The organism is Streptomyces sp. NRRL S-495 (assembly GCF_000966955.1).
GTDB classification, from domain to species: domain Bacteria; phylum Actinomycetota; class Actinomycetes; order Streptomycetales; family Streptomycetaceae; genus Kitasatospora; species Kitasatospora purpeofusca.
On the sequence record NZ_JZWY01000112.1, the window covers coordinates 1 to 48,751 of the forward strand.

The following is a 48,751-nucleotide window of genomic DNA, read 5'->3' on the forward strand; positions in this document are numbered from 1 at the left end:
GTACCCGGTGCTGCCGTGCTCGGTGGTCCCGTGCCCGGCGGTGTCCTGCTCGGTGCTCCCGTACCCGATGCGCTCGTACCGGCTGCCGCCGAGGACGGTGCCCGGGACGACCCGGTCCCCGGGGGACCCGGCGGGGGGCTCGGACGGTCCGTCGTACGGGCCGTCGGTGCGGTGCTGCCACTGCTGGTGATCGCTCATGGCGACCAACGTCCGCCCGGTGGATGAGAATCCGGTGAGAGTGCGCTCAGAAGGGTCCGAGAAGCCCGTTGACTTCTCATAAAGCCTGGTCAGGCCGGGGTGCGCGCTACGCCCCGGCGCCGTCCGGGGAGCAGCCGCAGGAACGCCGTACGACCAGGCGCGACGGGAACTTGCGGACCCGTTCGGTGTCCGAGCCGGGCACCATCAGCGAGTCGTCCAGGACGAGGTCCACCGCGGCCCGGGCCATCGCGTCGCGGTCGGAGGCGACGGTGGTCAGCGGCGGGTCGGCCAGCGCGGCCTCCGGCACGTCGTCGAAGCCGGCCACGGCGAGGTCCTCCGGCACCCGCAGGCCCACCTCGCGGGCGGCCCGCAGGACACCGATGGCCTGGTCGTCGGTGGAGCAGAAGATCGCCGGCGGGCGGTTCTCGGAGCGCAGCACGCCGAGGGCGACGTCGTAGGCGCCGTAGCGGTGGAAGGGCGCGTCGATCAGGTGCGGTTCGGTCGGCAGGCCGTGCGCGTCCATGGCGCGCTGCCAGCCCTCGACGTGGTCGATGACCGGGTCACCGGGGGCGGGGGACTCGACCGGGCCGCCGAAGCAGGCCACGTACGGGTGCCCGTGCACCTCCAGCAGGTGGCGGACGACGGCCTCGGCGCCGCCCACGTCGTCGGTGACCACCGCGACGTCGTCGATCGCCTCGGGGCGGCGGTGCAGCAGCACGACCTTCGCCCCCTCCATGGCGGCGAACTCCTCGGCGGCCCGCTGGGAGGGGCCCTGGCTGACCAGGATCAGACCGGAGACCCGCATGCCGAGGAAGGCGCGGACGTAGTGGACCTCGCGGTCGTCGACGTAGTCGGAGTTGCCGATCAGCACCAGCTTGCCGCGTTCGGAGGCGGCCCGTTCCACGGCGTGCGCCATCTCGGCGAAGAACGGCTGGCGGGCGTCCGGGACGACCATGCCGATGAGGTTGGTGCGGCGGGAGGCCATCGCCTGCGCGACGCTGTTCGGCCGGTAGCCGAGCTGCTCGATCGCGGCGAGCACCTTCTCCCGGGTGGCGGGCGCGACCGGCCGCGGCCCGTTGTTGATCACGTAGCTGACGACCGCGGTCGAGGTACCAGCCAGTCGGGCTACATCGTCGCGCGTCACTTTGGCCACGGGGGGAGTCTACGCGTGTGGCGTGCGGCCGGGCAGTGGGGACCGCCCCCCGGCCGGGCCCGTTCGAGGGGCGGCTCCCGGACGGGGTGGGGCGAATCCGGACAGGCCGGGCCGGGCGGTGCGGGGTGGGCCCGCCCGGCCCGCCGGGTCAGGCCTCCAGGACCGTCGCGGGGCGCCGGGCGGCCTGGTCGGGGCGCTCGCCCTTGTCGGGCTTCTCCGGGACGACGAAGCGGTAGCCGACGTTGCGGACGGTGCCGATCAGGCCCTCGTGCTCGACGCCGAGCTTGGCCCGCAGCCGCCGGACGTGCACGTCGACCGTCCTGGTGCCGCCGAAGTAGTCGTAGCCCCAGACCTCCTGCAGCAGCTGCGCCCGGGTGAAGACCCGGCCGGGGTGCTGGGCGAGGTACTTGAGCAGCTCGAACTCCTTGAAGGTGAGGTCGAGCACCCGGCCCTTGAGCTTGGCCGAGTAGGTGGCCTCGTCGACCGAGAGGTCGCCGTTGCGGATCTCCATCGGGCTGTCGTCGGTGGTCACCTGGAGCCGGCCGAGGGCGAGCCGCAGCCGGGCCTCGACCTCGGCCGGGCCGGCGGTGTCGAGCAGGACGTCGTCGATGCCCCACTCCGCGGTGACGGCGGCCAGGCCGCCCTCGGTCACCACCAGGATCAGCGGGGAGCCGATGCCGGTGGAGCGCAGCAGCTGGCAGAGGCTGCGGATCTGCGGCAGGTCGCGCCTGCCGTCCACCAGGATGACGTCGGCGCTGGGGGTGTCGACCAGGGCGGCACCCTCGGCGGGCGCCACCCGGACGCTGTGCAGCAGCAGGCCGAGCGCGGGCAGTACCTCCGCGGAGGGCTGCAGCGCGTTGGTGAGGAGGAGCAGAGAACTCATACCCGGTAGTCCCCTTTCCGGGTCGTCGCGGTCGCGTTCCGGCTGCCGCCACAGCCGGATGGCGCACGTGCTGGTGAGGGGGAGGAGGGGGACGCCCGGTGGGAACCGTTGGACCCGCCGAGGCGGACGGCCGAACGGGGCGCGCGCCGGGGGTCCCGCAACCCGCGATGCACCGTTTCTGCCCTGTTCATCCCGCGAACCTTCCGGTCCTGGCCCGTCCCGGGCGGCGGCCCGGAGCAGGGGTTGTCCGACGCCCCTGCCGGGTCCGGCACGTCGTTGTGCCGTGCGTGGCGGGGCGGTTCCCGCGGACCGCCGGGGGTGGGCCGACGATTCGCAAGAACGTCCGTACTGGCGTCCTGAAAGCACAAAAGGACCCGGGGGCGACTCTGCCCGGATCCCTCAGGGGTCGAGGATAGCCGACCGGTCCCCGGGCCGGGAGGGCTCCGACCCGGCGGTTCGGCCCTTTTCGGGCGCGCCCCGGGTGAGCCCCGCCACAGCTTCGCGACGGCGCCGCCGGGTACCGGGCCAGGGCGATTGCCGCTCGTGCGGGCGAACACGCCATCATGGGACGCACATCGGCGGCACCCGTGCGCGTACACCTTTCGGGGGAGGCGCGGCCGCCTCCGGTGGTGGACCCGGCCGGGGTACCCGGGAACGGGCGAGGACGACGAGAAGGGGTTGCCATGGGCGCGACCACCGGGCACGACCCGGCGGCCGCCGTTCGGGTGAGCGGAACCATCCGCTACTGGGCGGCGGCGAAGTCGGAGGCCGGGCTGGCCGAGGAGCCGTACCTGGCGGCGACCCTGGCCGAGGCGCTGGCGGAGGCCAAGGCGCGGCACGCAGACCGGCCGAAGCTGGTCCTGCTGCTCGGCCACTGCTCCTACCTGGTGGACGGTTCGCCGGTGGGCGGCCGTGACCACTCGACGGTGACGCTCAGCGAGGGCGGCACCGTCGAGGTCCTCCCGCCGTTCGCGGGCGGGTGAGCGGCGTGACCGGGACGAACGGGGCCCCCGAGGGCCCGCCGGGGCAGCACCGGCCGCAGCCGCCGCAGCAACTGCAGTACCCGTACGGGCAGCCGCAGCAGCCGCAGCAGGCGCCGCAGCAGCCGGCGCAGTCGGGGCAGGAGCAGCCGCAGATGCAGCAGCCGGGGGCGCAGGGGTACCACCCGCAGCAGCCGCCGTATCCGTACGCCCCGCAGCAGGGGTACGCGCCGGATCCTTATGCGCAGCAGGGGCTCGCGGCGCAGCCGCACGCCCCCGGGGCGGGTGTACCGCCGTACGGGGGACCGTCGGCGCAGCCGCCGGGGTACCGGCAGCAGCAGCCGTACGGGCAGCAGGCCTACGGGCAGCCGTCGTACGGGCAGCCGCCGTACGGGGCGGGTCCGGGTGGTGGTCCGGCCGTGGACGACGCCGCGACGGCGCTGCTCCCGCCGGTGCCGCCGCTGGACGACGCGGAGGCGACGGCACTGCTCCCGCCCGTGCGGGTGTCCGGCGTGGTGCCGCCGGGCGTCCAGGGCCGACCGGCGGAGCCCTTCCCCGGCCACGACCGGCCCCAGGCCCAGCCTCAGGCCCAGCCCCACGACCGGCCCCGGGCCCGGCACGGCCGGCCGCAGGGCCAGCCGCCCGCCGGGGCCCCGTACGGCCAGGGCCCGGCGCAGACCCAGGCCCCGGCCCACGCGCAGGCCCCGGTGCAGGCCCACGCCCCGGCGCCGGTGCCGGACCAGGGGCAGGCCCTCGACCAGCCGACCATGACCCTGAAGCGTCCGGAGCCGCCGGCCCCCGTGCTGACCGACCCGGCCGCCGCCCGTGCCGCCAGGGCGGCCCGCGCCGCGCAGAACGCGCACGCGGCGCCCGGCGGCCACGGCGCCCCCGCGGCTCCGGCCGCGCCGTTCACCGCCCCGGTGCCGGTCCCGGCCGCTCCGGCTCCGGTTCAGGCGGCGGCTCCGGCGGCGCCCGCCGTCCGGACCGGTTCGCCGATCAACGACCCCGGTCTCCAGCCGGCGCTGATCACCGCCGGTGCCGCCGCCCTGCTGGCCGGTGGCGCGGCGCTCGGCCAGGTCGGGCTGGCGCTGGTGCTCGTACTGCTCCAGGGCCTGACGGCGGCCGGCTGGTTCCGGCTGAACGGCATGTGGCCGGCCCGGCAGGGCATCGCGCTGGCCGCGCTGTCCGGCGTGGTGGCCGACGTGGCGGTGCTGCTGGCCGACGAGGACGGCGGCACGGCGGCCGTGGTCGGCACGCTCGGCGGGTTCTTCCTGCTGGTCCTGGTGCTGCAGACGTTCCGGCCGGCCGATCCGAAGGAGCGGTTCTACGCGCTCACCGTGCTCGGCTCGGCCACCGTGGTGACGGTGCTCTGCACGGCGCTGCTGCTGTCGGACTGGGTGCCGGCGGCGGTCGGGGCAGTCGCGCTGGCGACGCTGCTGGCGGCCGCGCCGCTGCCCGGGCCGAAGTGGCTGGGCCCGTTGCTGGGGCTGCTCGCGGCGGTCGGGCTGGGTCTCGCGGTCGGCGCCCCGCCGGCGCTGGGTGCGGCGGCCGGTCTCGGCGCGCTGATCGGCCGCCGGGTGGCGGGGTACGACTTCCCGTCCCGGTTCGTGCACATGACGGCGGGCGTGGCGCTGCCGCTCGCGGTCGCGGCGCCGCTGGTGTGGATCGCCACGACCCTGCTCGGCTGACCGCCGCCGCCGAGGCGGCCTTCCCCACGACGTCCCGCCCCGGAACCATGCTCCGGGGCGGGACGTCGTACGGTCGTGCGGAGCGGCCGTACCGGAGTACCCGGATCCGCCGCCGTGGGGACCGACCGCGACGCGACCGCGGCGCGGGGACGGTGCACGACAGCGCACCACAGCGCACCAAAGCGAACGACAGCGAACGACAGCGACCGGCGACGACGGGGGAGAGCGATGCGCGGCTGGCTGAAGGCGACGATCGGCCTGGTGGTGCTCTCGGGGGTGCTGGTGGGCGCCGACCGGATCGCCGTGGGGGTCGCCGAGGACGAGGCGGCCGACCAGATCCTGAAGAGCGGCCGGATGAGCCAGAAGCCGCACGTGTCGATCGAGGGCTTCCCGTTCCTCACCCAGGTCGTCTCGCAGAAGCTGGACGATGTGCGGATCTCCGCCGACGGGCTGACCGTCGGCGAGGGCAAGGACAAGGTCGCGCTGCACTCCTTCTCGGCCAGACTTTCCGGTGTCGAGGTCAGTGACAACATGAGCAGCGCCACCGTGGACACCGGTTCCGGGTCCGGTCTGATCGACTACGCGGACCTGTCGAGGCTGCTGCCGCCGGCCTCGGAGCTGGTGCCGAACGCGGGCCGGCTCTCGCTCGGCGCCAACACCAGGCTGAGCCTCTCCTACGGCGGGCCGGGCAAGGTCAAGGCCTCGCTCGGACCGTTCCCGGTCGGTGAGGCCTCGGTGCACAACAAGGGGAACACCGTGACGGTGGACGGCTTCCGGATGAGCGCGATGGCCTCGCTGCTCGCCGGGGTGTCGGACCAGGCCATCGACCCGATCAGCTTCACCCTCGCCGCGCTGCCCGCCGGGCTGAACCTCGCCTCGGTGACACCGCAGGAGGAGGGCTTCCGGCTCTCCTTCGAGGGCAAGGACGTCAAGCTCATCGGCTGACCGGACCCCGCCGTCCACCGTTCCGCTCCGCGAGACGCGCTGTCCAGCGCCGGCCGCGGAGCGGTGCTGTTCCCGCCCCAGGACCGGCCCCCGGGGCCCCGTCGCCCGGGCCGTGGCCGGTTCCCGATGCCCATGAGAGGGTCAAATCCCAGCATCCGAGCGATCTGGTCTCGGTATTCGATACGCTGATGACAGCGGGCGTCGGGTGTCCCTAGCATCGTCGGCATGAAGCGACAGACGGACCTCACGAAGCGGCGGGCGGTAGACCTGTGCCGCGTGGCCGCCTGTCTGTGTCGAATGCGCTGACTCGGCGTCCTGGCAGGGCAGTTGCCGCCCGCCGCCGATTTCTCCGGTGACCTGTGCCGGCCCCTCGGGCCGGGCGCGGCCGCCCTGCTCAGCACCTCTCGCCCGCTCGCACCGCACGCCGCCGCATGTCCCACTATTCGGACAGGAATTCGGACCGGCGTCCGACGGGCGACCGCACCCCCGCTGCGCCGCAGCACCCGAAGCAGCCACCAGCAGCACCACCTTCCGCAAACCGCCCCCGGATGGAGAACATCACCATGAGCCGCAGCGACGTCCTGGTCGACGCCGACTGGGTCCAGGCCCGCCTGGACGACCCGAAGGTCGTCATCGTCGAGGTCGACGAGGACACCTCCGCCTACGACAAGAACCACATCCGCAACGCCGTCCGGATCGACTGGAAGTCCGACCTCCAGGACCCGGTCCGCCGCGACTTCATCGACCAGGCCGGCTTCGAGGCGCTGCTCAGCGCCAAGGGCATCGCCAACGACGACACCGTCGTCCTCTACGGCGGCAACAACAACTGGTTCGCCTCGTACGCCTACTGGTACTTCAAGCTGTACGGCCACGGTGACGTCCGCCTGCTCGACGGCGGCCGCAAGAAGTGGGAGCTCGACTCCCGCGACCTGGTCTCCGAGGTGCCGCAGCGCGCCGCGACCGCGTACACGGCGCAGCCCGTCGACTCCTCGATCCGGGCCTTCCGTGACGACGTGATCGCCGCCATCGGCACCCTCAACCTGGTCGACGTCCGCTCGCCCGACGAGTTCTCCGGCAAGCTGCTCGCCCCGGCCCACCTCCCGCAGGAGCAGTCGCAGCGCCCCGGCCACGTGCCCTCCGCGCGCAACATCCCGTGGGCGAAGAACGCCAACGACGACGGCACCTTCAAGAGCGACGACGAGCTCAAGGCCCTGTACGAGGCCGAGGGCATCGACCTGGCGAAGGACACCATCGCCTACTGCCGCATCGGCGAGCGCTCCGCGCTCACCTGGTTCGTCCTGCACGAGCTGCTCGGCCAGGAGAACGTGAAGAACTACGACGGTTCCTGGACCGAGTACGGCAGCCTCGTCGGCGTGCCGATCGAGCTCGGCAACTGAGCCGTCCGCTCCACCCGTAAGGCTGAAGGGAAGACAAGACATGTGCGGTGCGAAGGCCGGTGGGCCGGACCTGGCAGGAGTTGACGTGGCGAACGAGACGATCATCCAGGGTTCCGTGACCCGCGACGGCGAGCCGGTCAACGGCTACGTCCGACTGCTCGACGAGGGCGGCGAGTTCACGGCGGAGGTGCCCACCTCGGCGACCGGCCAGTTCCGGTTCTTCGCCCGCCCGGGCAAGTGGACCCTGCGGGCGCTCATCCCGGGCCAGACCGTGGACCGCCAGGTGGTCGCCTCCCAGGGCAACCTGACCGAGGTCGCGATCGCGGTCTGACCGTCCACGACGGACCGGTGTCACCGAGGGCCCCTGCGGAGCGGGGGCCCTCGGGCATACCGTGGACGTGTGCAGGCACGCCGGCGACACCGCTACTACTTCGCCATGATGGCCGTCTGCCTCGGGCTGTTCGTGCTGGCCTGGGGCGTGGTGCGGTTCTGGTCCGTCCCGGCCGCGATCGGCATGTGCGTGGTCGCGATGGTGATCCCGCCCGCCGCCGCGGTCTTCGCCAACAAGCGGGACCCCGAGGACGACTGGTGGAACGACCCGCGCTGGGAGGACCCGAAGTGGGACGACCCCGGCCACGACCGGGACCGCCCCGACCGGGAGGACCGCTAGTAGACGAGCGCCTGCACGTCGTCGGCCATGATCTCGCTGACGAAGACCTGCGCGCCCGCGATCCGGACGCCCTCGACGGTGTCCTTCTGCTCGATCCCGCGCCGCACCGCGCACTGCGTGCAGAGGGTGACCGTGCCGGCCGCCAGGATCGACTCCAGCAGGTCCGGCAGCGGGGCCGCGTGCGGCAGCTCGAACTCGGCCGCGCGCCCGGGCAGGGCGAACCAGGACGACTCCCCGGTCAGCCAGAGCGAGACCTCGACCCCGCTGGCGACGGCGACCGCCGCCACCGTGAACGCCTGCGAGCACCGCTCCGGCGCGTCCGCTCCGGCGGTGACCTTGATGACGAGCTTCTTCTGAGACGACATGCCCGACACACTAGATCGCCGACGTGGTGGGGCTCACCGAGACCCGTCGGTGCCCGCCGGATAGAGTGAGCGGCAGCAAAATCCACACACTGTCGCCGCCCTGGGAGCCCCCCGTGTCCGGTCTGGAAATCTTCTTCGACGGTCTGCTGGCCCTCATGGCCGTGCTGATCACCTGGTTCGCCGTCTTCTCGGTGATGAAGCTGTACCAGGGCCAGCGCTGAGCGACTGCCGTACGGTTGAAGTGATCCCGCACCGACGACAGCGACCAGGAACATGATCGAGATCCCCTCTGACCTCCACAAGGACGTCGTCCCGCTGGCCTTCCTCCTCGGCACCTGGGAGGGCGCGGGCGTCTACGCCCCCCTGCCGGGCTCGGAGGGCCAGGACACCGAGAAGTGCAACTTCGGCCAGGAGATCGTCATCCGTCACGACGGACGGCCCTTCCTGGAGTTCCGCTCCCGCTCCTGGGTGCTGGACAACGAGGGCGAGAAGGTCCGTCCGCTGGAGAACGAGCACGCCTTCTGGCGCGTGACCAGCAACCAGCACGGCGCCAGCGGTGCCCGCGGGATCGAGATCTCCTCCGTCCGCGACGACGGCACGGTGGAGATCTGGTACGGCGAGCTGGCCGACGGCAAGCCGCAGATCGACGTCTCCACCGACGCGGTGGCCCGGATCGAGGGCTCCCCGGAGTACTCGGGCGGCAAGCGGCTCTACGGCTTCGTCAACGAGGAACTGCTCTGGGTCGGCGAGAAGGCCGCCCCGAACGTCCCGCTGCGCCCGTACATGTCCGCCCAGCTGAAGAAGGTGCTCTCGCCGGCCCAGCTGATCAAGGACATCAACGACCTGCCGGACGACGGCATCGCGTTCTTCAAGTAGGAAGCGCGCGGCGTCCGCCGAGGCGCACAGGTACAGGGACCGGCCCGTCGGCCGGTCCCTACACTTGCTTCAGGACCCCCGACGTTTGGCAGGGAACAGGACCGTGGCGGACACCGGCACCACCGACTGGCAGCTCTCCGGCGACTGGAAGGCCGACCTGCGCGAACGCGGCTACCGGCTCACCCCGCAGCGACAGCTCGTCCTGGAGGCGGTCGACGCGCTCGACCACGCCACCCCGGACGACATCCTCTGCCACGTCCGGCAGACCGCCAGCGGCGTCAACATCTCCACCGTCTACCGGACCCTGGAGCTGCTGGAGGAGCTCGGCCTGGTCTCGCACGCCCACCTCGGCCACGGCGCCCCGACCTACCACCTGGCCGGCCGCCACCACCATCTGCACCTGGTCTGCCGGGACTGCGAGAAGGTCACCGAGACCGGTACCGAGATCGCCCAGCCGCTGATCGACAGCCTGCGTGCGCAGCACGGTTTCGACACCGACCTCAAGCATTTCGCCATCTTCGGCCGCTGCGCCGACTGCTCCGCGAAGCGCGCCGCCGAGCGGTCGTAAGCTTGCCGGTATGACCGGTCTGAAGAGCCCGCTGCTTGCGCTGCCCGGAGCCGTCCCCGCCGAGGGCGCCGACGAGGGCGTCGCCGCCCATTACGGCGACATCTTCCGCGAGCAACGGAGCCTCGCCCAGGGGTCCGGCTTCGTCGACCTCTCGCACCGCGGGGTGCTCACCGTCACCGGCGACGACCGGCTGAGCTGGCTGCACCTGCTGCTCACCCAGCACGTCAGCGCGCTGCCGTCGGGGCAGGCCACCGAGGCGCTGGTGCTCTCCCCGAACGGGCACGTCGAGCACGCCCTCTACCTGGTCGACGACGGCACCACCACCTGGGCGCACGTCGAGCCGGGCACCCAGCAGGCGCTGATCGGCTACCTGGAGAGCATGAAGTTCTTCTACCGGGTCGAGGTGGCCGACGCGACCGCCGACTTCGCGGTGGTCCACCTGCCGGCCGGCTCGACCGTCTCCGCCGAGGGCGCGGCCGCCGTCCGCGAGCTGACCTACGGGCGGGACCTCTTCCTGCCGCGCGCCGAACTCGCCGCACTGACCTCGGGCTACGGCCCGGCGGCCGGCGTCTGGGCGTACGAGGCGCTGCGGATCGAGGGCCACCGGCCGCGGCTCGGCTTCGAGACCGACCACCGGACCATCCCGCACGAGGTGGACTGGCTGGCCACCGCCGTCCACCTGCAGAAGGGCTGCTACCGGGGGCAGGAGACGGTGGCCCGGGTGCACAACCTGGGGCGGCCGCCGCGCCGGCTGGTCTTCCTGCACCTGGACGGCACCGAGGAGGTGCTGCCCCCGCACGGGACGGAGGTGCGGCTCGCCTCGGACCCGCAGGGGCGCTCGCTGGGCTTCGTGACCTCCTCCGCGCGCCACCACGAGCTCGGGCCGGTCGCGCTGGCCGTCGTGAAGCGGAACGTGCCGGTGGACGCGGTGCTGCTGGCCGGCACGGTGCCGGGCACGCAGGACGTGATCGTCCCGCAGTAGCGGCGGTCCGGCGGGGGCGGGCCCGACGCTCGGACCCCGCCGGGGATCAGACCTCGACCAGGACGGTGAACGGGCCGTCGTTCACCAGCGCCACCTTCATGTCGGCGCCGAAACGGCCGGTCTCGACCTCGGCGCCGAGCGCGCGCAGTTGGGCGACCACCTCGTCCACCAGCGGCTCGGCGACCGGGCCGGGCGCGGCGGCGTTCCAGGTGGGGCGGCGGCCCTTGCGGGCGTCGCCGTAGAGCGTGAACTGGCTGATGACCAGCAGCGGCGCCGCGATGTCCGAGCAGGACCGCTCGACGCCGTCCCCGTCGGCGGGCAGCAGCCGCAGGGTCCAGAGCTTGCGGGCGAGCTGGGCCGCCTTGGCGGGGGTGTCGTCGTGGGTGACGCCGACCAGGGCGCAGAGCCCGGGCCCCTCGATCGCGCCGACGGTCTCCCCGGCCACCGTCACCCGGGCCTCGCTCACTCGCTGCACCACTGCTCGCATGCGGTCATTCTGCCGGAGGCGGTGGGGGCGCGAGCAGGCCCCCCAGGGGCGCCTGTTGGCCTGGCGTGCGCCGGGTAGCGTGCGCCTGCGCGCTCCTAGGCGCCGCTCTTGCTGCGAAAAGCTTCGGTCGTATCAGCCACCCCTCTTCGCCAGGGGGCCGTTCGGGTGCACGGGCGGTGCGGCGGCGGTGGGCGGGGTGGCACGCTGGGGGACCGTACAAGGGCGGATCCGGCCGTCCGCCGCGTCATGCGGAGGAGGCCGGACACGTCCGTGGTCCGGGGCGCCGAAGGTCCGCCGCGCCGGGCCCGGTTCGGCCGGGCGGTCGAGCCGGTAGGTCAGGCGTTCTGGTCGTGTCGCCCCGGTGGGTGGCCACGGCCGGGGGAGGGAACCATCGCGGGCGTCCGGGCGTGCCTCCGGACGGGAACGCGCCGACGGCGCGCGCGGCGGTGACGGGCCGGACCGGCGGCAGGCGACGGGGTGCCGCGAGCGGGCGGGATCGGGACGACGGCAGGTGGGTTGGTTGATGGACGCGATCGGCACGGCACAGGACCGGTACGAGCGGGCGCCGGAGGACCCCGGGTCCGGACCGGACCTCGAAGGGCTGGGCCTGGACCAGCTGCGGATCCTGCGCCGGGAGACCCTGGAGCAGGAGGAGGACCTCTCCTACCTGCGGCGGCTGCTGCACGGCCGGATGGACATCCTGCTGGCCGAGCTGGACCGCCGGCCCGACGGCGGCGCGGCCCGTCCGGCGGACCCGGCGGAGCCGGCCGGCGCCCTGCTGGAGCGGCTGCCGGCCATCCTGACGGACGCGGCGCCGACCGTCCGCCGCTCGGCCCGGCACGTCACCCTGGGGCCGCCGCGCGGGCAGCAGTCCCAGCTGGAGGCGGACACCTTGATGGGTGACGTGCAGCTGGCCGACCTGGCCGCGCACCCGGCGGCGGACCTGCTGGCGGCGCTGGAACGGCTGCGCGCGCACGAGCGCGAGGTGTCCGGGCGGCGGCAGCTGCTGCTGCGGACGGCGGACGGCTGCAACGCCGAAATCACCCGCAGGTACCGTGATGGGGAAGCACGGGTCGACGACCTGCTCGCAGGCGGCCCGCTCTGATCGGACGAGGCACCCGGAGTGGGGACGGGCCCGGCTCGCCCCCGGCCCACCCTCACCTCCGGAAGGCTCTTCGCCATGTCCAACCCTGCCCTGCCCGTGCTCGCCGAGGTCGTCCGTTCGGGCTTCGTCGAGGGCCGGCACCACGGCTCGCTGGTCCTGCTCGCCGCCGACGGCTCGGTCGAGTTCGCCCTCGGCGCGCCGGACGCTCCGGTGTTCCCCCGCTCCTGCGCCAAGCCCTTCCAGGCGGTGGCCACCCTGCGGGCCGGGCTGGCGCTGGAGGGCGAGCTGCTGGCGCTGGCGGCGTCCAGCCACTCCGCAGAATCGTTCCACCTTGCCGGTGTGCGGCGGATACTGGCCGACGCCGGCCTGGACGAGTCGGCCCTGCGCACCCCTGCCGACCTCCCGCTGGACGAGATGGAGGCCGAACTCCACCTGCGCTGGGGCGGTGACCACGAGCCCGTGCTGATGGACTGCTCCGGCAAGCACGCCGGCTGGCTGGCCGCCTGCGTGGCCAACGACTGGCCCACCGACAGCTACCTCGACCCGGCGCACCCGATCCAGCGGCTGGCCCGGGAGGCCCTGGAGGAGGCCGTCGGCGAGACCTCCGCGCACGCCGGGGTGGACGGCTGCGGCGCGCCGCTGCTGGCCGTCAGCCTGACCGGCCTGGCCCGCGGCTACCGCTCCCTGCTGCTGGCCGAGCCCGGCACCCCGCAGCGCCGGGTCGCCGACGCGATGCGGGCGCACCCCGAGTACGTGGCCGGCACCCGCCGCGCCGACACCCGGCTGATGCGGGCGGTGCCGGGCGCGCTCGCCAAGATGGGCGCCGAGGCCGTCCAGGCGGTCGCGCTGCCGGACGGCCGGGCGCTCGCCTTCAAGATCGACGACGGTGCGGAGCGGGCCCGCGGCCCGGTCCTCGCCGCCGCCCTGCGCCGGCTCGGGGTCAGCACCGAGGACGGCACGATCGACCGGATCGCCGCCGCGCCGCTGCTGGGCGGCGGCATCCCGGTGGGCGAGGTCCGCGCGGCGTTCTGACGAGTGAGCTCCCGGGGCGGGTCCGCCCGCCCCGGGGTCCCGCCCCCGCTCCGTCCGGCGGTTGCCGGAGTGCGGACGGGCGGGGCCCGGTGCACGGTGGATCGGGGGCCGTCGCACAGCTGAGGGAGTCCGTCATGAGCGAGCACGTGTACCGGGTGACCGAGATCGTCGGGTCCTCGACCGAGAGCATCGACGCCGCGATCCGCAACGGCGTGGAACGCGCCTCCCGGACCCTGCGCAACCTCGACTGGTTCGAGGTGACGCAGGTCCGGGGGCATCTCGCGGACGGCGGGATCCAGCACTTCCAGGTCGGCCTGAAGATCGGCTTCCGGCTGGACGACGAGGGCTGACAGTGAGGGCTGACGGCGAGCGCTGACGACGGCGGCGGGCCGGGGGAGCCGGCCGGGCTACCGGCGTTCCGGCAGCACCAGCGGCACACCCGTCCGCGGGTGCGGCAGCACCTCGACCGGGTGCCCGTACACCTCGCTGAGCAGCGGCGCCCGCAGCACCTCCGCCACCGGCCCGTCGGCGACGGTGGCGCCGTCGGCCAGCAGCACCACGCGGTCCGCGTAGGCCGCCGCCAGCGACAGGTCGTGCAGGACGACGACCACGCCGTCCCCGGCGGCGGCCCGGGTCCGGGCGAGGCGCAGCACGAGTTCCTGGTGCCGCAGGTCGAGCGCGGCGGTGGGTTCGTCCAGCAGCAGCAGGGCAGCGCGCTGGGCGAGCACCCGGGCCAGGGCGACCCGGGCCCGTTCGCCGCCGGAGAGGGCGGTGAACGGCCGTCCGGTGAACGCGGCGGACTCGGTGGCGGCCATCGCCTCGGCGACCACCCGGTCGTCCTCCTCGGCGGCGGTGGTGCCCGCCCAGGGGGCGCGGCCCATCCGGACCACCTCGTCGGCCGGGAACGGGAAGGACAGCGCGGCCGCCTGCGGGAGCAGCGCGCGCCGCCGGGCGAGGTCGAGGGGCCGGTAGTCGGTCAGCGGGCGGCCGTCCAGCCGGACTTCGCCCGCGCTCGGGACGAGGTCGCCGGCCAGGACGGAGAGCAGGGTGGACTTGCCGGCGCCGTTCGGTCCGAGCAGGGCGACCACTTCGCCGGCCGTGACCCGGACCTCCGCGCCCGCCAGCAGCTCGCGTCCGCCGAGGCTCAGCCGGACGGCCTCGGCGGTGAGCAGTTCGCTGCCCGGGGCGGGGCGTTCGGGCACCTCGGGACGGTTGCGCAGTCCGAGCCTCATGCCCAGCCTCCCTGCTTGGTCCTGGTGCGGCGCAGCAGCCAGAAGAAGAACGGGCTGCCGATCAGCGCGGTGAGTACCCCGAGCGGGAGTTCGGCCGGTTCGGCCAGGGTGCGGGCGGCGAGGTCGGCGGCGACCAGGACGAGCGCGCCGGCGAGCGCGGAGGCGGGCAGCAGGAAGCGGTGGCCCGGTCCGGCGAGCATCCGCAGCAGGTGCGGGACGACCAGGCCGACGAAGCCGATGATGCCGCTGACCGCGACCGCGGCGGCGGTGAGCAGGGCGACGACGGTGATCAGCACCAGCCGCATCCGCTCGACGTCCACGCCGAGGTGCCGGGCGGGCCGTTCGCCGAGCGCCAGCAGGTCCAGCGAGCGGGCGTAGCGGGGCGCGACGGCGAGGCCGACGAGCGCGAACGGGAGCACGCCGAGGACCTTGCCCCAGGTGGCCTGCGAGAGCGAGCCGAGCTGCCAGAAGGTGACCTGGCTGATCGCGGCGGTGTCGGCGGTGAACAGGAACAGGCCGATCAGCGCACCGCAGAAGGCGTTCACCGCGACGCCGGTGAGGATCAGGGTGACCACCTCGGAGCGGCCGCCGGAGCGGGACATCGCGTACACCGCGAAGACCGTCAGCAGGCCGGTGACGAAGGCGGAGGCGGTCACCGTCCAGGTGCCGAGCGCGTCCAGGCCGAGCACGATGCAGCCGACGGCGCCGACCGCGCCGCCGGAGGAGACGCCGATGACGGCCGGTTCGGCGAGCGGGTTGCCGAACACGCCCTGCATCAGGGCGCCCGCGCAGCCGAGCGAGCCGCCGACCAGCAGGGCCAGCACCACCCGGGGCAGCCGGACGTTCCAGAGCACCGACTCGGGGACGCGGTCGAGCTCGTGGCCGCCGAGGCCGAGCCGGTGGCCGAAGGAGGCGAGGATGTCGCCGAGCGGGATCCGGTAGGCGCCGATCCCGGCCGCGAGCACCGCGCAGACCACCAGGGCGACGGCCAGGCCGACGGTGAGCAGGGTGGTCCGGCCGGGCCGCCGCGCGGTCGTGACGGCGCTGCCGCCCGTCGCGGCGGCGGTCACTTGGCGGCCTCGGGGTAGAGCTGTTCGGCGATCTCGTGGATCACCTGGGGGGTGCGCGGGCCGTAGCTGAGCAGCTGGCCGTCCTCGATCGAGACGATCCGGCGGTCGAGGCCGGCCGGGGTCTGGGCGACGCCGGGCAGCTTGAGCAGACCGTCGACGCCGCCGACCGAGTCGAGCCCCTTGCTCATCACCAGGATCGCGTCGGGGGCGGCCTTGACCAGGGCCTCGCTGGTGAGCGGGGTGAAGTCGCCGGTGAGGCCGGCCGCGGTGCCGGCGTCCTCGCCGCCGACCGCCGTGATCAGCGAGCCGGCGCCGGAGGCCGGGCCGCCGAGCAGGTAGACCGAGGCGCTGCCGCGCAGGTAGAGGAAGGCGACCTTGGGGTGGCGCTCGACGGCGGGCAGGGCGGCCCTGGCGGTGGTGATCCGCTGCTCGGTGCGTTCCTTCAACTGCTTGCCGGCGTCCGGGACCCCGAGTGCGGCGGCGACGGTGTCGATGCGCGGGCCGACGTCCTCCAGCCGCTTGGCGTCGTCGAGGACGAGGAGGGGGACGCCCGCCGCACGGATCTGGGCGATGGCCTCGGCCGGGCCGGTGGAACGGTCGGCGAGGACGACGGTCGGGTGCAGCGAGAGCACGCCCTCGGCGGAGACGTCGTGGGCCTGGGTGATCACGGGCAGGGCGGTGGCCTGCTGGAAGGTCGTGGAGACGTCCCGGGCGACGACCTTGGGGCCGAGGCCGAGGCTGAAGACGATCTCGGCCAGGCTGCCGTTGAGCGGGATGATCCGCTCGGCGCTGGCGACGGTGACGGCCCGGCCGTCGGCGGAGGTCGCGGTGGCCGGGAGCGCGGGGACCGGCGCGTCGGGCAGCGGTTCGACCGCGTCCGGGGCGCGTGAGGTGCCCGCTCCGGCGGCCGCGCCGGCGCCGCCGGAGGCCGAGCCGCAGGCGGTCAGGGCGAGCAGCAGACCGAGGAGCAGCAGCAGGATCGCGGGTCCGCGGGCGGCCCTGGTTCGGTGGGTACTGCTGCTCAAGGTCGTTCCCTTCGACGGGAGTTGTCGCCGCCGGGAGTGGGGGTGCGGTAGCGGCCGACGGGGCTCTTGACTCATATATTAGGTTAGCCTTACCTAAAGCCCGCAAGGGGGTCTGTGCTGCGCCGACCCCGATTTCCACCTGCCCTTCCCCGTCGCGCCGAGGAGTGATCCGCGTGCCTCTGCCCCATCGGCTCCGCCGCACGGCCGCCGCCCTGGTGACCGCCCTGGCGGCCCTGCTGACCGTTGTGGTCCTCCCCGGCCAGGCGGTGGCGGCCGAAGGCAAGGTGTCCGGCGGGCGGCTGGACTGGGGGATCAAGCAGTCCTTCCTGACCTACGTCACCGGCCCCATCGCCAAGGGCAGTTGGGCGCTCACCGGCGGAGCGGCCACGGTGTCGGGCAGCGGCTTCCGGTTCCACTCGGCCACCGGTTCGTACGACCCGGCGAACGGCGCGCTGACGGCCGCGTTCTCGGGCGGGGTCCGGTTCACCGGGCACCAGGAGAACGGCGCGAACGCGCTCGACCTGAGCATCGGCCGGCTCACCTTCAGGGCCGCCGCGGGCGGCGCGGCCGGGCTGTACGCGGACGTCAGCAGCAAGTCCCGGGAGACCGGGCAGGTCAGCAACGCGAGCCAGGCCAAGCTGGCCGAGCTCTCGCTGGCCGGTGTCGACCTGCGCGGCGCGGCCGGGACCCTGACGCTCGGCAACGTCCCGGCGACCCTGACCGAGGCGGGGGCCAAGGCCTTCGGCGGCTTCTACACCGCCGGGACGGCCCTCGACCCGGTCAGCCTCTCGGTCAACCTTCCGGCAGCGCAGGCCACCCCGACGCCGACGGCTCCCGCCTCGCCGACCGCCGCGGCGCCGACCACGACGGCCCCGGCGGTGCCCGCGCCGAGCACGACCGCTCCGGCCGCGCCGACCAGTCCGGCCGCCACCCAGCAGGCCGCCCCCGCCACCGAGTTCGCCAACGGCGCGCTCGACTGGGGCGTGCGCCGGACCTTCCGCGACTACGTCACCGGCACCATCGCCCAGGGCCGCTGGGAGACCTCCGGCGGCGCGGCCGACGGCGGCGCGTTCTACCGCTGGACGCCCGCCAAGGGCAGCTACGACCCGGCCACCGGCGCGCTCACCGCCGCCTTCACCGGCAGCGTCCGCTTCACCGGGCTGAAGAGCGGAGACAGTTACGGCCTGGACCTCACCCTGGCCAACACCGCCGTCACCGTGGCCGACGGCAAGGGCGTGCTGCGCGCCGATGTCTCCGGCCGCACCCCGGACGGTGCCACCCAGCAGCTCACCGGTGTCGAGCTGGGCACCTTCGACCCGGCCGGGCTGACCACCGAGGGCGGCCTGCTCAAGGCCGTCGAACTCCCGCTCACGCTCACCGAACCGGGCGGGAAGGCCTTCGGCGGCCTCTACCCGGCGGGCACCGCGATGGACCCGCTGAGCTTCGCCGTCGCGCTCGACCCGGCGGCCGTCCTCCCGCCGCTGCCGGACCTCGGCAGCGCCCCGGCGGTCGCGCCGACCCCGTCGGCCACCACCGCTCCGCCCAGCACGCCCGCCGCGGCGCCGGTCGCCGCGGACGCCGGTGGCTCGGGCGGCGTCCCGACGGCGGCCCTGGTCGGCGGCGGCCTGCTCGCCGTCGCGCTGGCCGTGACCGCCGGTCTGTTCGTGCTCCGCCGTCGTCGTCGCGCCACCCCCGCCGACGCGGCCTGAACCCCTTCCGCTTCCCCGCTCACCGAACGGAGACCCCCATGTCCCGCAACCGCACCCGGATGGCCGCCCTGGCCGCCGTCACCGCCGGCCTCGGCCTGACCGCCTTCGGCGCCCCGGTCCTGGCCTTCGGCGCCGGAGCGCCGAGCAGTGTCACGTACGACACCGGCTCGCTGGACTGGGGGGTCAAGGCCAGCTTCCGGAGCTACGTCACCGGGCCGGTCGGCCAGGGCGCGGTGGAGCTGAGCGGCGGCGCGACCACCAACGCCGACGGCAGCTTCCACTTCGGGCTGGCGAGCGCGAGCTACGACCTGGGCACCCACGCGCTGACCTCCGCCTTCACCGGCGGCGTGCGGTTCACCGCCCACCACGGCGCGCTGGACGTCGGCCTGAGCGACCTGAGGATCACCACCGCCGGTACGGTCGGCACGCTCACCGCCGACACCGCGTCCAAGGAGGTCGTGGGCGCTCCCGAGGTCACCCGGCGCGAGGACGTCCCGCTGGTGACCTTCACGGTCGGCCGGGACACCACCACCGGCGTGCCGACGGCGGCGAAGCTGACCGAGGAGGGCGCCAAGGCCTTCGCCGGCTTCTACGCGGCCGGGTCGGACATGGACCCGCTGTCGCTGCTGCTCAAGCAGAGCCCGGCCACGCCGTCCCCGACCGCCACGCCGACGCCGACGCAGACCCCCACAGCCACCGCCACGCCGACCGCCACTGGCAGCCCGACGGCCACGGCCTCGCCGACCGCCACGGCCTCGCCGACGGCCACCGCTTCCCCGACGGCGACCGCCTCGCCCACCGCGACCGGCAGCCCGACCGCGACGTCCTCGCCCACCGCCACCGGTTCGCCGAGCGCGACCAAGTCGCCCTCCGCGACCGGCAGCCCGTCCACCGCGCCGACCGCCGGCACCGGTGAACTCGCCGTCGTCAACGGCACCCTGGAGTGGCAGGTCAAGGAGAGCTTCCGCAAGTACCTGCAGAGCCCGGTGGCCAACGGCAAGGTCGAGTTCGCGGGCGGTGCGGCCGACTACCGGTTCGCCGGTGCCAAGGGTGCGTACAACACCAAGAGCCACGCGCTCTCGGCGGGCTTCGCCGGCTCGGTGCGCTTCCTCGGCCACCCGGGCGAGGGCGGCGGGTACCAGCTGGACACCACCTTCTCCAAGCTGGGCCTGAGCATCGACAAGGACGGCGCGTTCCTGACCGCCGACGTCAACGCCAAGTCCCTGGACGGGAAGACGAGCACGCTGTCCGGCGCCCGGATCGCCGAGCTGGACCTCTCCAAGGCGAGCCTCGCGCCGGTCAACGGCGTGGTGACGCTGAACGCCGTCCCGGCCAAGCTGACCGCCGAGGGTGTGCCGGCCTTCGCCAACTACAAGGCGGGCGAGGCGCTCGACCCGGTCACTGTCTCGTTGGCCTTCGACAAGAACGCCCAGCTGCCGACCGGTGGCTCGGCCGGTGGCGCGGGCACGACCACCGGCGGTGCGGCCGGTGGTACCGGTAGCGGTACCGGCACGGGTACCGGTTCGGGCACGGGCAGCACGGTGGGTGGCGCTTCGCTCACCACCACCGGCAGCGGTTCTTCGTCCGTCGGCGGTGGTGGCGTGCTGGCCTCGACCGGTTCCGACACCCCGGTGGTACCGCTGCTGGCGACCGCAGCCGGCCTGCTGCTGCTCGGTGGTGGGGCCACCGCCCTGGCCCGCCGCCGCGCCTCCCTCAGCGCCTGATTCTTTGGTCGGTAAATGCTGTGGCCCTCGCTCGATCCGAGCGAGGGCCACAGTGGTTATGCGTGGTGGTCGAGTTTCCCGGCCTTGATGGTGCTGAGGAGGTCGGCGAAGGCGGCCGGGTAGGTGTGGAGGACGACGTCGCCGTCGTCGGACTCCCGGAGTTCGACCAGTTCATCCGAGACCCGTACTTCGATGCACTCGTTGGACGCGCCGCTGAAGCTGGACTTCTGCCATATGGACTTACTCATGTTGGCCCCTGATGGATCGAATGAATGTGCGCGACTCGTCGTCGGACAGTGCAAGAGCGCTCAGGTGAGCAAAGGTTGCCCTGTGACTGGCCAGATCTGCTGGAGCGTCGAAGAACAGAACGCCCTGGGCTGTGTCCATTTGTAGCGTTGCGAGCTCCGGAACCGGCCCTTCGGTGAACATGATGTTCTCCCCTGCACCAGGGAAGGTGTCCATGTCGAACGGGACCACTCTCACCGAGCTGGTCCCGGCCTCGGAGTCCTTGACCAGGCTGTCGAGCTGCTCGGCAAGGACCTTCCGGCCGCCGAACTGCATTCTCAGAGCTGCTTCGTGGATGAAGGACACGTGTGCCGTTCCGCCGGATCGGAGAGCTTGCTGGCGTTGAGCTCTGAACGCCGTCCTTGTGTCGATGTCGCGCTGCGGCAGCGGTGGCGAGATGCGACCGAAGACCGCAGAGGCGTAGGCGCCAGTCTGCTGAAGACCCGGAACGTATGTGGTGGCCCAGGTGTAGATCTTCAAGGCATGGGCTTCCATCTCCGCAACCTCGAGGAAGCCCGTCGGCAGCTTCCCCTGGTACCGCTCCCACCAGCCCTTCGAGCGTGGCACGGTGAAGTCGATCAGAGCTTCGATGAGCGGCTCGTTGGCGCACTTGCATGCCGCTGCGATCGTGCGCAGTCGGTCTGCGTTGACGCTGGTCTTTCCGTTCTCCATCTGTGTCACCTGGGCTGCGCTTACGCCCAGCGAGTGGGCGAGTTCGCTGCCTCGGAGTCCTGCCTGCTCGCGCATTCTTCGCAGTTCGGTACCCAGGCGGCGCTGGCGAAGCGTGGGGTTCAGACGGCCCGGCATGGCGTCCTCTCGATGTCCTGTGCTCACAGTGTGCCGTGAAGCTTGAGGGCGAGGCCATCTGTCCCCCGGGAGGGGGAATCTCTCAGAGAACTACCTAAAATTAAGTCGATGTGCCGTATGGTCTACCTCACAGGGATCGGACAGATCGTCAGCAAGTGTCCGCCTGTGAGGTGTTGGGTGCACTATGCCTGTTTGGCACCATTGATGCCTCTTCTCTTTCTCCTCCCCCTGCCTCTCCCTCGGAGGTCTGTCTTGCGTGCCCTCAACCCGCCCGACTGCTCCCTCGCCCGTGCCGAACTCCGGGCCGCCCTCCTCTCCGCCGGCTGGCCGCCGGACGTCATCGACGACGCCGAACTCGCCTTTCACGAGCTGTACATCAACGCCTGGCAGCACGGGGGCTGCCAGGCGCCCTCCGTGCTCGTCTGCCTCCGGCCCGCCGTGCTCCGGGTCTCGGTGTGCGACGACTGCCCGGACCTGCCCTCCCCCTCCCTCCCCGCCGATCTCTACTCCCTCTCCGGGCGCGGGCTCCACCTCGTGCGCGCCCTCACCCACCGCTTCGGCGTCGACCCCGCCAAAACCGGCAAGGTCGCCTGGTTCGAGCTGGACGCCGCCGCGTGAACACCCCCCTCGAACCGCACGACCCCTACCTCCGCACCTACACCGAGCCCGAAGTGACCTCCCTCCTCCGTGAACTCCACGAGCGGGGAAAGCCCTTCGGCATCCGCTGGGGCTCCGCCGCCGTCAACGGCGCCACCGTCGACGGCCGCCTCCTCGTCGACTTCGGCGACACCTCCGTCGCCACCCTCCTCAACCTCCTCACGCTCCTCCGCGAGGCGGGCCGGGCATGACCACCTTCCTCATCGGCGCGGCCTTCGCCGCCCTCCTCGCCCTCGCCATCGCCACCGTGATCACCGGCGTCGTCACCGCCCTCAGGATCGGCCCGCCCCCGCCGCCGATCACCTGCCGTGGGTGCCGGGCGCCCCACGCCCCCGTGGACGGCGCCCCCGAGAAAGCTCGATGAAACGCCTCGGAGCAGGAAGTCGGCCGCTCCGACCTCCTGCTCCGTCGTGTTGTGTGGGTCGCGTGACGCTGTTTCACATCCGTGACGGTTGGCGCACAGATCAGCGAAGGACGGCTGACAGGCTTCTCTCATCGCACAGAGCAGCGAGTGATCGAACAGGTGGACGACAGTCCGCCGGGGACGGTGGACACGGCTCTGGTGCGGAATCCGAGCAGCACGTCGTTCCAGGGGGACAACCGATCATGAGCAAGGCCCTTTCGTTCCGCAAGTCCTCGTCCCGCGCCGCGAAGTTCGCCGCCGTCGCCGCCCTGACGCTCGGCCTCGTGGCCACCGTCAGCCCGGCCGCCCAGGCCGCCTCGCTCGGTGCCGCGGGTGCGAAGGGGCTGAAGCACAACGTGCTGACCGTCAGCAACGGCACCCGCTACGTGCAGATCGACGGCAAGACGGTCGACTTCCGCACCGTCGTGCGTGACCTCACCTGGTCCCCGGACGGCAACAAGGCCGTCTTCATCGACGGTTCGGGCAACCTCGTCGTCTCCGACGCGGACGGCAGCAACCGGGTCATCGTGGCCAAGAACCCGGGCGGGCAGAACTGGAACCACCCGACCTGGCAGGCGGTTTCGGCCTACGGGCCGGCGGAGCTGCCCGCCCGGAACAACATCGTCTTCGTCGCCCGGAAGAACGGTGTCTCCCGTCTGGTGACCGTCCCGGCCACCGCCGTCCAGGGCCAGCCGACCGAGGTGTCCGTCTCGAGTGGCGCCGGCGGTCCCGACCTGCCGGAGACGGGCAACATCTGGCCGAACGCCGGCGGCAAGATCGGCACCTCCGTCTACGCCAACCCCGGCACCGGCACCGTCTACATCCACGACGACTACCTGCGTTCGCAGAGCAGCGAGCTGACCAAGGGCTCCCAGCCCGCGCTCTCGCCCGACGGCGAGGACGTCGTCTTCGTCCGCTCGGTGCAGGGTCATGACCACCTGTTCGTGCAGGGCGTGGACGACAAGACCGCCAAGGACCTCACGCCCAAGGCCACCACCGACTACACCCAGCCGACCTTCTCGCCGGACGGCAAGACCATCGCCGCCCGGACGCCCAAGGGCATCGTCACCCTCCCGGCCAGCGGTGCCGCCAAGCCCGTCGTGGTCACCAGCCGGGTCGGCCTGCCGGCCTACCGCGGCTGACGCCGCCGAGTACGAGCACCGTTGGACCGCCCGGCCGGGTCAGCTACCGGCCAGGCGGTCCAACTCCGTTCTCAGGTCCGCGAGATGCTCGTCCGCATTGTCATGGGGCAGGAACTCCACCACGTCGACGAAGCGGAACAGCACCCGGGTCCCGGTGATCCCGTACTCGTAGTCGGCGAAGCCCACCACGGCGCCCGTCGTGCCCCGGACCGCGCCCCGGACGACATGTCCGGTCATCTCGTCGGGCTGCTCGGCCGACTGCCTGCGCCGCGCGTTGGGCCGGGCCAGGTACGGGCAGACCATCGAGGCGTAGAGCATGCACGCGCGGTGGCCGGGACCCTCCAGGGTCGGCGAGAGATTGCGGTACGGGCGCCCCGCCGCCAGCGCCTCGGCGATCGCGGCACTCTCCGTCTCTCCGACCACCCGCCACACCGGCCCCTTGGGCATCAGCAGGTTGCAGACCGAACAGAGCCGCTCCCGCGCGCAGTCGGCGCTGCGGCCGTAGTCCGTCAGCGCGAACTGGGGTTGGTCGCCCTCCCACGGCGTGATCGCCGGAACGGGGTAGCCGCGCACATCGCGGGGCCTGGCATCGACGGACGGCGGTATCGGGACGTTGTCAAAGCGCACGCCCCATCAGTATCAGGAACAGCCCTCGCCGCACAGCGCCGGAGTCCCCGGGAGAACCCGGCGAAACGCCTCGGAGCAGGAAGTCGGTCCGGCCGACTTCCTGCTCCGAGGTATTCGGGTACTCAGGCGCTCAGCGGGTACCGGGTGTCCAGGTCCTGGAAGAGCGCGCCGTTCAGCCGGAAGGCGCGCTTGCACTCCTCGACCACCCGGCGGCGCTCGACCTCGTCCAGCGCCAGGCCGGCGGCGTCCAGCTTGGCCCGGTAGTCGCGCTTGAACGCGGCCGGGTTCTCCACCTGCTCGAAGACGTAGAACCGCACGCCGTCACCCTTGCGCTCGAAGCCCCAGGTCTTCTCGGCGATGCCGCGGATGATCTGGCCGCCCGAGAGGTCGCCGAGGTAGCGGGTGTAGTGGTGCGCTATCCAGCCGGCCGGCCACTCGCGGGCCAGCTCCTCCAGCCGGGCGACGTACGCGGCGGTGGCCGGCAGCGGGACGAGGCCCTCGCGCCAGTCCGGCCCCCGCAGGTGGGCGAGGTCGCGCTCGATGGCGGCGGTGCGCAGGATCGTGCTGTCCACGAACGGCCCGGCCACCGGGTGCTCCGCCAGCTCCCCGGCCCGCTCCTCCAGGGCGCGGTAGACGAACCAGAGCTGGCCGGTGAGGTCGGCGTAGGCCTCGATCCCGAGGTGCCCGCCGAGCAGGTGGCTCATGAACGAGGACTGCTCGGCGGCCTCGTGCTCGGCGCTGCTCGCGGTGCGCAGCACGGTGGAGAACGGGACGACGGGCTGCTCGGGCGTGGACATGCGGGCCTCCAGTGGTCGAGTACGTCCCCGATTGCTTTGGTTAGCCTAACCTAATCCGTTGTCATGCCGACAGGGTGTCGGGAACCCATCCTCGCCCGGCCCGGGGAACGGCGAAGGCCGGGGCCCGCGGAAGTACTCCGCGAACCCCGGCCTTCGACTGCCTCGCCTACCTCGAAGCGCCCGGGCGGACGGACCGCCGGACGAACGAGACGGGCAGGACGGCTCAGTGGCCGCCCTGCTCCGCCAGGCGCTTGATCGACGCGGTGACCTCGGCCTCGGCCTCGGCGCGGCCGACCCAGTTGGCACCCTCGACGGACTTGCCGGGCTCCAGGTCCTTGTAGACCTCGAAGAAGTGCTGGATCTCCAGACGGTCGAACTCCGACACGTGGTGGATGTCCTGCAGGTGCTCCCAGCGCGGATCCGTCGCCGGGACGCAGAGCAGCTTGTCGTCGCCGCCGGCCTCGTCGGTCATCTTGAACATACCGATGACACGGCACTTGATCAGGCAACCGGGGAAGGTCGGCTCGTCCAGGATGACCAGGGCGTCCAGCGGGTCACCGTCGTCCGCCAGGGTGCCCTCGACGTAGCCGTAGTCGGCCGGGTAGCGGGTCGAGGTGAAGAGCATCCGGTCGAGCCGAAGGCGACCGGTCTCGTGGTCGACCTCGTACTTGTTACGAGAGCCCTTAGGGATTTCGATAAGGACGTCGAACTCCAACGGTTCCTCCAAGGTAGGGACTGACAGAATCCAAGTGTCTCCTACGGGAGTGAGTGCTCAGGAAAGGGGCCGGGTCGGTGCGAGCAGGGGCTGGGTCGGGGCGCCGGCGCGGGGGGACGGCCGCGGGGCTGTTCGGGGCGTCGTTGCTGGTCGCCGCGACGGTGCTGGGGGCGGGAGGCGCGTCCGCGCTGCCGTCCGCGCCGCCGTCCGGATCGGCCTCGCCGGGCGGCCCGGGGGCCGGCGGCACCCGGGGCGACCAGGACGAGGGCAACGGCAAGAGGGGCGACAAGGAGAACCGGGACGACAAGGGCGACAAGGGGGACCGGAACGAGGATCCGGGTCGACCCGGGAGCTCGGGCAGCACCTCCGCCCGCCCCGGCACCACCCCGCCGTCCACCCCGCCCGCCTCCGCGTCCGCCTCCGCATCGACCTCGCCGTCCGCCTCGGCCTCGGCGTCGGCCTCCGCGTCCGCCAAGCCCTCCGCCGTCGCCCGGCCGGCCCCGGCCGGTGCCGTGCTGGCCGCCGCCGAGGCCGCTCCGGGTGCCGGACTGCCCACCGCGCAGGGCCTCCAGCAGGCGCTCGCCACCGTGCTCACCGACCAGAACCTCGGCACCGTCGGCCTCGCCGTCGCGGACGCCGCCGACGGCCAACTCCTTTACGGCAAGGGGGAGAACACGGCCGCCACCCCCGCCTCCACCACCAAGCTGGCCACCTCGGTCGCGGCCCTCTCGCTGATCCCGGCGGACACCCGGCTGGCCACCCGGGTCGTCAAGAACGCGGCGACGGGCGGGATCACCCTCGTGGGTGGTGGTGACCCGACGCTGACCGCGCTCCCCGCCGACCAGGTGCAGGTCGCCGGCGTCCCGGCGGACCCGGACACCGCCCCCGCCTCGCTGGACGCGCTGGCCCGGCAGACCGCCGCCGCGCTGAAGGCCGCCGGCACCACCACCGTCGTGCTCGACTACGACGTCTCGCTCTACACCGGCCCCCTGCTGCACAAGAACCACGACGGCGAGAACATCGCCGCGGTGACGCCGCTGATGGTGGACGAGGGCAAGGTCGACCCGAAGAGCCTCGCCGACGCCCCCGCCCGGGTCACCGACCCGGCCGGCGCGGCCGCCGAGTCCTTCGCCAACCTGCTCAAGGCCCAGGGCGTCACCGTCCAGGGCAAGGCGAAGGCCGCCGCCGCCCCGGCCGCCGCCGACGCCCCCGTGCTCGGCCGGGTGGACTCGCCCACCATGGCCCGGCTGGTCGAGCGGATGCTGACCACCTCCGACAACACCCTCGCCGAGGCGATCGCCCGCCAGGCCGCGATCGCGGCCCACCAGCCGGCCGCCTTCGAGGGCGCCGCCAGCAGGAACTCACCCGACTCGGCGTGCCGATGACCGGCGTGCTGCTCAACGACGGCAGCGGTCTGCACCCCGGCAACGCGATCCCGCCGGCGGTCCTGGTCAAGCTGCTCGCCCTGGCCGCCTCGACGCAGCACCCGACGCTGCGTCCGGTGCTGACGGGCCTGCCGATCGCCGGCTTCACCGGCACCCTCGGCAAGCGCTTCGGCGCCGGCTCCGGGGCGGCCGACGCGGCCGGCCTGGTCCGGGCCAAGACCGGCAGCCTCAGCGGCGTCAACACCCTGGCGGGCACCGTGGTGGACGCCGACGGGCGGCAGCTCGCCTTCGCCCTGATGACCCGGACCGGCGCCCCCGTCGACACCGCCCGCGCCGCGATGGACCGGGTGGTGGCCAGGCTGGCGGCCTGCGGCTGCCGCTGAGCGGCCACGGGTCGGCCACCGGGCCGCCATTGACCGGCCGTTCCGGCTCCCCCAGGCGCACGGGAGCACGTACGGTGATGGCATGACGAGCGCGAGCGGCGGGGCCGACATGGTCGACTGGAATCTCGCGGTCGCGACCGCGACCAGGCTGGTGCGGCCGGGGCCGGAGGTGAGCCGGGCCGAGGCGGCCGCGGTGGTCGCCGAGCTGCGCCGGCACGCCCTGGCGGCGGAGGAGCACGTCCGGGAGTTCACCGGCATGCGCTCCAGCAGCCTGGCCGAGGCCGCCGCGACCCCGGTGCTGATCGTGGACCGGCCCGGCTGGGTGCGGGCCAATGTGGCGGGCTTCCGCACCATCGTCCAGCCGCTGGTGGAGAAGCTCCAGGCGCGCCGGACGGGCGGTTCGGCCTCCGCCGTGCTCGGCACGGTGGGGGAGAAGGCCACCGGCATCGAGGTCGGCGCGCTGCTGGCCTTCCTCTCCACCAAGGTGCTCGGCCAGTACGAGACCTTCGCCCCGGCCGAACCCTCGCTGGAGGCGCCGGACAGCCCGGCCGCGCTGTTCGACAAGCCCCGGCTGGGCCCCGAGGGCCCCGGCCCGGGCCGGCTGCTGCTGGTGGCGCCCAACATCGTCCACGTCGAGCGGGAGCTGGACGTCGACCCGGCCGACTTCCGGCTCTGGGTCTGCCTGCACGAGGAGACCCACCGCACCCAGTTCACCGCGGTGCCCTGGCTGCGCGACCACATCCAGTCCGAGGTGCAGTCCTTCCTGGCCGAGACGGACGTCGACCCCGGCGCGCTGGTGGAGCGGCTGCGGGACGCGGCCGGCTCGCTCGGCGCCGGCCTGCCCGGCCTCGGCGGCCGCGGCGGCGACGCCCCGTCGGCCGGCCTGCTGGAGATCGTCCAGTCACCGGCCCAGCGGGAGATCCTCGGTCGGCTGACCGCCGTGATGTCCCTGCTGGAGGGGCACGCGGACGTGGTGATGGACGGCGTGGGCCCGGCCGTGGTGCCGAGCGTCGCCGAGATCCGGGAGAAGTTCCAGCAGCGCCGGGACCGCGGCGCCAACCGGCTGGACCTGGTGCTGCGCCGGCTGCTCGGGATGGACGCCAAGCTCCGCCAGTACCAGGACGGCGCGGTCTTCGTCCGGGGCGTGGTCGAGCGGGTCGGCATGGAGGGCTTCAACCGGGTCTGGACCTCGCCGAACACCCTGCCGACCAAGGACGAGATCCACGACCCCGCCGCCTGGGTCGCCCGGGTGGCCCGCTGACGGCCCGCCGACGGCCCGGTCCGGGCGGGACCGGGGGTGGTCGGATTCCGTTCGCACGAGTGGACCAGTCGTGCACATGGCGGGTGAAGATACGTTTCTTCATTCACCCGAACGTGGGACGGTGGTCGTACCGGTGGCGCGGGTGGCGTAGCGGGTGCCTCCTTTCTGCCACCATCTGTGAGCGCCCGGTAACACGGTGCTCATGGATGCGCGGTCCCCGCCGCGCCCACCGCAGTCCTGTCCCCCCTCCGTCGAGGAGTCGTCCGCCGTGGGCCCACACCCCGCTGTAGCCGCGATACGCCTGGCCGTACGCCGCACCCTCGCCGACCTCGCAGCCGAGGCCGGCTCCACCTTCACCGCGCCCGCCCGCGAGCCGCGCGAGCGCGTCCCCGGCGTGCCGGTCGCCGCCGCCGCGCTGCCGGCCGCCGTCGGCACCACGCTGATCGGCAACGCCCACCGCCACCCGTCCGGGCTGCCCCGCACCCCCGCCGCGCCCGGCTCGCCGCTGGTCCTGGTCGCCGTCAGCGGCGGCGCGGACTCCATGGCGCTCGCCATCGCCGCCGCCTTCGAGGCCCCCAAGATCGGTCTGCGGGTCGGCGCCGTCACCGTCGACCACGGCCTCCAGTCGGGCTCCGCCGAGCGGGCCGACCAGGTCGCCGACCGGCTCCGCGAGCTCGGCCTCGACCCGGTCGAGGCGATCGCCGTCCGGGTCGGCCGCGAGGGCGGCCCCGAGGCCGCCGCCAGGGACGCCAGGTACGCCGCCCTGGACGCGGCCGCCGAGCGGCACCGCGCGGTCGCCGTCCTGCTCGGCCACACCCGCGACGACCAGGCCGAGACCGTCCTGCTGGGCCTGGCCCGGGGGTCCGGCGCCCGCTCGCTGGCCGGTATGCCGGCCCAGAAGGGCCGCTACCGCCGCCCGCTGCTGGAGCTCGACCGGGCCGCCACCCGGCAGGCCTGCTCCGCCCAGGCGATCCAGGTCTGGGACGACCCGCACAACTGCGACCCGGCCTACACCCGCTCCCGGGTCCGCCACGAGGTGCTGCCGGTGCTGGAGAAGCACCTGGGCGGCGGCGTGGTCGAGGCCCTCGCCCGCACCGCCCGGCTGTTCCGCGACGACGCCGACGCGCTCGACCAGTGGGCCGCGCTGGCCGAGCGCGACATCCGGACGGGCGAAGGCACCCTGGACGCCGGGAAACTGTCCGAGCTGCCCCCCGCCGTGCGCCGCCGGGTGCTGCGTCGGGCCGCGCTGCGGGCGGGCTGTCCGGCCGGGGACCTCTTCGCCCGGCACCTGGAGACGATCGACCTGCTGGTCACCGGATGGCGGGGTCAGGGACCCCTGCACCTACCCGGGGGCGTCGAAGCCACCCGGCGGTGTGGCACGCTGGTCTTTCGGCGACAGGGCGACTGACGGGCGGGCATGCCCGGGGGAGCCGGCCGCCGGCCATCCAGACCCCGACACGTTTGAGGACGTATCCCCGGTGGACCAGAACGACATGGGCGCTGACCTCGCGAAGGTGCTCATCAGCAAGGACGAGATCGACGCGAAGCTCCTGGAGCTGGCCGAGCGCATCGACCGGGACTACGCAGGCAAGGACCTGCTGATCGTCGGCGTCCTCAAGGGGGCCGTGATGGTCATGGCCGACCTGGCCCGCGCCCTGCACTCGCAGGTGACCATGGACTGGATGGCGGTCTCCTCCTACGGGATGGGCACCAAGTCCTCCGGTGTGGTGCGGATCCTGAAGGACCTGGACACCGACATCGCCGGCCGTGACGTGCTGATCGTCGAGGACATCATCGACTCCGGCCTGACGCTGTCCTGGCTGCTCGGCAACCTGGGCTCGCGCGGCCCGGCCTCGCTCGAGGTCTGCACCCTGCTGCGCAAGCCCGACGCGGCCAAGGTCGAGATCGACGTCAAGTACGTCGGCTTCGACATCCCCAATGAGTTCGTGGTCGGCTACGGTCTCGACTACGCGGAGAAGCTGCGCAACCTCCCCTTCATCGGCACCCTCGCCCCGCACGTCTACGGCGGCTGAGAACCCGTTCGGACGACGGGCGGGAACAGGATCCTGTTCCCGCCCGTTGGATCGGGGGACCATAGAAGAACGTCGTATCGCCGTGCTCCCGCCACGTGGGGGGCGTACTGCGGTACGGTCCAATAAAACCGCTCTTCACATGAGCACTGACTGACCGAATGCGCCGGTGGCCCACAGCCCCGCGGCGCCGTTGAGTGGCAGGAGGGACGGGGCGGCAACGCCCCGCATGGATGGACGTTAAGCGATACTTCCGTGCGCCGATCATGTGGATCGTGCTGGCCGTCCTCGCCGTCATCGTGCTGATGCAGGTCGTTTCGGATTCGAACGGCTACAAGACGGTGGACACCGGGCAGGTCGTCGCAGCGATCGACGCGAAGCAGGTCAAGTCGGCGCAGATCACCACGGGTGACTCGAACACGATCAAGATTCAGCTGAAGGACGGCGCGAAGCTGCCTGCCGTGGGCACCGGCAAGCCGCAGTCCGGCAGCAAGTTCCAGGCCTCCTACATCGGGGACCAGGGCGTCGGCATCGCCGACAAGCTGCAGGCCCAGATCAACGACAACGACCAGAGCACGCTGACCGAGGGCTACACCATCAGCCCCGAGAAGCAGAGCACCCTCGTCAGCCTGCTGCTGTCGATGCTGCCGATCGTGATCATCGTGCTGGTCTTCCTCTTCCTGATGAACCAGATGCAGGGCGGCGGCTCGCGCGTCATGCAGTTCGGCAAGTCCAAGGCGAAGCTGCTCACCAAGGACACCCCGAAGACCACCTTCTCCGACGTCGCAGGCGCGGACGAGGCGGTCGAGGAGCTCCACGAGATCAAGGAGTTCCTCCAGGAGCCGGCCAAGTTCCAGGCCGTCGGCGCCAAGATCCCCAAGGGTGTGCTGCTCTACGGCCCGCCCGGGACCGGCAAGACCCTGCTGGCGCGTGCCGTCGCGGGCGAGGCCGGGGTGCCGTTCTACTCGATCTCGGGTTCCGACTTCGTCGAGATGTTCGTCGGTGTCGGCGCCAGCCGCGTCCGCGACCTCTTCGAGCAGGCCAAGGCGAACGCCCCGGCGATCGTCTTCGTCGACGAGATCGACGCCGTCGGCCGGCACCGCGGTGCGGGCCTCGGCGGCGGCCACGACGAGCGCGAGCAGACCCTCAACCAGCTGCTGGTCGAGATGGACGGCTTCGACGTCAAGGGTGGCGTCATCCTGATCGCCGCCACCAACCGCCCGGACATCCTGGACCCGGCGCTGCTGCGTCCGGGCCGCTTCGACCGTCAGATCGCGGTCGAGCGTCCCGACCTCCAGGGCCGTCTGGACATCCTCAAGGTGCACCAGAAGGGCAAGCCGATCGCGCCCGACGTCGACCTCTCGGCCGTCGCCAAGCGCACCCCCGGCTTCACCGGTGCCGATCTGTCGAACGTCCTGAACGAGGCGGCGCTGCTGACCGCCCGCTCGGACAAGAAGCTGATCGACAACAACATCCTGGACGAGGCCATCGACCGCGTCGTGGCGGGTCCGCAGAAGCGCACGCGGATCATGTCCGACCGGGAGAAGAAGATCACCGCGTACCACGAGGGCGGTCACGCCCTGGTCGCGGCGGCCTGCCAGTACAGCGACCCGGTGCACAAGATCACCATCCTGTCCCGCGGCCGGGCCCTCGGCTACACCATGGTGCTGCCGGAGGAGGACAAGTACTCCACCACCCGCAACGAGATGCTCGACCAGCTGGCCTACATGCTGGGCGGGCGTGCGGCGGAGGAGCTGGTCTTCCACGACCCGACCACCGGTGCCTCCAACGACATCGAGAAGGCCACCGCCACCGCGCGGGCCATGGTCACCCAGTACGGCATGACCGAGCGCCTCGGTGCCATCAAGTTCGGCAGCGACAACTCGGAGCCGTTCCTGGGCCGTGAGATGGGCCACCAGCGCGACTACTCGGAAGAGGTCGCCGGGCTGGTCGACGAAGAGGTCAAGAAGCTCATCGAGAGCGCGCACAACGAGGCCTGGGAGATCCTGGTCGAGAACCGCGACGTGCTCGACAACCTGGTCCTGGAGCTCCTCGAGAAGGAGACCCTCAACAAGGAGCAGATCGCCGAGATCTTCGCGCCGATCGTCAAGCGCCCGACCCGTCCGGCCTGGACCGGCTCCGCCCGTCGGACGCCGTCCACCCGCCCGCCGGTCCAGTCGCCCAAGGAGCTGGCGCTCACCAACGGCGCCTCCGCCACCGAGGCCGCTCCGGCCGACGTGGTCAAGCTTCCGCAGCTGCCGGTCGAGCCGCCCGCGGAGGGCTGACAAACCTCCGGCACCCGCCGGAATGGATGCCGCGTCACCGGGGTTTGTACCCTGGAGGCGCGGCATCCGTGCTGTTCAACCCCGTGTTCGCCAACGAGTTAGCGAGGCCCGCATGATCGACCCGGTGACGCTCGACGGTCCGCCCACCGTCGGCACGTTCGACCAGAAGCGGGCCGAGAACGCGATCCGTGAACTCCTGCTCGCGGTCGGTGAGGACCCGGACCGCGAGGGCCTGCTGGAAACCCCCGCCCGGGTGGCGCGGGCCTACAAGGAGATATTCGCGGGCCTCTGGCAGGAGCCCGAGGACGTCCTGACCACCACCTTCGACCTCGGTCACGACGAGATGGTGCTGGTCAAGGACATCGAGCTGACCTCCGTCTGCGAGCACCACCTGGTGCCGTTCCGGGGTGTCGCGCACGTCGGGTACATCCCGTCCCCCAGCGGCAAGATCACCGGCCTGTCCAAGCTGGCCCGGCTGGTCGACGTCTACGCCCGCCGGCCGCAGGTGCAGGAGCGGCTCACCAGCCAGGTCGCCGACGCGCTGATGCGGATCCTGGAGCCGCGCGGCGCGATCGTGGTCGTGGAGTGCGAGCACATGTGCATGTCGATGCGGGGCATCCGCAAGCCCGGCGCCAAGACCATCACCTCCTGCGTGCGCGGACAGCTGCGCGACCCGGCCTCCCGGGCCGAGGCGATGAGCCTCATCATCGGGCGCTGACCGGGTCGCGACAGCCTCGCACGCGCGGCCGGGGGCCGCTCAGAGCGGCTCGGGCCCGGTGTGCGGTGGAGCCGGGGTGCCCAGCGCGTTGCGCCGGGCGGGCATCCGCAGCCGCACCATCCGCCGCCAGCCGTACAGCAGGTCGTAGAGGTAGAGCCCGTGCAGGCCGGCCGTGACCACGGCCAGCTGCCAGCGCGGCCAGGCGAGGATCCGCGCCATCCGGGACGTCACCGCGAGCCCGACGTCCCGGTGGGTGCGGATCTCGCCCCGGGCGCAGGTCTCCAGGACGTGCCGGATGTACGGCCCGTGGCCCTCCGCGGACAGCCGCAGCAGCTCCTCGTGGCAGTAGGCGAGGTGGTTGTCCTCGTCCGCCGAGATCATCCGCATCGCCCGGCCGAGGTCGGGGTTGTCCCCGTACACCTTGACCAGCTGGCGCATCTGCTCGGCCGCCCGCTGCTCGGTCACCCGGCTGTGCGCCAGATAGGTGATGATCTCGCGATCGGTCAGCGGGATGTCGGTGGTGAGCCGCTCGTGGGCGAGACCGACGCCCTGCCGCTCCAGCAGCATGCAGTAGTCGGCCTCGGCGGGGACGTCGACCTTCGGCAGGCCGCGCTTGTGCAGCAGCTGGGTGAAGATCCGGCCGTGCTTGCGCTCGTCGGCGCCGTGCCGGGCGATCTTCGGGGCGAGGACCGGGTCACGGGTGAGTTCGGTGATCCGCTCGTTCTCCCAGCCGCCCTGGTCCTCGCCGCCGGCGGCGATGCTGCAGAACAACTGGTAGGCCTCGTCGTTCCGGTAGATCGCCTCGAAGAGCGATCGGGTGCTGAGCATGGGGCCTCCTGCCCGGATCCGGGACCGCCCCGGCCGTCGGCCGGCCGGGGCGGTCGCGATACGTCCCCCGCGGCGGCCCGCGCTGCGCCCGACCCGCCGGTAATCACCCAGGTGTCCTAGCGGCACGCCCTAGCCGAGGTGGTGGCCCACCCACTCCAGCGTGGCCGGCAGCTCGCGGATCCAGCTTTCGAAGTTGTGGCCGCCGTCGTCCAGGTACATCGACTCCACCTGGAACTGCGGATTGCCGGCGGCCACCTGCTGGGCCAGCTCGACGAACTGGACCGTCTGCGGGTAGTCGGCCTCCTTGCGGGTGGAGACCACCAGCATCGACAGCGGCGGGGCGGGCAGGTTCTGCAGCCGCCAGGTGAGGTCGCTCTGCTCGGTCAGCGTCCGGTCCCCGCCGAACAGGCTGCCGCCGGTGAACTGGTCCTCGACGACCTTGACGTCGCCGTGCAGTCCGGCCGTGACGCCGAACACGTTCGGGAAGCGCATCGCCAGCCGGAACGCGCAGCTGCCCCCGGTCGAGTAGCCGAAGACGGCCCAGGAGGCGGGGGAGCGGCCGATCCGGTAGGCGGAGTGCAGCGCCTCGGGGACGTCCTTGGTGAACCAGGTCTCGGTGCGGGGCCCGCCGGCGACGTCCACGCACTCGGTGTTCCGCGGCGGGTTGAGGGTCGGGCGGGACAGCACCACGATGGTCGGCTGCATCTTGCCGGCCCGCTGGAGCTCCACCGCCTGCTGGACGACCGGCAGCTCCTTCATCAGATTGACCGTGATGCCCGGGTAGCCGGCGATCGCCAGCATCACCGGGAACCGGGTCAGGGCGAGCTTGGGGTCGAAGTACTCCGGCGGCAGGTAGACGAACATCTGGTCGGACAGTCCGGTCTCCTTGCCGGTGATCCGGACCGACTCGACCCTGCCGACCTCCTCGGGCGGCCCCTTGGGCAGGTCCCCGACCGTTTCCAGGCCGCCCTCGTTGGTCGGCTGGACCAGCGCGTCGCCGACCGGCGCACCACCCTTGTGGTTCTCGTTGCTGGTGAGGGCGAGCTTGGTGCCGCCGGAGCCGAGCAGGTCGTCCCAGGAGGTGTAGAACCCGAAAGAGTTGTTGACGCTGAGCGCCAGCACCGACACCAGCACGACCTGAGTCACCGTCAACAGGCCGACCCGGCCGAGCACCGGGAGTGGGCGCTGCCTGGCCAGCCGCGGCCACAGCCACAGGGTGATCACGAGCGCGGCCGAACCCAGGGCAAGCAGCGAGTTCATCAGCGCGTCGCTGGTCAGTTCCATGCTGTCGGCCTTCCGGTGGGACACTGACAGTGCAGGTTTCATCGTCTGGCGGTGCGTCAGCCCGGGCCACCGCGGCTAGGCTGTCCGGACGCCGGGGCGGGACCGGGATCCCGGTGGCGCTCGCGCGCAACCGACGCCCTAAAATGCGGCGTCCACCGTACGTAGCACGTACGCGGGGGCTCGTCGCGCCACGCGGTGAGGGGCCCCCGGCACCCACCCCTCGGCTCAATTCGCAGCGCCCCCGGGGCGCCGGTTTACCCTTCGTTGCCGGTTCCTTGGTGTGCGTCTTGCCAGATGAAGGAAAACGCATGAAGGTCCATCACGGCTCCCACCCGGGAGTGACCGGACACCCCGCGACAGCCTCTACGCTGAACCCCCATGAGCGTTCCCGTGTCCGTTGAGCCGAGCCCCGAGCAGCCGCAGCGCCGTCGCGGCCTGCAGACGCTTCGTACCCAAGCGGCCGCTGTTCCGAGGGCCTGGCTCCCGGGTGCGGTCGGCTACGCCTGTCTGCTGATCGGACTGGTCGACATCGCCAGTGCGGTGTTCCCCAAGCTCCGGCACACCAAGGTGCACACCTTCGCCGGGCAGCTGCCGGGCGGCACCACGACGCTGGCCGCGGCCGGCACCCTGATGATCGGCCTGCTCCTGGTGCTGCTCGCGCACGCGCTGCGCCGGCGCAAGCGGCGCGCCTGGCGGGTGGTGTGCGTGCTGCTGCCGGTGGGCGCGGCGCTGCACCTGCTGCGCTGGCACCAGCTCGGCCCGGCGGTCATCTCGCTGGTGCTGTTCGTGGTCATGCTGGTCCACCGGCGCGAGTTCTACGCCAAGGCCGACCCCCGCACCCGCTGGCGCGCGGTGGTCAACCTGGTCGTCCTGGGCGCCGTGAGCGTGCTGATCGGCCTGCTGATCGTCAGTACCCGGACCAAGTACGAGCTGGGGCACCCGGGCCTGGACCAGCGGCTGGAGCACGTCCTCTACGGGCTGTTCGGCTTCGAGGGGCCGGTGCACTACAACTCGGACCGGATGGAGGACCTGGTCGGGTACCTGCTCGGCGCGATGGGTCTGATCACCGCCTTCACCACCACCTACCTCGCCCTGCGGCCGGAGAAGCCGAAGCCGGAGCTGACCGCCGAGGACGAGGAGCGGGTCCGGGCCCTGCTGGAGCGGCACGGCGAGCGGGACTCGCTCGGCTACTTCGCGCTGCGCCGGGACAAGAGCGTGCTGTTCTCGCCCACCGGCAAGGCGGCGATCTCCTACCGGGTGGTGTCCGGCGTGATGCTGGCCTCCGGCGACCCGGTCGGTGATGTCGAGGCCTGGCCGGGCGCGATCAAGGTGTTCATGGCCGAGGCCCGCGAGCACGCCTGGGTGCCGGCCGTGATGGGCTGCAGCGAGGTCGGCGGCGAGGTCTGGACCCGGGAGGCGGGGCTGGACGCGCTGGAGCTGGGTGACGAGGCGATCGTCGACACGGCCTCCTTCTCGCTCGCCGGGCGGGCCATGCGCAACGTCCGTCAGATGGTCAAGCGGATCGAGCGCAACGGCTACTCCTGCCAGGTCCGCCGGGTCTCCGAGCTCGGCTGGGAGGAGCGGCAGCGGATCGCCGACGCGGCGGCCCGCTGGCGCGGCACCGACACCGAGCGCGGCTTCTCGATGGCGCTCGGCCGGTTCGGCGAGCCGGGCGACGACGCCTGCGTGGTGGTCACCGCCCACAAGGCGCCGGAGGAGGGCGAGAGCGGCGACGACCTCAAGGCGGTGCTGCACTTCGTGCCCTGGGGCGAGGACGGCATCTCGCTGGAGCTGATGCGCCGTGACCGGGCGGCCGACCCGGGCCTGAACGAGCTGCTGATCGTCGCCGCGCTCCAGGCCGTCCCGGCGATGGGGGTGCGCCGGGTGTCGCTGAACTTCGCGATGTTCCGTTCGGCGCTCGCGCGCGGCGAGCGGATCGGCGCGGGACCGGTGCTGCGCGCCTGGCGCGGGCTGCTGGTCTTCCTGTCGCGCTGGTTCCAGATCGAGTCGCTGTACAAGTTCAACGCGAAGTTCCAGCCGGAGTGGGAGCCGCGCTTCCTGGTCTTCCCGAACACCAGGGACCTGCCCAGGATCGGCTTCGCGGCGATGCAGGCGGAGGCCTTCATCACCCTCGGCATGCCGCGCTTCGGCCGCAAGCCGCGGCGCCAGGGGCTGCTGCCGGCCGGGGCCAGGCCGGAGGTCACCGAGGCCGCCTGAGCCGGGCGCACGGCCGCCCGGCCCCCGTCGAGGACGCTCCTCGGCGGGGGCCGGCCCGCTGTCCGGGACAGGGGCGGCCCGGGCCCGGGACGGGTGCGGTCCGGGCCGGGGGCGGGCGCCGGGTGGCCCGGTCCGGGCCACCGGATAATGGGGGCATGAGCAATTCGGTGCCCTACTCGCTGCCCTCCGGACTGCCGCGGCTGGACCGCTGCGCGGTCATGGGCGTGGTCAATGTGACCCCCGACTCCTTCTCGGACGGCGGCCTGTGGCACGACCCCGCCAAGGCGATCGCCCACGGCCTCGCGCTGCGCGCCAGGGGCGCCGACCTGGTCGACGTCGGCGGCGAGTCCACCCGGCCGGGGTCGCAGCGGGTGCCGGAGGAGGAGGAGCTGCGCCGGGTCGTCCCGGTGGTGCGGGAGCTGGCCGCCGCCGGGGTCGCGGTCTCCGTCGACACCATGCGGGCCTCGGTGGCCGAGCGGGCGGTGGAGGCCGGCGCGCTGCTCGTCAACGACGTCTCCGGAGGGCTGGCCGACCCCGCGATGGCCCGGGTGGTGGCCGCGACCGGTGTGCCCTTCGTGGTGATGCACTGGCGCGGGCAGTCCGCCGACATGGACCGGCTGGCCGTCTACGACGACGTGGTCGCCGACGTGGTCGGCGAGCTCACCGCCCGGGTGGACGCGCTGGTCGCCGACGGGGTCGACGAGCGGCAGCTGATCCTCGACCCGGGGCTCGGCTTCGCGAAGACCGCCGAGCACAACTGGGCGCTGCTCGGCCGGCTCGACGCCCTCACCGCGCTCCGTCGTCCCGTCCTGGTGGCCGCATCGCGCAAGCGGTTCCTGGGTACGCTGCTGGCCGACCCGGAAACCGGGGAACTGCGCCCGGCCCGGGAGCGCGACGACGCCACCGCCGCGGTGTCGGTGCTGTCGGCGGAGGCCGGGGCCTGGGCGGTGCGGGTGCACGACGTGTCCGGGACGGCGGATGCCGTCCGCGTGGTCGCGGCCTGGCAGCGCGCGGCCCGGCAGGGGTGAGCGTTCGGCGAAGACGGGAGGGTCATGGCAGGTGACGGCAGGTTGAGCGGGGAGACAGCGGGCCGACGGTCCACCGAGGCGGACCGCGAGGCGGCCCTGGAGGCCAACCGCGCGCTCTACGAGGCACTGGAGAACGGCGACCAGGAGGCGGTCGAGGACGCCTGGCTGGGCGCGGGCGAGGCGGACGACAAGGGGGGCGTGGTCTGCGTCCACCCGGGGTGGCCGGTGCTGCGCGGGCGGGCCCAGGTGACCCGCTCCTACATGCTGATCATGGCGAACACCGAGTACATCCAGTTCATCCTCACCGACGAGGAGGCGGAGGTGCAGGGCGATGTGGCCCTTGTCACGTGCACCGAGAACATCCTTTCCGGCGGCGAGGCGGAGGAGGAGGGCGAGCTCGGTCCGCTGGTCGGCGGAAAGGTCGTGTCGACCAATCTCTTCCGGCGCACTCCGGCCGGGTGGAAACTGTGGTCGCACCACGGTTCACCCGTTCTGACCAGCGCCGACGAGGACGACGAGGACTGATTCCGGGATCCGGCCGGAAATCCGGGGAAAACGGCCCCGGCCGGTGGCCGGGGAATTCCCGGCAGGTCACCGAACGTTCACGTCAATCGCCAATGCGGCGTGCGTGGCGACGGTTCGTGCCGGGTAGGACGGTCGGGTGTTGTCGGCGCGCGCGGGTAGATTCAAAAAGGTCAGCGGCGGGCGCGACGCCCGTCTCCGCCCTGCCCGCCGTTCTCGTCCGGGTGGGGCCCGTCCGACTTGGAGCAGTGATTCGTTTGCTGGACCGCGTCACTCTGCGGGGCCTGCGTGCCCGCGGCCACCACGGTGTTTTCGAGCGTGAGCGGGCCGAGGGCCAGACCTTCGTGGTCGACCTGGTGCTGTTCCTGGACACCCGTCCCGCCGCCGCCGGCGACGACCTGACCCGCACGGCGCACTACGGCATCGTGGCCGAGGAGGTCACCGCGATCATCGCCGGCGAGCCGGTCGAGCTGATCGAGACCCTGGCCCAGCGGATCGCGGACCAGTGCCTGAAGCACGAGCCGGTGCAGGAGGTCGAGGTGACCGTGCACAAGCCGGACGCGCCGATCACCGTGCCGTTCGACGACGTGACCGTGACCATCCACCGGGCCCGCGGGTGATTCGTACCTCGTGTCCGGTGCCCGCCGCAGCGCGGCCCGTCTCAGCCCTAGGGGAAGTGCGATGACCACCAGTGACCCGACCGCCGCGCCGAGCACCTTCGACCTGGAGCAGCGGGTCGACTCGGCCGACACCACCCTGCACAGCCAGCGCTGCGCCGTGATCGCCCTCGGCTCCAACCTCGGCAACCGCCTGGACACCCTCCAGGGGGCCGTGGACGCCCTCGCGGACACGCCCGGGCTCAGGATCAAGGCCGTCTCCGCCGTGTACGAGACGGACGCCGTGGGCGGCCCCTCCGAGCAGCCCGCGTACTACAACGCGGTGGTCGTGCTCCGCACCACGCTGCCGCCCCGCGACCTGCTGGAGCGCGGCAACGCGATCGAGGACGCCTTCGGCCGGGTCCGCACCGTCCACTGGGGCCCGCGCACCCTGGACGTCGACATCCTGGCCTACGAGGGCGTCGTCAGCGAGGACCCGGAGCTGCTGCTGCCGCACCCGCGCTCGCACGAGCGCGCCTTCGTGCTCGCCCCGTGGCTGGACGCCCAGCCGGAGGCCGAGGTGCCCGGGCACGGGCCGGTCGGCGAGCTGCTGGCGGCCCTCGGCGGCCCGGACGCCCAGGGTGTCCGGCGCCGCGAGGACATCCGGCTGACCCTGCCGGAGTAGACCCGCGCCGCGGGCGCGGCTCCCGGGCCGGGCGGGCCGGGGAACTCGCGCGGGGCCGCCGGGCGTACCCATGGTGTCGGCACCGGTCCGGGGACCCCTCCGGGCCGGGCCCGGTACGGTGGCCTGACGCCGCCGCACCGGAGCTCCGGGGCGGGCGGTTCCGTCGTCGCCCGCCATGTGTCGCCCGTCGCCCGCCGCCCGGGAAAGGACCCCGTCCGAGTGAAGCTGCTTCGCCTCCGTCTGCTGGTCGGCATCACCGTCGTCACGACGGCGCTGTCCTGGGCCGGTGCCAAGCTCTGGGCCTCCCTGGACACGCTGCCCGCGGTGCCGGGTGCGGCGCCGGTGGTGCTGGCCGCGGTGGCGGTGATCCTGCTGGCGACCGCGCTCTCGTTGCGCTCGCGGCTGAAGGCGGCGCGCGAGCGGCAGCCCGGCGCGAAGCGGGTGGACCCGCTGGGCGCGGCCCGCGCGGTGGTGCTCGGCCAGGCCAGCGCGCTGGTGTCGGCGGTGGTCACCGGGATCTACGCGGGCGCCGGGATCCAGCTGCTGGGCGAACTGGACGTGCCGGCCCGCAAGGACCAGGCGATCACCGCCGGGCTCGCGGTGCTGGCGGGCGTGGCCGTGATCGCGGCGGCGCTCTGGCTGCAGCACATCTGCCGGCTGCCGGAGAACCACGACGACCCGGGTGCGCACGGGCCTGCGGCCACCCCCCGCTGACCGGCCCCGTTCCGGTGACCTGGGGTGATTTCCCGGAGGCGTCCGGTCGATCCGGCACGGTGTCAAGGGCCGAAGCCGACCCTGGGCTGACACGGCCCCAATTCGCACGCTAGTTTCTTGGCATGTCTCGCGGACGCCATCGTCATTCCTCCGTCCTCGGCCGGGTCTTCCCCCCCACCGCCGCCGGCGTGCTCCTCGTCGCCGCGCTGGGAGCGCTGCTGTTCAGTCAGGACACCGTGCTGGTGCGCTCGGTGGGCGCCGCCGCGGTGCTCGCGACGCTCGGCTTCGCCGTGCTGCTGCGGCAGCGCGACCGGGCCGCCCGGGCGGCTGCCGAGCTCTCCGCGGCGCAGCGGCTGCGGGCCGAGGAGCGGTTCGAGGAGCAGCTCGCCGAGGCGGAGTACGCGGCCGAGGTGGCCGAGGAGCGGGCGACCAGGTTCGGGCGCCGGCTGACCGCCGAGAAGTCCCGGCTGGCGAAGGCCGAGACGGAGATCGCCCGGCTGCTCAAGGAGCGGGCCGTGATGGTCGCCGAGCAGGCGCTCAAGGAGGCCGAGGCGACCCAGCGGGCCCTCGCCGCGAGCCGCCCCAAGTACCCGGCCAGTCCGGCCGCCTTCGTCCGTGCCGGGGCTGTGCTGCGGCAGCTGGGGCGGCGGGCGGCGCAGCAGGAGGCGCAGCGGGAGCGGGAGGCCCGGCGGGAGGCGGAGCGCGCCGCCGAGCGGGAGCGTGCGGCGGGTGCGGAGGTCGCGCTGCGGGCCCGTACGGCGCCCGCGACGACGTCCGCGACGACGTCCGCGACGACGTCCGCGCCGGTGCCCGAGCGGGCGCCTGGGCGAGTGGCGCCGGTGGTGCCGGCTCCGGTCGCTCCCGGGGTGCCCGCGCCCGCGACGGCGCCGTCCGCGCCGTCCGCGTCCGGTGGGGCCACGCCCGTTCCCGCCGCGCCGGCCCGGCCGGTGCTGACGGCGACCGTGGGACAGCTCGGCGGGGCGCCCGTGGCGCAGCCGGTGCGCCCGGCCGAGCGGCAGCGGCCGCGCCCGGCGGTGCCCGCGACCGCGCGGCCCCAGGGGTTCAGCTTCTTCGGCCGGGGTGCCGGTACCGGTACCGGTGCCGGGGTCCGGCCGGCCGCGCCGACGCCGGTGGTGGGCAGTGTCGCGGAGCTCGGCGAGCGGGCCGACCTCGCGGACGTGGTGGGGGACGAGGTGGTCGCCGCCCAGGCGCAGGCCCAGGCCCGGACGCAGATACCGGCCCAGGTGCCGGACGCGGTGCAGGAGCCGGCGGCCTCCGTGGCCCCGGAGGCCGCCGAGGAGCGGACCCAGGTGCTGCCCCAGGTCGGCCGGCCGGCCGCCCCCGAGGTGGTCGACCTGACCCCGCACGACGAGACCGAGCAGATCGAGGTGCCGGAGCTCCGCGCCTCCCGCTGAGGCGGCGCGAGCGGTCGGTGCCGAGCGGCGCCGGTGGACGGAGGACCGTCCGCCGGCGCCGCTCCGTCGTTCCGGGCCCGGTGCCCCGGCCCGGCCGGTGGGCGGGGACGCCGGGAACGACGCGGCGCCCGCCCCGCCGGGTGGCGGGACGGGCGCCGGAGGCACCGCGGGGGCGGAGCGTCAGAGCTGGACGCCGAAGTCCTGGGCGATGCCGGCCAGGCCGGAGGCGTAGCCCTGGCCGACCGCGCGGAACTTCCACTCGGCGNGCGCCGTTGCGGTAGAGCTCGCCGAAGATCATGGCGGTCTCGGTCGCGGCGTCCTCGGAGAGGTCGTAGCGGGCGATCTCGGCGCCACCGGCCGCGTTCACCACGCGGATGTAGGCGTTGCGGACCTGGCCGAAGTTCTGCGACCGGGTGACGGCGTCGTAGATCGAGACCGGGAAGGTGATCCGGGCGGCCTCGGCCGGCAGCGTGGCGAGGTTGACGTTGATCGCCTCGTCGTCGCCGGCGCCCTCGCCGGTGCGGTTGTCACCGGTGTGGACGACGGTGTTGTCCGGGGTGCTGGTGTTGTTGAAGAAGACGAAGTGGCTGTTGGACAGCACCTTTCCGTCCGCGTTCAGCACGATGGCGCTGGCGTCCAGGTCGAACTCGGCACCGGTCGTGGTGCGGACGTCCCAGCCGAGGCCGACGGTGACCGCGGTCAGGCCGGGGGCCTCCTTGGTCAGCGAGACGTTGCCACCCTTGGAGAGGCTCACTGGCATGGTGTGTGCTGTCCCTTCGATTGCTGTTGCCGGGGATAACGCGGGAACCGCGAGGGTTGGTTCCGCGCGGCCGGTTTCTTTTCCGCCGCCGGCACGGTTTCGGGTATTCCCCGTCAGACGCGCCGGAACCTGCCCTGGAGTTCCCAGACAACCGGATTGTCGGCGAGATCCGGGTGCATGTCGAAGAGGTCGGCGAGAGTGTCCTGGAGGAAATCCCTGGCCTCGCGGCGCAGATCGCCGTGGCGCACCACGACCGGCGGCTCGTCCGGCAGCCAGGTGGCCGTCACCTCTACCCAGTTGAAGCGGCGGGCGAACCGCAGCAGATGGGTGTTCTGGGTGAAGTCGAGGTCGGCGGTCTGCACCCGGGCGGCGCGGCCGCCGTCCGGGTCGCGGTCGAGTTCCTCGACGATGTCGCACAGGGCCCAGGCGAAGTCCAGCACCGGGACCCATCCCCAGGCTGTGGACAGGTCCGATTCCTCGTCCTCGACGTGGACGTCGCCGCAGAACAGGTCGTACCGCAGCTCGCGCACGCCCGCCGACCGGTAGTCGGTCTGCGGGGGGTCGGGGAAGCGGTTGGAGAGGGAGTAGCCGAGCTCGATCACAGGGACATTGTCGGGGTTGGCACGGGACGGCCGGATAACCGGGTGACCCGGCGTGGTCCGGCGCGGGATGATGGGCCCATGCCTGAGCCCATCCGCGTACGGGGGTCGGTGGTCGTCCCCGACGCCGAGCTCGTCTGGCGCTTCTCGCGTTCCTCCGGCCCCGGTGGCCAGCACGTCAACACCTCCGACACCCAGGTCGAGCTCCGCTACGACCTGGCCGCCTCCGCGGCGCTGCCCGAGGTGTGGAAGGAGCGCGCCCTGGAGCGGCTGGCCGGCCGGCTGGTGGACGGCCGGGTGCTGGTGGTCCGGGCCTCCGAGCACCGTTCGCAGTGGCGCAACCGTGAGGTCGCCGCGGCCCGGCTGGCCTCGCTGCTCGGCGAGGCGACTGCCCCGCCGCCGAAGGCGCGCCGGGCGACCAGGCCCAGCCGGGGCATGGTCGAGCGGCGGCTCACCAACAAGCGGCACCGCTCCGAGCTGAAGCAGGGGCGGCGCTCCCCGCGCGGCGGCGAGTAGCGGCGGCACCCGGCGGTGCCCGGCGTGCCCGGCGGCGCCGGGGTCAGCCCAGGGAGCGGTAGCCGCCGCGGAAGTACAGCAGCGGGCGGCCGCCGGGGTCGGGAACCCGGGCCTCCAGGACCCGGCCGAGCAGCAGGGTGTGGTCGCCGGCGGGCATCCGCTGCTCGGTGCGGCACTCCACGGTGGCGAGCGCGCCACTGATCAGCGGGGCCCCGCTGTACGGGCCGCGGTGGTGCGGGGCGTCGGCGAACAGCAGCCGGTCGCTGAGCCGGCCCTTCATGGCGAACCGCGAGCCGAGTGCCTTCTGCTCCTCGGACAGCAGCGAGACCGCCCAGGTCCCGGCCCGGGAGAGCACCTCGTCCATCCGGGAGTCCTCGCGGACGGAGATCAGGACCAGCGGCGGCTCCAGCGACACGGACAGGAAGGACGTCGCGGTCATGCCGACGTCCTCGCCGTCGTCCGGGTCGTGGACGGTCACCAGGCTGACACCGGAGGCGAGCTGGGAGAGCGCCGCCCGGAACTCGTCGGGGGACGCTTGGGAGGCAGCTTCGGGCTGCGGGGACGGGTACACGTAGGCACGCTAGCCCGCGACCGGGGGAAACGACATCGGGCCCTGGTCGTAGGACCAGCGACGCAGCGCGGCTCGGTCCGCCCGGGCAGCGGGAAGGTTACGGTTCGCGCCCGGCCTCACTCCCAGGAGTGAAGGGGAGGGCCTGCCCGGCGGTCAGTCGGCTACAGCGCCGGGCCATTTCGACCGACCACCGGAAATGTGCCGATGGGGCTTTTTGTCCCGTTATGGGGCAGATGAACCGATTAAGGGTGCATTAGTGTCGTGTGATTTAAGTCACAAGTGCTGACCTATTGCTGACCGAGCGTGCCGAACGCTGTGCTCCCTGTGATTCAGTTCTTCTGGCAATCGGACGATAACCAATCAAGACCTATCCGAAGCAGCCGGGGAGCCCCCGCATGGAAGCCGAGTCGGAGCCTTATGTCCGTCTCGCGACCCTCCGCACCTTGCACCGGGTCGTGGCGGACCTCAACGCTGCCCGCAGCCTGGCAGGAACGCTGCAGGCCGTGGTCGAGGGCGCCGTGCACGGGCTCGGATTCGACGCCGCCGCGGTCAGCCTGGTCCGGCCCGACGGCGACCTGGTGGTGGCGGCCGTCTGGGAGCTGGAGGAGAGCGCCATGGGCGGCCCCTCCGTACTGCTCGGCCAGGTCGGCTCCCGCGAGTCCTGGGACCGGCTGCTCGGCGTCAGCGACCACTGGGGCACCCTGCGCTTCCTCCCCTACGACCGCGGCTGGGCCGTGGCCAGCGACATCCCGCGCTGGATCGGGGACGGTGCGATGCCGGTCTACGCCAACGACTGGCACCCGGCCGACGGTCTGCTCGCCCCGATGTACAGCGCCGGCGGCGACCTGCTCGGCGTCCTCTCGGTGGACCGGCCGCGCAGCGGCAAACGGCCCGGGGCCTGGACCCGCGAGGCGCTGGAGATGTTCTCGCTGCAGGCCTCCATCGCGATCGGCAACGCCCGGCTGCGCGCCGAGATGCAACGCGCGCTGGCCCGCCTGGAGAAGGAGCAGCAGGCGCTGCGGGCCAGCGAGGAGAGCTTCCGCCAGGCCTTCGAGTACGCCCCCAGCGGGATGGCCATCACCGAACTCCACGGCGCCGGGCGGGGCCAGCTGACCAGGGTCAACGACGCGCTCTGTCGTCTGCTCGGACGCCCCCGGGCGGTGCTGCGCCAGCAGAGCTTCGCCGATCTCGTGCACCCCGACGACCGGACGCTGCTGGAGCGCACCAGTGCCGAGAGCGGCCGGGCGGAACTGCGACTCTCCCGCCGGGACGGCGGATACCAGTGGGTCTGTCTGCGGAACTCGATCGTGGCCGACGCCGCCGAGGGCCCGAGCTTCCTGCTCACCCACGTCGAGGACATCGAGGACCGCAAGCGGCACGAGCTCCAGCTCGCCCACCGGGCCAGCCACGACGCGCTCACCGGACTGCCGAACGGGGCCGAGCTCAAGGCCAGGCTCGGGCGCCGGCTCTGCGCCCTGCCGCAGGCGGTCGCCGCCGGGCACCAGGCCGTCCCGCCCGGGGACTCCGGCCACGGCGGCGCCGGGTACGCGGCCGCGCTCCGCCCCGAGGACGGCTTCGGCGGGTACCCGGAGCACCTGTTCGGGGACCCCCACCGCACGCCCGTCGGGTACGAGGGCATGGACCCGGCGCACGGCTACGGCCTCCCGGAGGGTTACCCGGCGGTCGCGTCCGCCGACGCGCGGGACGGGGCGAACGGTTACGGCGACCATGTGCACGCCGTGGTGCCGCCCGACCACGGCCCCGGCGGGGAGATCCGGACCGGCCCCTTCCGTTCGAGCCCCCCGCCCGCCGTGGAGAAGGGGCTCGCGGTGCTCTTCTGCGACCTCGACGGCTTCAAGTCGATCAACGACCGGTTCGGGCACAACGCCGGGGACGCCGTCCTGGTCGAGGTGGCCCGCCGGCTCAGCGGGGCCGTCCGGGACGGCGACACGGTGGCCCGGTTCGGCGGCGACGAGTTCGTGGTGCTGGCCGACGGCATCGGTCGCGACGAGGCGAAGGACCTCGCCCACCGGCTGCGCAACGCGATCATCCCGCCGATGCGGATCGACGGCCGGGCGATGCGGGTCGGGGTGAGCCTCGGCATCGGCTGGGCCGGCTGCGGGATGAGCATCGAAGAGGTCCTGCACATCGCCGACGAGCGGATGTACGACGAGAAGCGGGCCCGGGGCGGCGCGGTGCGCGGCGCCCGCGGCGAGCGCTCGCACCGGCGGGCCGGCTGAACCGGGGTCCTGGGCGGGCGCAAGCTACCCGTGGGTTGTCAAGGGGTCTTTTCGGGGCGTAGCCGACGACAGGTAGTGTTCCGGGGGTACGAGCGACCACGATCAGCGCCGGACGGCACGGCAGTGCGGCGGCGCGACCGCGATGGGGGAGTTGACCACCGTGACCACTGCCGGCAGCAGCGGGGCGCCCCAGGGGCCGGAGGGCGGCGTCCCTCAGGACGACGATCCGTTCGGCTACCTCTACCGTCCGGCCGACGGCGCCTCCGGGCAGCCGGCCGAGCCGCAGCAGGGCGTGCCCCGCACCCCCTACAGTCGCCCGATGGAGGTCGGCCGCGCCCAGTACGGTCAGCCGCCCCGGCCGCAGCAGCCCCACCAGCCGCAGCCCGGCTACCAGCAGCCCGGCTACCCGCAGGCCCAGCAGCCGCAGCAGCCGTACCCGGCGCAGGGCGACTTCGGTGCCGCCCCCACCCAGCAGACCCGCTACGCCGAGCACTCCCGCCCGCAGCCGGGCGAGGAGCGGCCGAGCGGCGGCGGCCGGGGCAAGGGCGCCGTCATCGGCGCGGTGGCCGTGGTCGCGGCGATCGCGATCGGTGCCGCGGTGGCCCTCACCGGCGGGGACCCGGACAGCGACAAGGAGAAGGCTGCCAAGGCCAGTGCCTCGGCCGGTGTCTCGGCGGGCCCCGGTACCGGCACCGGCAGCGCGAACCCGACCGGCTCCGCGTCGGCCACCCCGTCGGCGACCGCCTCCGGCACCGGTGGCCTGGGCACGGTGGACGCGAGCCAGCTGCAGGCGCAGAGCGCTCCGGTCGGCAACACCGTCAAGGGCACCAAGTCCTCGGACGGCAGCTACCTGACGCTCAACCCCGGCGGGACGATCACCTGGGCCGGCGAGCTGGCGACGGCCGGGACCTACAAGTTCACCGTGCACTACAGCAACGCCGCCGCCGACGTGCGGGCGACGACGGCGGTCAACGGCAAGGACTGGCCGGGCGGACTGTTCTTCAAGAACTACTCCCCGGGCAAGGACCCCGCCTCGTCCTGGTTCAACACCTACATAACCCCGCCGATGCAGGCGGGCCCGAACACCATCGTGATCTCGCTGCCGCCGGGCAGCGGCACGATCCTGCTCGACCAGGTGGTGCTGGAGGCCGCGTAGGCCCCACGCACGACGGCCGCCCGCTCCCCCGAGGGG

General features: G+C 73.1%; 51 protein-coding genes and 2 pseudogenes. 35 read left to right on the top strand and 18 right to left on the bottom strand.

Annotated features, from left to right (window positions below):
* From VR45_RS08080 to VR45_RS08090, 3 genes are all read right to left on the bottom strand, one after another.
* Positions 1-198 (bottom strand): hypothetical protein (locus VR45_RS08080; protein WP_045938982.1); only part of this gene is annotated, 198 nt, incomplete at its 3' end.
* A 106-nt stretch (positions 199-304) separates the two neighbouring features.
* Complete coding sequence (locus VR45_RS08085; protein WP_045938983.1) at positions 305-1,351, bottom strand: LacI family DNA-binding transcriptional regulator; 1,047 nt, start codon at positions 1,349-1,351, stop codon at positions 305-307.
* 148 nt (positions 1,352-1,499) lie between these two features.
* Positions 1,500-2,234 (bottom strand): response regulator transcription factor, encoded by a 735-nt coding sequence (locus VR45_RS08090; protein WP_045938984.1) that lies wholly within the window; start codon positions 2,232-2,234, stop codon positions 1,500-1,502.
* Between the two features lie 683 nt (positions 2,235-2,917).
* Here VR45_RS08090 and VR45_RS08095 point away from each other — a divergent pair.
* The 7 genes from VR45_RS08095 (at position 2,918) to VR45_RS08120 (ending at position 7,914) form a co-directional block, all read left to right on the top strand.
* Positions 2,918-3,217, top strand: a complete 300-nt coding sequence (locus VR45_RS08095; protein WP_045938985.1) for a MoaD/ThiS family protein — start codon at positions 2,918-2,920, stop codon at positions 3,215-3,217.
* A 5-nt stretch (positions 3,218-3,222) separates the two neighbouring features.
* On the top strand, positions 3,223-4,902 hold the full coding sequence (locus VR45_RS08100) for a hypothetical protein (protein WP_159394146.1): 1,680 nt from the start codon (positions 3,223-3,225) through the stop codon (positions 4,900-4,902).
* Positions 4,903-5,130: 228 nt separating this feature from the next.
* The gene (locus VR45_RS08105) at positions 5,131-5,847 is read left to right on the top strand and encodes a DUF2993 domain-containing protein (protein WP_045938986.1); all 717 of its coding nucleotides are present in this window, start codon (positions 5,131-5,133) and stop codon (positions 5,845-5,847) included.
* A gap of 225 nt (positions 5,848-6,072) precedes the next feature.
* Positions 6,073-6,153, top strand: coding sequence for an Ms5788A family Cys-rich leader peptide (locus tag VR45_RS50485; protein WP_350517234.1), 81 nt, complete (start codon positions 6,073-6,075; stop codon positions 6,151-6,153).
* A 257-nt stretch (positions 6,154-6,410) separates the two neighbouring features.
* Positions 6,411-7,244: a sulfurtransferase gene (locus VR45_RS08110; protein ID WP_045938987.1), complete on the top strand. Its 834-nt coding sequence runs from the start codon at positions 6,411-6,413 to the stop codon at positions 7,242-7,244.
* A gap of 40 nt (positions 7,245-7,284) precedes the next feature.
* Positions 7,285-7,575: a DUF1416 domain-containing protein gene (locus VR45_RS08115; RefSeq protein ID WP_030397542.1), complete on the top strand. Its 291-nt coding sequence runs from the start codon at positions 7,285-7,287 to the stop codon at positions 7,573-7,575.
* 69 nt (positions 7,576-7,644) lie between these two features.
* Positions 7,645-7,914: a DUF3099 domain-containing protein gene (locus VR45_RS08120; protein WP_045938988.1), complete on the top strand. Its 270-nt coding sequence runs from the start codon at positions 7,645-7,647 to the stop codon at positions 7,912-7,914.
* Here VR45_RS08120 and VR45_RS08125 read toward each other — a convergent pair.
* Positions 7,911-8,279, bottom strand: a complete 369-nt coding sequence (locus VR45_RS08125) for a DsrE family protein (RefSeq protein ID WP_045938989.1) — start codon at positions 8,277-8,279, stop codon at positions 7,911-7,913. The two genes, VR45_RS08120 and VR45_RS08125, sit on opposite strands and share 4 nt — an antisense overlap.
* A 273-nt stretch (positions 8,280-8,552) precedes the next feature.
* Here VR45_RS08125 and VR45_RS08130 point away from each other — a divergent pair, with 273 nt between their 5' ends.
* The 3 genes from VR45_RS08130 (at position 8,553) to VR45_RS08140 (ending at position 10,705) form a co-directional block, all read left to right on the top strand.
* The gene (locus VR45_RS08130) at positions 8,553-9,155 is read left to right on the top strand and encodes an FABP family protein (RefSeq protein WP_045938990.1); all 603 of its coding nucleotides are present in this window, start codon (positions 8,553-8,555) and stop codon (positions 9,153-9,155) included.
* A 103-nt stretch (positions 9,156-9,258) separates the two neighbouring features.
* Positions 9,259-9,723, top strand: coding sequence for a Fur family transcriptional regulator (locus VR45_RS08135; protein ID WP_045938991.1), 465 nt, complete (start codon positions 9,259-9,261; stop codon positions 9,721-9,723).
* Between the two features lie 19 nt (positions 9,724-9,742).
* Positions 9,743-10,705, top strand: a complete 963-nt coding sequence (locus VR45_RS08140; protein WP_045939020.1) for a glycine cleavage T C-terminal barrel domain-containing protein — start codon at positions 9,743-9,745, stop codon at positions 10,703-10,705.
* Positions 10,706-10,751: 46 nt separating this feature from the next.
* On the opposite strand, the gene dtd is transcribed toward VR45_RS08140, so the two are convergent.
* Positions 10,752-11,192 (bottom strand): D-aminoacyl-tRNA deacylase, encoded by a 441-nt coding sequence (gene dtd / locus VR45_RS08145; RefSeq protein WP_030397548.1) that lies wholly within the window; start codon positions 11,190-11,192, stop codon positions 10,752-10,754.
* 523 nt (positions 11,193-11,715) lie between these two features.
* Between dtd and VR45_RS08150 the strand changes: the two genes are divergently transcribed.
* The 3 genes from VR45_RS08150 (at position 11,716) to VR45_RS08160 (ending at position 13,679) form a co-directional block, all read left to right on the top strand.
* Complete coding sequence (locus VR45_RS08150; RefSeq protein ID WP_063772435.1) at positions 11,716-12,297, top strand: hypothetical protein; 582 nt, start codon at positions 11,716-11,718, stop codon at positions 12,295-12,297.
* Positions 12,298-12,372: 75 nt separating this feature from the next.
* Positions 12,373-13,329, top strand: a complete 957-nt coding sequence (locus VR45_RS08155) for an asparaginase (RefSeq protein WP_045938992.1) — start codon at positions 12,373-12,375, stop codon at positions 13,327-13,329.
* Between the two features lie 134 nt (positions 13,330-13,463).
* The gene (locus VR45_RS08160; RefSeq protein WP_030397551.1) at positions 13,464-13,679 is read left to right on the top strand and encodes a dodecin; all 216 of its coding nucleotides are present in this window, start codon (positions 13,464-13,466) and stop codon (positions 13,677-13,679) included.
* Positions 13,680-13,736: 57 nt separating this feature from the next.
* On the opposite strand, the gene VR45_RS08165 is transcribed toward VR45_RS08160, so the two are convergent.
* The 3 genes from VR45_RS08165 to VR45_RS08175 are packed head-to-tail and all read right to left on the bottom strand — an operon-like array spanning position 13,737 to position 16,656.
* Positions 13,737-14,561, bottom strand: coding sequence for a heme ABC transporter ATP-binding protein (locus tag VR45_RS08165; protein WP_045938993.1), 825 nt, complete (start codon positions 14,559-14,561; stop codon positions 13,737-13,739).
* Entirely contained in the window at positions 14,558-15,568 is a 1,011-nt protein-coding gene (locus VR45_RS08170; RefSeq protein ID WP_234325881.1) for an iron ABC transporter permease, read from the bottom strand. The genes VR45_RS08165 and VR45_RS08170 overlap by 4 nt, the downstream gene beginning before the upstream one ends.
* A gap of 59 nt (positions 15,569-15,627) precedes the next feature.
* On the bottom strand, positions 15,628-16,656 hold the full coding sequence (locus VR45_RS08175) for an ABC transporter substrate-binding protein (protein ID WP_045938995.1): 1,029 nt from the start codon (positions 16,654-16,656) through the stop codon (positions 15,628-15,630).
* Positions 16,657-16,829: 173 nt separating this feature from the next.
* Between VR45_RS08175 and VR45_RS08180 the strand changes: the two genes are divergently transcribed.
* Both VR45_RS08180 and VR45_RS08185 read left to right on the top strand, forming a co-directional pair.
* Entirely contained in the window at positions 16,830-18,365 is a 1,536-nt protein-coding gene (locus VR45_RS08180; protein WP_078896319.1) for an HtaA domain-containing protein, read from the top strand.
* 38 nt (positions 18,366-18,403) lie between these two features.
* A complete protein-coding gene (locus VR45_RS08185; protein ID WP_045938996.1) occupies positions 18,404-20,089 on the top strand; it encodes an HtaA domain-containing protein in 1,686 nt (561 codons plus the stop codon).
* Between the two features lie 56 nt (positions 20,090-20,145).
* On the opposite strand, the gene VR45_RS08190 is transcribed toward VR45_RS08185, so the two are convergent.
* Both VR45_RS08190 and VR45_RS08195 read right to left on the bottom strand, forming a co-directional pair.
* On the bottom strand, positions 20,146-20,337 hold the full coding sequence (locus tag VR45_RS08190; RefSeq protein ID WP_045938997.1) for a DUF397 domain-containing protein: 192 nt from the start codon (positions 20,335-20,337) through the stop codon (positions 20,146-20,148).
* Positions 20,330-21,181, bottom strand: coding sequence for a helix-turn-helix transcriptional regulator (locus VR45_RS08195; protein ID WP_078896320.1), 852 nt, complete (start codon positions 21,179-21,181; stop codon positions 20,330-20,332). The genes VR45_RS08190 and VR45_RS08195 overlap by 8 nt, the downstream gene beginning before the upstream one ends.
* Positions 21,182-21,433: 252 nt before the next feature.
* On the opposite strand from VR45_RS08195, the gene VR45_RS08200 reads away from it, so the two are divergent.
* From VR45_RS08200 to VR45_RS08210, 4 genes are all read left to right on the top strand, one after another.
* Complete coding sequence (locus VR45_RS08200; RefSeq protein ID WP_045938999.1) at positions 21,434-21,799, top strand: ATP-binding protein; 366 nt, start codon at positions 21,434-21,436, stop codon at positions 21,797-21,799.
* Entirely contained in the window at positions 21,796-22,029 is a 234-nt protein-coding gene (locus VR45_RS08205) for a hypothetical protein (RefSeq protein WP_045939000.1), read from the top strand. Before VR45_RS08200 ends, VR45_RS08205 begins: the two co-directional genes overlap by 4 nt.
* Positions 22,026-22,202, top strand: a complete 177-nt coding sequence (locus VR45_RS46755) for a hypothetical protein (RefSeq protein ID WP_159394147.1) — start codon at positions 22,026-22,028, stop codon at positions 22,200-22,202. Before VR45_RS08205 ends, VR45_RS46755 begins: the two co-directional genes overlap by 4 nt.
* 242 nt (positions 22,203-22,444) lie before the next feature.
* Positions 22,445-23,383, top strand: a complete 939-nt coding sequence (locus VR45_RS08210) for a PD40 domain-containing protein (protein WP_045939001.1) — start codon at positions 22,445-22,447, stop codon at positions 23,381-23,383.
* Between the two features lie 39 nt (positions 23,384-23,422).
* Here VR45_RS08210 and VR45_RS08215 read toward each other — a convergent pair whose 3' ends face one another.
* From VR45_RS08215 to VR45_RS08225, 3 genes are all read right to left on the bottom strand, one after another.
* Positions 23,423-24,010, bottom strand: coding sequence for a hypothetical protein (locus tag VR45_RS08215; RefSeq protein ID WP_045939002.1), 588 nt, complete (start codon positions 24,008-24,010; stop codon positions 23,423-23,425).
* A 122-nt stretch (positions 24,011-24,132) separates the two neighbouring features.
* Positions 24,133-24,807: a biliverdin-producing heme oxygenase gene (locus VR45_RS08220; RefSeq protein WP_045939003.1), complete on the bottom strand. Its 675-nt coding sequence runs from the start codon at positions 24,805-24,807 to the stop codon at positions 24,133-24,135.
* A 223-nt stretch (positions 24,808-25,030) separates the two neighbouring features.
* A complete protein-coding gene (locus VR45_RS08225) occupies positions 25,031-25,522 on the bottom strand; it encodes an inorganic diphosphatase (RefSeq protein WP_030397564.1) in 492 nt (163 codons plus the stop codon).
* Between the two features lie 512 nt (positions 25,523-26,034).
* On the opposite strand from VR45_RS08225, the pseudogene dacB reads away from it, so the two are divergent.
* The 6 genes and pseudogenes from dacB to folE all read left to right on the top strand — a co-directional run bounded on the left by dacB (position 26,035) and on the right by folE (position 33,584).
* A pseudogene (gene dacB, locus VR45_RS48425) lies at positions 26,035-27,290 on the top strand (D-alanyl-D-alanine carboxypeptidase/D-alanyl-D-alanine-endopeptidase).
* 82 nt (positions 27,291-27,372) lie between these two features.
* Positions 27,373-28,551 carry a zinc-dependent metalloprotease gene (locus tag VR45_RS08235; protein ID WP_045939004.1) on the top strand — a complete coding sequence of 393 codons (1,179 nt, stop codon included), beginning with the start codon at positions 27,373-27,375 and terminating at the stop codon, positions 28,549-28,551.
* 268 nt (positions 28,552-28,819) lie between these two features.
* Positions 28,820-29,959, top strand: a complete 1,140-nt coding sequence (gene tilS, locus VR45_RS08240) for a tRNA lysidine(34) synthetase TilS (protein ID WP_045939005.1) — start codon at positions 28,820-28,822, stop codon at positions 29,957-29,959.
* A 70-nt stretch (positions 29,960-30,029) separates the two neighbouring features.
* Positions 30,030-30,584, top strand: coding sequence for a hypoxanthine phosphoribosyltransferase (gene hpt / locus VR45_RS08245; protein WP_030059589.1), 555 nt, complete (start codon positions 30,030-30,032; stop codon positions 30,582-30,584).
* A 230-nt stretch (positions 30,585-30,814) separates the two neighbouring features.
* Positions 30,815-32,866: an ATP-dependent zinc metalloprotease FtsH gene (ftsH, locus tag VR45_RS08250; protein WP_045939006.1), complete on the top strand. Its 2,052-nt coding sequence runs from the start codon at positions 30,815-30,817 to the stop codon at positions 32,864-32,866.
* Positions 32,867-32,978: 112 nt separating this feature from the next.
* The gene (folE, locus tag VR45_RS08255) at positions 32,979-33,584 is read left to right on the top strand and encodes a GTP cyclohydrolase I FolE (RefSeq protein ID WP_045939007.1); all 606 of its coding nucleotides are present in this window, start codon (positions 32,979-32,981) and stop codon (positions 33,582-33,584) included.
* 39 nt (positions 33,585-33,623) lie between these two features.
* On the opposite strand, the gene VR45_RS08260 is transcribed toward folE, so the two are convergent.
* Together VR45_RS08260 and VR45_RS08265 are read right to left on the bottom strand one after the other, a co-directional pair.
* Positions 33,624-34,412, bottom strand: a complete 789-nt coding sequence (locus VR45_RS08260) for a ferritin-like domain-containing protein (RefSeq protein ID WP_045939008.1) — start codon at positions 34,410-34,412, stop codon at positions 33,624-33,626.
* Positions 34,413-34,541: 129 nt separating this feature from the next.
* Positions 34,542-35,696 carry an alpha/beta hydrolase-fold protein gene (locus tag VR45_RS08265; RefSeq protein ID WP_045939023.1) on the bottom strand — a complete coding sequence of 385 codons (1,155 nt, stop codon included), beginning with the start codon at positions 35,694-35,696 and terminating at the stop codon, positions 34,542-34,544.
* Between the two features lie 378 nt (positions 35,697-36,074).
* On the opposite strand from VR45_RS08265, the gene VR45_RS08270 reads away from it, so the two are divergent.
* The 7 genes from VR45_RS08270 (at position 36,075) to VR45_RS08300 (ending at position 42,873) form a co-directional block, all read left to right on the top strand.
* Positions 36,075-37,913 (top strand): phosphatidylglycerol lysyltransferase domain-containing protein, encoded by a 1,839-nt coding sequence (locus tag VR45_RS08270; protein ID WP_078896322.1) that lies wholly within the window; start codon positions 36,075-36,077, stop codon positions 37,911-37,913.
* A gap of 155 nt (positions 37,914-38,068) precedes the next feature.
* Positions 38,069-38,941, top strand: coding sequence for a dihydropteroate synthase (gene folP / locus VR45_RS08275; RefSeq protein ID WP_045939009.1), 873 nt, complete (start codon positions 38,069-38,071; stop codon positions 38,939-38,941).
* 42 nt (positions 38,942-38,983) lie between these two features.
* The gene (locus VR45_RS08280) at positions 38,984-39,466 is read left to right on the top strand and encodes a nuclear transport factor 2 family protein (protein WP_045939010.1); all 483 of its coding nucleotides are present in this window, start codon (positions 38,984-38,986) and stop codon (positions 39,464-39,466) included.
* Positions 39,467-39,723: 257 nt separating this feature from the next.
* Positions 39,724-40,083 (top strand): dihydroneopterin aldolase, encoded by a 360-nt coding sequence (gene folB, locus VR45_RS08285; protein ID WP_045939025.1) that lies wholly within the window; start codon positions 39,724-39,726, stop codon positions 40,081-40,083.
* A 61-nt stretch (positions 40,084-40,144) separates the two neighbouring features.
* On the top strand, positions 40,145-40,744 hold the full coding sequence (gene folK / locus VR45_RS08290) for a 2-amino-4-hydroxy-6-hydroxymethyldihydropteridine diphosphokinase (protein WP_045939011.1): 600 nt from the start codon (positions 40,145-40,147) through the stop codon (positions 40,742-40,744).
* A gap of 219 nt (positions 40,745-40,963) precedes the next feature.
* A complete protein-coding gene (locus VR45_RS08295) occupies positions 40,964-41,458 on the top strand; it encodes a DUF3180 domain-containing protein (RefSeq protein ID WP_045939012.1) in 495 nt (164 codons plus the stop codon).
* A 122-nt stretch (positions 41,459-41,580) separates the two neighbouring features.
* Entirely contained in the window at positions 41,581-42,873 is a 1,293-nt protein-coding gene (locus VR45_RS08300; protein ID WP_159394148.1) for a hypothetical protein, read from the top strand.
* 180 nt (positions 42,874-43,053) lie between these two features.
* Here the strand turns inward: VR45_RS08300 and VR45_RS43760 are convergent.
* A pseudogene (locus tag VR45_RS43760) lies at positions 43,054-43,633 on the bottom strand (TerD family protein).
* Positions 43,634-43,746: 113 nt separating this feature from the next.
* The gene (locus VR45_RS08305; protein ID WP_045939014.1) at positions 43,747-44,235 is read right to left on the bottom strand and encodes a hypothetical protein; all 489 of its coding nucleotides are present in this window, start codon (positions 44,233-44,235) and stop codon (positions 43,747-43,749) included.
* A 78-nt stretch (positions 44,236-44,313) separates the two neighbouring features.
* Between VR45_RS08305 and arfB the strand changes: the two genes are divergently transcribed.
* On the top strand, positions 44,314-44,748 hold the full coding sequence (gene arfB, locus VR45_RS08310; protein WP_045939015.1) for an alternative ribosome rescue aminoacyl-tRNA hydrolase ArfB: 435 nt from the start codon (positions 44,314-44,316) through the stop codon (positions 44,746-44,748).
* Positions 44,749-44,791: 43 nt separating this feature from the next.
* On the opposite strand, the gene VR45_RS08315 is transcribed toward arfB, so the two are convergent.
* Positions 44,792-45,319 carry a flavin reductase family protein gene (locus VR45_RS08315; protein WP_045939016.1) on the bottom strand — a complete coding sequence of 176 codons (528 nt, stop codon included), beginning with the start codon at positions 45,317-45,319 and terminating at the stop codon, positions 44,792-44,794.
* A 395-nt stretch (positions 45,320-45,714) separates the two neighbouring features.
* Here VR45_RS08315 and VR45_RS08320 point away from each other — a divergent pair, with 395 nt between their 5' ends.
* Both VR45_RS08320 and VR45_RS08325 read left to right on the top strand, forming a co-directional pair.
* A complete protein-coding gene (locus VR45_RS08320) occupies positions 45,715-47,559 on the top strand; it encodes a diguanylate cyclase (RefSeq protein WP_045939017.1) in 1,845 nt (614 codons plus the stop codon).
* 160 nt (positions 47,560-47,719) lie between these two features.
* Complete coding sequence (locus VR45_RS08325; RefSeq protein WP_159394149.1) at positions 47,720-48,715, top strand: hypothetical protein; 996 nt, start codon at positions 47,720-47,722, stop codon at positions 48,713-48,715.
* Positions 48,716-48,751: the final 36 nt, after the last annotated feature.

Excerpts from the sequence above, each read along its gene's own strand:
- VR45_RS08090 (WP_045938984.1), bottom strand. The coding sequence starts at position 2,234 with ATGAGTTCTCTGCTCCTCCTCACCAACGCGCTGCAGCCCTCCGCGGAG.
- VR45_RS08095 (WP_045938985.1), top strand. The coding sequence starts at position 2,918 with ATGGGCGCGACCACCGGGCACGACCCGGCGGCCGCCGTTCGGGTGAGC.
- VR45_RS08105 (WP_045938986.1), top strand. The coding sequence starts at position 5,131 with ATGCGCGGCTGGCTGAAGGCGACGATCGGCCTGGTGGTGCTCTCGGGG.
- VR45_RS50485 (WP_350517234.1), top strand. The coding sequence starts at position 6,073 with ATGAAGCGACAGACGGACCTCACGAAGCGGCGGGCGGTAGACCTGTGC.
- VR45_RS08110 (WP_045938987.1), top strand. The coding sequence starts at position 6,411 with ATGAGCCGCAGCGACGTCCTGGTCGACGCCGACTGGGTCCAGGCCCGC.
- VR45_RS08115 (WP_030397542.1), top strand. The coding sequence starts at position 7,285 with ATGTGCGGTGCGAAGGCCGGTGGGCCGGACCTGGCAGGAGTTGACGTG.
- VR45_RS08125 (WP_045938989.1), bottom strand. The coding sequence starts at position 8,279 with ATGTCGTCTCAGAAGAAGCTCGTCATCAAGGTCACCGCCGGAGCGGAC.
- VR45_RS08130 (WP_045938990.1), top strand. The coding sequence starts at position 8,553 with ATGATCGAGATCCCCTCTGACCTCCACAAGGACGTCGTCCCGCTGGCC.
- dtd (WP_030397548.1), bottom strand. The coding sequence starts at position 11,192 with ATGCGAGCAGTGGTGCAGCGAGTGAGCGAGGCCCGGGTGACGGTGGCC.
- VR45_RS08150 (WP_063772435.1), top strand. The coding sequence starts at position 11,716 with ATGGACGCGATCGGCACGGCACAGGACCGGTACGAGCGGGCGCCGGAG.
- VR45_RS08155 (WP_045938992.1), top strand. The coding sequence starts at position 12,373 with ATGTCCAACCCTGCCCTGCCCGTGCTCGCCGAGGTCGTCCGTTCGGGC.
- VR45_RS08160 (WP_030397551.1), top strand. The coding sequence starts at position 13,464 with ATGAGCGAGCACGTGTACCGGGTGACCGAGATCGTCGGGTCCTCGACC.
- VR45_RS08165 (WP_045938993.1), bottom strand. The coding sequence starts at position 14,561 with ATGAGGCTCGGACTGCGCAACCGTCCCGAGGTGCCCGAACGCCCCGCC.
- VR45_RS08185 (WP_045938996.1), top strand. The coding sequence starts at position 18,404 with ATGTCCCGCAACCGCACCCGGATGGCCGCCCTGGCCGCCGTCACCGCC.
- VR45_RS08190 (WP_045938997.1), bottom strand. The coding sequence starts at position 20,337 with ATGAGTAAGTCCATATGGCAGAAGTCCAGCTTCAGCGGCGCGTCCAAC.
- VR45_RS08195 (WP_078896320.1), bottom strand. The coding sequence starts at position 21,181 with ATGCCGGGCCGTCTGAACCCCACGCTTCGCCAGCGCCGCCTGGGTACC.
- VR45_RS46755 (WP_159394147.1), top strand. The coding sequence starts at position 22,026 with ATGACCACCTTCCTCATCGGCGCGGCCTTCGCCGCCCTCCTCGCCCTC.
- VR45_RS08210 (WP_045939001.1), top strand. The coding sequence starts at position 22,445 with ATGAGCAAGGCCCTTTCGTTCCGCAAGTCCTCGTCCCGCGCCGCGAAG.
- VR45_RS08220 (WP_045939003.1), bottom strand. The coding sequence starts at position 24,807 with ATGTCCACGCCCGAGCAGCCCGTCGTCCCGTTCTCCACCGTGCTGCGC.
- VR45_RS08235 (WP_045939004.1), top strand. The coding sequence starts at position 27,373 with ATGACGAGCGCGAGCGGCGGGGCCGACATGGTCGACTGGAATCTCGCG.
- ftsH (WP_045939006.1), top strand. The coding sequence starts at position 30,815 with ATGGACGTTAAGCGATACTTCCGTGCGCCGATCATGTGGATCGTGCTG.
- folE (WP_045939007.1), top strand. The coding sequence starts at position 32,979 with ATGATCGACCCGGTGACGCTCGACGGTCCGCCCACCGTCGGCACGTTC.
- VR45_RS08260 (WP_045939008.1), bottom strand. The coding sequence starts at position 34,412 with ATGCTCAGCACCCGATCGCTCTTCGAGGCGATCTACCGGAACGACGAG.
- VR45_RS08265 (WP_045939023.1), bottom strand. The coding sequence starts at position 35,696 with ATGGAACTGACCAGCGACGCGCTGATGAACTCGCTGCTTGCCCTGGGT.
- VR45_RS08270 (WP_078896322.1), top strand. The coding sequence starts at position 36,075 with ATGAGCGTTCCCGTGTCCGTTGAGCCGAGCCCCGAGCAGCCGCAGCGC.
- folP (WP_045939009.1), top strand. The coding sequence starts at position 38,069 with ATGAGCAATTCGGTGCCCTACTCGCTGCCCTCCGGACTGCCGCGGCTG.
- folK (WP_045939011.1), top strand. The coding sequence starts at position 40,145 with ATGACCACCAGTGACCCGACCGCCGCGCCGAGCACCTTCGACCTGGAG.
- VR45_RS08300 (WP_159394148.1), top strand. The coding sequence starts at position 41,581 with ATGTCTCGCGGACGCCATCGTCATTCCTCCGTCCTCGGCCGGGTCTTC.
- arfB (WP_045939015.1), top strand. The coding sequence starts at position 44,314 with ATGCCTGAGCCCATCCGCGTACGGGGGTCGGTGGTCGTCCCCGACGCC.
- VR45_RS08320 (WP_045939017.1), top strand. The coding sequence starts at position 45,715 with ATGGAAGCCGAGTCGGAGCCTTATGTCCGTCTCGCGACCCTCCGCACC.